This is a genomic window from Streptomyces sp. NBC_00122, from assembly GCF_045160845.1.
Taxonomy (GTDB): Bacteria; Actinomycetota; Actinomycetes; order Streptomycetales; family Streptomycetaceae; genus Streptomyces.
Genome location: NZ_CP108191.1, coordinates 7219940 through 7276922 on the forward strand (window position 1 = coordinate 7219940; position 56983 = coordinate 7276922).

General features: G+C 69.6%; 49 protein-coding genes and 7 pseudogenes. 26 read left to right on the top strand and 30 right to left on the bottom strand.

Annotated features, from left to right (window positions below; all coding sequences use genetic code 11):
• Positions 1-235: 235 nt before the first annotated feature.
• Positions 236-1684 (top strand): oxygenase MpaB family protein, encoded by a 1449-nt coding sequence (locus OG737_RS33050; RefSeq protein WP_405676502.1) that lies wholly within the window; start codon positions 236-238, stop codon positions 1682-1684.
• A 28-nt stretch (positions 1685-1712) separates the two neighbouring features.
• Here the strand turns inward: OG737_RS33050 and OG737_RS33055 are convergent, their stop codons facing one another.
• Positions 1713-1949: a hypothetical protein gene (locus OG737_RS33055; RefSeq protein WP_405676500.1), complete on the bottom strand. Its 237-nt coding sequence runs from the start codon at positions 1947-1949 to the stop codon at positions 1713-1715.
• A gap of 295 nt (positions 1950-2244) precedes the next feature.
• Between OG737_RS33055 and OG737_RS33060 the strand changes: the two genes are divergently transcribed.
• Positions 2245-2397 (top strand): hypothetical protein, encoded by a 153-nt coding sequence (locus OG737_RS33060; protein ID WP_405922347.1) that lies wholly within the window; start codon positions 2245-2247, stop codon positions 2395-2397.
• Between the two features lie 315 nt (positions 2398-2712).
• Here the strand turns inward: OG737_RS33060 and OG737_RS33065 are convergent, their stop codons facing one another.
• Complete coding sequence (locus tag OG737_RS33065) at positions 2713-3843, bottom strand: NADH:flavin oxidoreductase (protein ID WP_405676498.1); 1131 nt, start codon at positions 3841-3843, stop codon at positions 2713-2715.
• Positions 3844-4061: 218 nt separating this feature from the next.
• Between OG737_RS33065 and OG737_RS33070 the strand changes: the two genes are divergently transcribed.
• A complete protein-coding gene (locus OG737_RS33070; protein ID WP_405922465.1) occupies positions 4062-4541 on the top strand; it encodes a MarR family winged helix-turn-helix transcriptional regulator in 480 nt (159 codons plus the stop codon).
• Between the two features lie 664 nt (positions 4542-5205).
• Here the strand turns inward: OG737_RS33070 and OG737_RS33075 are convergent.
• Positions 5206-5523 (bottom strand): hypothetical protein, encoded by a 318-nt coding sequence (locus OG737_RS33075; protein ID WP_405922348.1) that lies wholly within the window; start codon positions 5521-5523, stop codon positions 5206-5208.
• A gap of 188 nt (positions 5524-5711) precedes the next feature.
• Here OG737_RS33075 and OG737_RS33080 point away from each other — a divergent pair.
• Positions 5712-5868 (top strand): annotated as a pseudogene (locus tag OG737_RS33080) (IS630 family transposase); the annotation flags it as partial.
• Between the two features lie 56 nt (positions 5869-5924).
• Here OG737_RS33080 and OG737_RS33085 read toward each other — a convergent pair.
• The 3 genes from OG737_RS33085 to OG737_RS33095 all read right to left on the bottom strand — a co-directional run bounded on the left by OG737_RS33085 (position 5925) and on the right by OG737_RS33095 (position 9174).
• Positions 5925-6434 carry a hypothetical protein gene (locus tag OG737_RS33085; RefSeq protein ID WP_405676493.1) on the bottom strand — a complete coding sequence of 170 codons (510 nt, stop codon included), beginning with the start codon at positions 6432-6434 and terminating at the stop codon, positions 5925-5927.
• A gap of 190 nt (positions 6435-6624) precedes the next feature.
• Positions 6625-7065, bottom strand: coding sequence for a VOC family protein (locus OG737_RS33090; protein WP_328929890.1), 441 nt, complete (start codon positions 7063-7065; stop codon positions 6625-6627).
• A 990-nt stretch (positions 7066-8055) separates the two neighbouring features.
• Positions 8056-9174: a serine hydrolase domain-containing protein gene (locus tag OG737_RS33095; RefSeq protein WP_405922349.1), complete on the bottom strand. Its 1119-nt coding sequence runs from the start codon at positions 9172-9174 to the stop codon at positions 8056-8058.
• Positions 9175-9303: 129 nt separating this feature from the next.
• Between OG737_RS33095 and OG737_RS33100 the strand changes: the two genes are divergently transcribed.
• Positions 9304-9882, top strand: a complete 579-nt coding sequence (locus OG737_RS33100) for a TetR/AcrR family transcriptional regulator C-terminal domain-containing protein (RefSeq protein ID WP_405922350.1) — start codon at positions 9304-9306, stop codon at positions 9880-9882.
• A 176-nt stretch (positions 9883-10058) separates the two neighbouring features.
• Here the strand turns inward: OG737_RS33100 and OG737_RS33105 are convergent.
• Positions 10059-10965 (bottom strand): annotated as a pseudogene (locus tag OG737_RS33105) (LysR substrate-binding domain-containing protein); the annotation flags it as partial.
• A gap of 115 nt (positions 10966-11080) precedes the next feature.
• Between OG737_RS33105 and OG737_RS33110 the strand changes: the two are divergent.
• From OG737_RS33110 to OG737_RS33125, 4 genes are all read left to right on the top strand, one after another.
• On the top strand, positions 11081-11893 hold the full coding sequence (locus tag OG737_RS33110) for an inositol monophosphatase family protein (RefSeq protein ID WP_405922351.1): 813 nt from the start codon (positions 11081-11083) through the stop codon (positions 11891-11893).
• A gap of 48 nt (positions 11894-11941) precedes the next feature.
• On the top strand, positions 11942-12586 hold the full coding sequence (locus tag OG737_RS33115; RefSeq protein WP_405676486.1) for an NADPH-dependent F420 reductase: 645 nt from the start codon (positions 11942-11944) through the stop codon (positions 12584-12586).
• A 449-nt stretch (positions 12587-13035) separates the two neighbouring features.
• Positions 13036-14148: a C40 family peptidase gene (locus tag OG737_RS33120; protein ID WP_405676484.1), complete on the top strand. Its 1113-nt coding sequence runs from the start codon at positions 13036-13038 to the stop codon at positions 14146-14148.
• A gap of 225 nt (positions 14149-14373) precedes the next feature.
• Positions 14374-14724: an extradiol dioxygenase gene (locus OG737_RS33125; RefSeq protein WP_328929896.1), complete on the top strand. Its 351-nt coding sequence runs from the start codon at positions 14374-14376 to the stop codon at positions 14722-14724.
• A gap of 271 nt (positions 14725-14995) precedes the next feature.
• Here the strand turns inward: OG737_RS33125 and OG737_RS33130 are convergent, their stop codons facing one another.
• The 3 genes from OG737_RS33130 to OG737_RS33140 all read right to left on the bottom strand — a co-directional run bounded on the left by OG737_RS33130 (position 14996) and on the right by OG737_RS33140 (position 17542).
• Positions 14996-15295, bottom strand: a complete 300-nt coding sequence (locus tag OG737_RS33130) for a DUF6422 family protein (protein ID WP_328929897.1) — start codon at positions 15293-15295, stop codon at positions 14996-14998.
• Positions 15296-15659: 364 nt separating this feature from the next.
• Positions 15660-16319, bottom strand: a complete 660-nt coding sequence (locus OG737_RS33135; protein WP_405922352.1) for a response regulator — start codon at positions 16317-16319, stop codon at positions 15660-15662.
• Positions 16316-17542: a sensor histidine kinase gene (locus OG737_RS33140; protein ID WP_405922353.1), complete on the bottom strand. Its 1227-nt coding sequence runs from the start codon at positions 17540-17542 to the stop codon at positions 16316-16318. Before OG737_RS33140 ends, OG737_RS33135 begins: the two co-directional genes overlap by 4 nt.
• Before the next feature lie 138 nt (positions 17543-17680).
• On the opposite strand from OG737_RS33140, the gene OG737_RS33145 reads away from it, so the two are divergent.
• Positions 17681-18181, top strand: a complete 501-nt coding sequence (locus OG737_RS33145) for an ATP-binding cassette domain-containing protein (protein WP_405922354.1) — start codon at positions 17681-17683, stop codon at positions 18179-18181.
• A 749-nt stretch (positions 18182-18930) separates the two neighbouring features.
• On the opposite strand, the gene OG737_RS33150 is transcribed toward OG737_RS33145, so the two are convergent.
• The 4 genes from OG737_RS33150 to OG737_RS33165 all read right to left on the bottom strand — a co-directional run bounded on the left by OG737_RS33150 (position 18931) and on the right by OG737_RS33165 (position 22300).
• Positions 18931-19338 (bottom strand): PPOX class F420-dependent oxidoreductase, encoded by a 408-nt coding sequence (locus OG737_RS33150; protein WP_328929900.1) that lies wholly within the window; start codon positions 19336-19338, stop codon positions 18931-18933.
• A 452-nt stretch (positions 19339-19790) separates the two neighbouring features.
• Positions 19791-20294 carry a transposase gene (locus OG737_RS33155; RefSeq protein WP_405922355.1) on the bottom strand — a complete coding sequence of 168 codons (504 nt, stop codon included), beginning with the start codon at positions 20292-20294 and terminating at the stop codon, positions 19791-19793.
• Between the two features lie 161 nt (positions 20295-20455).
• Positions 20456-20941 (bottom strand): HPP family protein, encoded by a 486-nt coding sequence (locus tag OG737_RS33160; RefSeq protein WP_405922356.1) that lies wholly within the window; start codon positions 20939-20941, stop codon positions 20456-20458.
• Between the two features lie 780 nt (positions 20942-21721).
• Positions 21722-22300 carry a hypothetical protein gene (locus tag OG737_RS33165; RefSeq protein WP_405922357.1) on the bottom strand — a complete coding sequence of 193 codons (579 nt, stop codon included), beginning with the start codon at positions 22298-22300 and terminating at the stop codon, positions 21722-21724.
• Positions 22301-22382: 82 nt separating this feature from the next.
• Here OG737_RS33165 and OG737_RS33170 point away from each other — a divergent pair, with 82 nt between their 5' ends.
• From OG737_RS33170 to OG737_RS33195, 6 genes are all read left to right on the top strand, one after another.
• Positions 22383-22820: a hypothetical protein gene (locus OG737_RS33170; protein ID WP_405922358.1), complete on the top strand. Its 438-nt coding sequence runs from the start codon at positions 22383-22385 to the stop codon at positions 22818-22820.
• Between the two features lie 574 nt (positions 22821-23394).
• Entirely contained in the window at positions 23395-23619 is a 225-nt protein-coding gene (locus OG737_RS33175; RefSeq protein ID WP_328929903.1) for a hypothetical protein, read from the top strand.
• A gap of 304 nt (positions 23620-23923) precedes the next feature.
• A complete protein-coding gene (locus OG737_RS33180; protein ID WP_405922359.1) occupies positions 23924-24130 on the top strand; it encodes a TetR family transcriptional regulator C-terminal domain-containing protein in 207 nt (68 codons plus the stop codon).
• Positions 24131-24194: 64 nt separating this feature from the next.
• Complete coding sequence (locus OG737_RS33185) at positions 24195-24431, top strand: hypothetical protein (protein ID WP_405922360.1); 237 nt, start codon at positions 24195-24197, stop codon at positions 24429-24431.
• A 2046-nt stretch (positions 24432-26477) separates the two neighbouring features.
• The gene (locus OG737_RS33190) at positions 26478-27188 is read left to right on the top strand and encodes a hypothetical protein (protein ID WP_405922361.1); all 711 of its coding nucleotides are present in this window, start codon (positions 26478-26480) and stop codon (positions 27186-27188) included.
• 249 nt (positions 27189-27437) lie between these two features.
• Positions 27438-27569: a hypothetical protein gene (locus OG737_RS33195; protein WP_328929907.1), complete on the top strand. Its 132-nt coding sequence runs from the start codon at positions 27438-27440 to the stop codon at positions 27567-27569.
• Between the two features lie 423 nt (positions 27570-27992).
• On the opposite strand, the pseudogene OG737_RS33200 reads toward OG737_RS33195, so the two are convergent.
• The 3 genes and pseudogenes from OG737_RS33200 to OG737_RS33210 form a co-directional block, all read right to left on the bottom strand.
• A pseudogene (locus OG737_RS33200) lies at positions 27993-28707 on the bottom strand (transposase); the annotation flags it as partial.
• 81 nt (positions 28708-28788) lie between these two features.
• A complete protein-coding gene (locus OG737_RS33205; RefSeq protein WP_328929908.1) occupies positions 28789-29586 on the bottom strand; it encodes a polysaccharide deacetylase family protein in 798 nt (265 codons plus the stop codon).
• A gap of 589 nt (positions 29587-30175) precedes the next feature.
• On the bottom strand, positions 30176-30556 hold the full coding sequence (locus tag OG737_RS33210; RefSeq protein WP_405676467.1) for a hypothetical protein: 381 nt from the start codon (positions 30554-30556) through the stop codon (positions 30176-30178).
• Positions 30557-31408: 852 nt separating this feature from the next.
• Here OG737_RS33210 and OG737_RS33215 point away from each other — a divergent pair.
• A complete protein-coding gene (locus OG737_RS33215; RefSeq protein ID WP_328929911.1) occupies positions 31409-32239 on the top strand; it encodes a hypothetical protein in 831 nt (276 codons plus the stop codon).
• A pseudogene (locus OG737_RS33220) lies at positions 32236-32758 on the top strand (SixA phosphatase family protein); the annotation flags it as partial. The gene OG737_RS33215 and the pseudogene OG737_RS33220, both read left to right, overlap by 4 nt.
• Before the next feature lie 316 nt (positions 32759-33074).
• On the opposite strand, the gene OG737_RS33225 reads toward OG737_RS33220, so the two are convergent.
• The 3 genes from OG737_RS33225 to OG737_RS33235 all read right to left on the bottom strand — a co-directional run bounded on the left by OG737_RS33225 (position 33075) and on the right by OG737_RS33235 (position 37276).
• Positions 33075-34787 carry a glycerol-3-phosphate dehydrogenase/oxidase gene (locus OG737_RS33225; protein WP_328929912.1) on the bottom strand — a complete coding sequence of 571 codons (1713 nt, stop codon included), beginning with the start codon at positions 34785-34787 and terminating at the stop codon, positions 33075-33077.
• Between the two features lie 39 nt (positions 34788-34826).
• Complete coding sequence (glpK, locus tag OG737_RS33230) at positions 34827-36344, bottom strand: glycerol kinase GlpK (protein ID WP_328929913.1); 1518 nt, start codon at positions 36342-36344, stop codon at positions 34827-34829.
• A gap of 83 nt (positions 36345-36427) precedes the next feature.
• The gene (locus OG737_RS33235) at positions 36428-37276 is read right to left on the bottom strand and encodes an MIP/aquaporin family protein (RefSeq protein WP_328929914.1); all 849 of its coding nucleotides are present in this window, start codon (positions 37274-37276) and stop codon (positions 36428-36430) included.
• 303 nt (positions 37277-37579) lie between these two features.
• Between OG737_RS33235 and dhaK the strand changes: the two genes are divergently transcribed.
• Positions 37580-38584: a dihydroxyacetone kinase subunit DhaK gene (gene dhaK, locus OG737_RS33240; protein WP_328929915.1), complete on the top strand. Its 1005-nt coding sequence runs from the start codon at positions 37580-37582 to the stop codon at positions 38582-38584.
• Between the two features lie 1487 nt (positions 38585-40071).
• Positions 40072-40767: an N-acetylmuramoyl-L-alanine amidase gene (locus OG737_RS33245; protein WP_405676463.1), complete on the top strand. Its 696-nt coding sequence runs from the start codon at positions 40072-40074 to the stop codon at positions 40765-40767.
• Between the two features lie 16 nt (positions 40768-40783).
• Here OG737_RS33245 and OG737_RS33250 read toward each other — a convergent pair whose 3' ends face one another.
• Positions 40784-42259 carry a M1 family metallopeptidase gene (locus OG737_RS33250; RefSeq protein ID WP_405676460.1) on the bottom strand — a complete coding sequence of 492 codons (1476 nt, stop codon included), beginning with the start codon at positions 42257-42259 and terminating at the stop codon, positions 40784-40786.
• A 429-nt stretch (positions 42260-42688) separates the two neighbouring features.
• Here OG737_RS33250 and OG737_RS33255 point away from each other — a divergent pair, with 429 nt between their 5' ends.
• Entirely contained in the window at positions 42689-42958 is a 270-nt protein-coding gene (locus OG737_RS33255; protein ID WP_328929919.1) for a hypothetical protein, read from the top strand.
• 273 nt (positions 42959-43231) lie between these two features.
• Here OG737_RS33255 and OG737_RS33260 read toward each other — a convergent pair whose 3' ends face one another.
• The gene (locus OG737_RS33260; protein WP_405922362.1) at positions 43232-44554 is read right to left on the bottom strand and encodes a hypothetical protein; all 1323 of its coding nucleotides are present in this window, start codon (positions 44552-44554) and stop codon (positions 43232-43234) included.
• Between the two features lie 5 nt (positions 44555-44559).
• On the bottom strand, positions 44560-44910 hold the full coding sequence (locus OG737_RS33265) for a hypothetical protein (protein ID WP_328929921.1): 351 nt from the start codon (positions 44908-44910) through the stop codon (positions 44560-44562).
• Between the two features lie 499 nt (positions 44911-45409).
• On the opposite strand from OG737_RS33265, the gene OG737_RS33270 reads away from it, so the two are divergent.
• A complete protein-coding gene (locus OG737_RS33270) occupies positions 45410-45946 on the top strand; it encodes a hypothetical protein (protein WP_405922363.1) in 537 nt (178 codons plus the stop codon).
• A 254-nt stretch (positions 45947-46200) separates the two neighbouring features.
• On the opposite strand, the gene OG737_RS33275 is transcribed toward OG737_RS33270, so the two are convergent.
• The 4 genes and pseudogenes from OG737_RS33275 to OG737_RS33290 form a co-directional block, all read right to left on the bottom strand.
• Complete coding sequence (locus OG737_RS33275; RefSeq protein ID WP_405922364.1) at positions 46201-46758, bottom strand: hypothetical protein; 558 nt, start codon at positions 46756-46758, stop codon at positions 46201-46203.
• Between the two features lie 67 nt (positions 46759-46825).
• Positions 46826-47293 (bottom strand): annotated as a pseudogene (locus OG737_RS33280) (transposase); the annotation flags it as partial.
• Between the two features lie 195 nt (positions 47294-47488).
• Positions 47489-47899, bottom strand: a complete 411-nt coding sequence (locus tag OG737_RS33285) for a Rid family hydrolase (protein ID WP_266673776.1) — start codon at positions 47897-47899, stop codon at positions 47489-47491.
• A 372-nt stretch (positions 47900-48271) separates the two neighbouring features.
• Positions 48272-50344, bottom strand: a complete 2073-nt coding sequence (locus OG737_RS33290; RefSeq protein WP_405922466.1) for a HelD family protein — start codon at positions 50342-50344, stop codon at positions 48272-48274.
• Positions 50345-51112: 768 nt separating this feature from the next.
• Here OG737_RS33290 and OG737_RS33295 point away from each other — a divergent pair.
• On the top strand, positions 51113-52135 hold the full coding sequence (locus tag OG737_RS33295) for a phosphotransferase (RefSeq protein ID WP_405676454.1): 1023 nt from the start codon (positions 51113-51115) through the stop codon (positions 52133-52135).
• Here the strand turns inward: OG737_RS33295 and OG737_RS33300 are convergent.
• The gene (locus OG737_RS33300) at positions 52132-52524 is read right to left on the bottom strand and encodes a glycosyltransferase (RefSeq protein ID WP_328929925.1); all 393 of its coding nucleotides are present in this window, start codon (positions 52522-52524) and stop codon (positions 52132-52134) included. The two genes, OG737_RS33295 and OG737_RS33300, sit on opposite strands and share 4 nt — an antisense overlap.
• A gap of 198 nt (positions 52525-52722) precedes the next feature.
• Positions 52723-53391, bottom strand: coding sequence for a hypothetical protein (locus OG737_RS33305; RefSeq protein ID WP_405922365.1), 669 nt, complete (start codon positions 53389-53391; stop codon positions 52723-52725).
• A gap of 8 nt (positions 53392-53399) precedes the next feature.
• Here OG737_RS33305 and OG737_RS33310 point away from each other — a divergent pair.
• Positions 53400-53678: pseudogene (locus tag OG737_RS33310) on the top strand (transposase); the annotation flags it as partial.
• A gap of 21 nt (positions 53679-53699) precedes the next feature.
• Here the strand turns inward: OG737_RS33310 and OG737_RS33315 are convergent.
• Positions 53700-54449 (bottom strand): RICIN domain-containing protein, encoded by a 750-nt coding sequence (locus OG737_RS33315; protein WP_405922366.1) that lies wholly within the window; start codon positions 54447-54449, stop codon positions 53700-53702.
• Positions 54450-55677: 1228 nt separating this feature from the next.
• Here OG737_RS33315 and OG737_RS33320 point away from each other — a divergent pair.
• Together OG737_RS33320 and OG737_RS33325 are read left to right on the top strand one after the other, a co-directional pair.
• Positions 55678-55902: pseudogene (locus OG737_RS33320) on the top strand (transposase); the annotation flags it as partial.
• Positions 55903-56406: 504 nt separating this feature from the next.
• Positions 56407-56721 carry an NIPSNAP family protein gene (locus OG737_RS33325; protein WP_328930550.1) on the top strand — a complete coding sequence of 105 codons (315 nt, stop codon included), beginning with the start codon at positions 56407-56409 and terminating at the stop codon, positions 56719-56721.
• The last annotated feature ends 262 nt before the right edge of the window (positions 56722-56983 follow it).

The window sequence follows — 56983 nt, forward strand, 5'->3', positions numbered from 1 at the left end:
CCGCCGGTCCGGCCCGCGGCCGTGCGGCCGTTGGTGCGGAGGGCGTACGGGTGTACGTCGGAGGGTCCGAGATCAACCGTCGCCGAGAGCCCTTGAGCGTGTCCCGGATGGGTGAATTCGGGAATCTGGCCGCTCCCGGATGCCGGTAGGTCCGTTGGGTTGGGCGGATAGCCGGATGATCGCTCTTCGGTCGTCCCCTGCCCATTCCTGTCCACGTGCTTGAGGAGACGTCCCCTTGACTACCGCTGTTGACCTTCCCGGCCCTGATTCACTGCTGCGCCGCACGCTGGGGGAGTGGCGGATCGGGTTGGTGGCGTGGCGGCTGCTGGTTCTGCAGAGCGCGGATCCGGCGGTCGCCGCAGGCATGGCCAACTTCTCCACCTACCGCGCGCACCCGTGGCGGCGTATCGAGCACACCATGGACAGCGGGAAGCGGCTGTTCTTCTCCGACCGTGAGGGGCTGCGCCGTGAGGTCGCCCGTCTGGAGCGCACGCACCGCCGTCTGGCCGGGACCGACGAGCAGGGCAGGCCTTTCACGGCGCTGGACCCGGCGGTGCGGGTGTGGGTGCTGGTAACCCTGTACGAGTGCATGACGGCGATGAGGGAACTGTCCGGACGCCCGCTGACGCCGCCTGAATTGGAGCAGATGTACGGAGAATTCCGTGCGGTCTGTTCCGAGTTCGGCCTGTCCGACGACCTGTTCCCGGCCACGGCCGGCGACGTGCCCGCGTATATGGAACGCACGATCCGCGAGCGCCTCGAATACAGCGAACCCGTGCGCTACCTGCTCTTCGACATGCTCCGTCAAGCACCCGCACCTCGCCGCCTCGGCTACCTGAAGCCGGCCTGGCCGCTTGTGCGGACGCTGACCGCCCACGTCATCGGTGCGCTGACCATCGCGGACCTGCCGGAAGCCTTCCGCGAGCGCTTCGGCCTTCCCCGCACCCGCCGCGCGGCCCTGCTGTCCTTCATCCTGCACCGCAGTATGCGCATGCTGATGAATGCGCTGCCCGAGCACCGCCGCTACCGCACCCCAGTGGCCGGCATCCCCTCGACGCCGCAGCCTCCCACCGCCTCCAGCGGCCATTCTTCCCCGTCGGAGGCTAGCCTCGTCCGGCTTCCCGCACCACGCCGCCGCAAGGGTGCCGATTGCCGCCCGGCGCGTCTGCGGACCTTCTTCCGCCAGGTCCTGGACCAGACGGGCGACGGTCGCATCAGCTCGGCCGATCTGCAGGCCATGGCGCACAACGTGTGCTGGCCGCTCGAACTCGCCCCTGATCGCGAAGCCCGCGTCTACGCCGCCTTCGAGACCTGGTGGCAGCACCTGCGCACCGGCATGGATGCTGACGACGACGGACAGGTGACCTGCGAGGAGTTCGTCACCGCCATGCTCACCGGGATCGACTCCGGGCCGGCCTATCTCGAGCAGGGTCTTCAGGTCGCGGTTCGGGCAATCTTCCACGCTGCGGACATCGACGGCAGCGGACACCTCTGCGCCGATGAGTACCGAACGGTCTTCGGCGGCTCCCGGGTCCACCCCGCCGAACTCAACCACGGCTTCCGCCAGCTCGACCACGATGGAGACGGCCGCATCACCGAAGACGAATTCGTTCAGGCCTTCACCGACTACTTCACCGCCCGCACAGACAACACGGCCGGCAGCCAACTCCTCGGACGCCCGTAGCGGCCAGCCCACCCGTACCAAGGCCGCGTCAGGAGACGACACGGGGTTCGCCCGGCGTCAGGCGGTCCCCCTCCCGTGTCCAGACTGCTGTGGCGTCCCCAGTCGTACAGCAATGGGGGTCGGTCTGGCGGTACCACTTCTCGTACGCGGTGATCCGGCCGGGCGCGAACTCCAGTCCGGCGAGCGCGGTGATGTACTTGGCGGACTTCTGCCGCGGCGTGATCGCACCGATGGCGGCGAGGCTGTCGCCCTTGAGGGTGAACACGGCGTATTCCCGTTGCCCCAGACCGGCGGCACATCCGATCAGAGCAGACAGGGGAAGAACGGCATGACGTTCATCGTTCGGTGCGGCGACCTGATCGCCGCTGCGGGCGCCGGTGCGACCCTCGCCGCAGTCGGCCACGTCGACCCACTGCGGTGGGTCCAGTGCCGCGAATCAGCTCAGCTGAGTACACGTCAATGAGGTGGGTGCCGGTGACGGGATCCAGGGATCCGTCGGCGATCCGACCGACGATCCAGTAGGCCATCGCCCACTTTGCAGCCCGAGGGCCGGCGGGTGGGTGGAAGAGCAGCCCCAGCTCCTCCAGTACCTGGTCGAAGAGCGCTGGCGCTTCGGGCTCTTCGCTCCGCAGGAGGCCAGCCAGCATTGCGAGGGAAGGACTCCCAACCCCGGCCATCAGCGCGTCCAGCCCTGCCTGGATCAGTCGGTCTGACCCAACGTGCCTATCGAATGCCCTCTCGCGCGCGATGTGGCTGAGTCGCTTGAGGGCGTCGTCGCGGGTCATCAGAGTGTTCTCGGTCGGCGTATGGAAGAAGAAGGCTCGCACATCCGCCGATGCGGCTGCATCGTGTTCTCTTCGAGCCAACCGCGCTGCGCTGCCAGACGATCTCTCCCGCAGACAGTCGCCCACGGCCAGCGTGAGCACCCGAGGCTCGGCGATCTTTGACCGGAGCGCGAACGCCCCGTGACGTCGGGGGGGACCGATGTCACGGGGCGTCCTCGGACCGGCCGTCCGGACGGCTGCCGGCTACCGGCTGAGCGACTTGAGGGCCGCCGCGTCGTACGGCTTCAGCTCGTCGAAGCGGTTGCCGAGGACCTTCGCCGCCCACTGCGGGTCCTGGAGCAGGGCCCGGCCGACGGCGACCATGTCGAACTCGTCGCGTTCCATGCGGTCCAGGAGGTTGTCGATGTCGCCGAGCGCTGCGCCTTCGCCGACGAAGGCGCGGATGAAGTCGCCGTCGAGGCCGACCGAGCCGACGGTGATGGTCGGTCGGCCGGTGAGCTTCTTGGTCCAGCCCGCCAGGTTCAGGTCCGAGCCCTCGAACTCCGGGAGCCAGTAGCGCCGGGTGGAGGCGTGGAACGCGTCGACGCCCGCCGCCGCGAGCGGGGCCAGGATCGCCTCCAGCTCCTCCGGGGTCTGCGCGAGCCGGGCGTCGTAGGCCTCCTGCTTCCACTGCGAGTAGCGGAAGATCACCGGGAAGGCGGCCGGGACGCGCTCGCGGACCGCTGCCACGATCTCCGCGGCGAACTTCGTACGGGCCACCGCGTCGCCGCCGTACGCGTCGGTGCGGCGGTTGGTCCGCTCCCACAGGAACTGGTCGAGCAAGTAGCCGTGGGCGCCGTGCAGTTCCACGCCGTCGAAGCCGATCCGCTCGGCCTCCGCGGCGGCGTCGGCGAACGCGCCGATGACGTCGTCGAGGTCGGCACGGGTCATCGCCTTGCCGGTCCCCTCGGTCCCGTCGACGCGGATGCCGGAGGGGCCGACGGCGGGCGCGTCGGCGTACGGTGCCTCGCCCTGCTTGCGCACCATGCCTATGTGCCACAGCTGGGGCACGATCGTGCCGCCCGCCTCGTGCACGGCCGCGGCGACCTTCGCCCACCCCGCCAGCTGGTCCTCGCCGTGGAACCGCGGTACCCGATCGCTCTGCCCGGCGGACTCGTGACCGACGTAGGTGCCCTCGGTGACGATCAAGCCCACACCCGCGGCGGCCCGGCTGGCGTAATACGTCTGCACGTCCTCGCCGGGCACGCCGCCGGGGGAGAACATCCGCGTCATCGGAGCCATCGCGATGCGGTTGGGGACGGTCAGGCCGTTCAGCGTGACGGGCCGGGACAGGATCTCGGCCGCGCGGGATGCGGTGGACGTGGTGACGGTCATGCGGGTCCTCCGGATTGAGGCTGTGGCTCGTCGGGATGGCAACGAGAAGTGCATAGTACACACACTGTGTATCATGCATATTGCCGCGCCGCGGCCCTCGCGCGGAGCCGTCCGCGGACCACCCCGGGGGGCAGAAGTCGGCCGGTCCACGGGTCGGCGATAATGGAGCGCCGGAAAGGGCGGGAGGCGCAGTGCTGGAGAAACTGGAACGGGAGCTGATGCTGCTCTCGCGGCACCAGGTGCTTGCCCGGCGCGAGCGCGACCCCGAACGCCTGGAGCGGTCGGCTTACCTGCTGCTCAGCCGGATCGATACACAAGGGCCCATGTCCATCGGACAGTTGGCAGAGGCCTTCGGGCTGGACACCTCGACCGTGAACCGCCAGACGGCCGCACTGCTGCGCTGCGGACTGGCCGAGCGCGTCGCGGACCCGGACGGCGGCATGGCCCGCAAGCTGTGCATCACCCTTGAAGGCGGGCGTCGGCTCGCCGGAGACCGCGAGGCCAACCGGTCCTGCCTGGCCCGGGTGGTCGCCGACTGGTCCCCTGAGGAGGTACGGGAGCTGGAGGACGTCCTGGTCCGGCTCAACCGCAGCGCCGAGGCCCTCGAAGGACGGTACTGGCCGCGCACGGAGGACGACGACACCCGCGCCGCATGCCACCCGCATGTCCCGCAGGAATCCGCGACTCCCACCCCGTAAGAACGCCCGCGGCCCCGTGGGAACGCCCGTGCTTCGGGCTGCGCCCAGATTCCGAGCGTTGGTGTTGTCCATCCGAGCCAGGTATCGCGCCCGGTCACACCGGTCGCGCTGCGCTTGTCCGGCGCCCTCCGCCAGGCCATGGCTCCCGGTGCGCGGCAGGCTGGGCGCGGGGGCTGGTCCTGGCGCGAGGAGGATCCGTAGTGGTGCTGCGGCCTCCGGTGGAGCCGATGCTGGCGCAGGCGGCCGAGGCGGTCCCGCCTGCGGGTGTGCTGCGGGCGGGTGTGGCGTGCAGAAGTTCGACGGTCACCGCGCCCTGCTGTTCACCCCGCCCGCGCCCGCAGCGCCGCCACCCTCGCGGTCCGCACCCCGCCTACTTCATCGCGTTCGACGTCTTGCAGATGGACGGCCAGGAGCTGCTCCGCGCGCCCTACAGGTACCGGCGGACCCGTCGGAGATGCTGTTCGCCGATCACGCCCTGACCGTGCCGTGGACACTGTGCCCGATGACCACCGACCTCGCGCAGGCGCGGGAGCGGCCGGAGTCCTGGACCGACGTGTCCGGAGTCGAAGGCGTCGCGGTCAAGGGCATGCCAACTGTTGGTAACTCCGGTTATCAGAAGCGGGATCTCCGAACCAGGTCACTGGCCCCACCGTGCCGCGTTCCGTCAGGTGCGCTTCTCTGAGCTGGCGCGGAACTGCAGGGCGACCTTGGCGGCCTCGGAGAGACTCTTCTCGTCCGCCAGCATCACTTGCCCGGACGTGCCGGAGTCGGTCCATGCGCACACGATCGGGCGTCCGGCGGCCGAAGCCACGAAGCCACAGCTCAGCCGGCCGCCCCAGGGCCCCGCCTCGAATTCGGTGACCTCGGTCGCCCGCGCCCCTGCGAAGAAGTTGCGCAGCTTTTGCGTCATGGTGTCCGAGCGCTTCGCCTCGGCCAGCCGCGCGTCCCACTCGACGGCGTTGATCTGGAGCACGGCGCCCACCGGCCTCCCACCGGGACCGTCGTAGAACCAGCGCTTGCCCGAGGGAGCCTTCCCGGAGGTCAGCTCATCGTATTTAGCGGCCTCCGCGCCGGTGAGCAGCTGGTACGCACCGACGCGCGGGGCGGCGTCGATGACGCGCTTGGGCTCCGGGGGTCCCGCCGCGCCGGAGGGAGTCAGGGCTGCGGGCTTGGGCCCACGTCAAACGCAGCCTCGCTGTCATGGCGCTCGACCGACTCGAAACCCTGGTCCGAAAACCGACTTAAACGCCTTCAATACCGGCCCCACACCCTCGACGGCTTCATAGCCGGCACCGGCCTCACCCTCGACACACCCCCCTCACCGTGACAAGCCGATGTCAGTAACGCTCGGGGCTCCAGTGCCTGCCCCGGCGGGTGGACGGCTTACTCGTCGAAACCGCCGGGGACCTTCCCGCAGGGCGCGTGGATTGTGACGGCGAGCGTCCCAGTGGGCTCGTACCAGTCCACATCGACCTTGTCGCCAGTTCCCGGGCGCTCGAAGCGGAAACCCATGTCGGAGATGTTCTCGCTGGTGAGCTTCCAGCCCTGCTGTGAAAGCCGGCTGCGGACGCGTTCCTGGCCGGCACGGGCCGTGGTCCGCGGAACGCCCGTGGTACTCCAGTCGAGCGCGAAGCTGCGCACATCCTGGCGGGCCTCGTCGATGTGGGCGACGGACCGTAGCCCGTGGTAGTAGCAGGCACCCGTGTCCACGCGGTGGGAGCTGGAGCCAGAGTCGGTCCGCCCGGGCAGGGCCAGGTCTTCTTCTACGCGCTGGGCCTCCTCGTTGAGCCGCATGGCGACCACGTTCGGGTCGACCTCCGGGTACGGTTCGCCGTTCCACAAGCGGTACCCGGTCCAGGACACGGCCACGAGGAACATGACGCCGCCGAACACCACTGCCGAGCGAACGAAGCGCGAACTCGAGCGGGACGGTACTGCACTGGTACTGGGCTGAACGGGACTCATGGTGATGACGGTAGAGGCCGGGCCAGGCGGGTCACGTCACGGGCCGGCAGCTCCTGGCTGGAGGGGCGGTTCAGAACCTCGATGATCTCGTTCGGTTGCATGGTTGGGTTCCTCCTTCTCAGCGCAGTTGCTCGGCCAGTCCGACGATGATGCCCTCCGGGCCGCGGAGGTAGCAGAGCAGATAGCTGTCCTCGAACCGGGCGATCTCGCCGACGAGTTCGGCGCCGTGAGGGCGCAGGCGGGTAACGGTGTCCTCGATGTCGTCGACGGCGAACATGACGCGGTGCGTGCCCAGAATGTTGTGCGGCCGGTTGCGCGGCCCCGCGCTGATCACCGCGGGGCTGCGGTACTTCGCCAGCTCGAGCCGGCTGTGACCGTCCGGGGTCCGGACCATCGCGATGTCACAGCGGACGCCGTCAAGTCCGGTGCACTGGTCGGCGAAGAGGCCCTCGACCTCCGCCCTGCCCTCCAGCTCCATACCGAGTTCCACGAAGAACGCGATGGCGGCATCCAGGTCCTCGACGACGATGCCGACGTTGTCCATCCGCTGAATCGCCATGCTGGTTTCTCCCTCTTCCTCGTGCGGCCGGTGGTGGCCGCTGATGTCCCTGGGACGGAGCCGGTGGCACGTTCTCGACATCCGCAGACCGCCGGACTCCGAAAAATCTGGATCGCACCGCAGCACCGCTACGGAGACCCGCGAACCAGGCGCCACCACCGAGGGTGAGTGCGGCGCAGGTGGCCGCTCCCATGCAGACGATCAGCCGCAGCGTGCCGTCCCCGCTTTTCCATGCTTACTCGACGATTCGCAGCGTGCGCGCTTGAGCATTGCGCCTCCCCAATTGATTCACGGTGACGGGTCACCCTTGGCGGGTGGAGTTTCCTGTGCCGCTCGCCAACGCCGCACCACACCCCTGCCCGCCGCCACCCGGCGCGAGCTGGGGGCCGCGCTCACCCCGGCGGGCCCGAGCATCCGTGGACGGGAGTACAGATCAGCAATGGATGGGCTCTGGGAACAAGCTCCCGTACGTCACCGTCCACCCGAACCTCTTCGCCGAGGTACGCGCTGACACAGCGGTAGACCGCGGCCAGCACCGGCCCTCGGTGCGCTACCTGCGTATTCGGGATGACCTCACCTCTGGCGACATCGCGGCGGCGGGGTGTCATGCGTCGGCGCCTGATGTCTCAGAGACATCAGGAAGTCTGGAGAACGACGGCCAACGGCGGTTCAGCTGGCGGGGGGTACTACCTTGATGGTCGCAGATCAGCGCGTACCAGTTCGCCGACCACCACCGCGGCCCCCTCAAGGCATACCGGGCCCCGGGCCCCGGCGCTAGCGATCAAGCATGAGCCAACCATCGGTCCCCCCGCCATCGTGTGCGTCACGAAACATCCGCCACAGCCCGGAGAATCCGTGAGCCCGCTCTCGCTCCCCACTTAGTTGCTTGCTCAGTCGGGAGCCGGCGTCGGTGCCCACGTGTGGGGCGTGGCCGCTTGCGGATGAAGACATCTGGCGACAGCGACACCTGCAGCGGGCGCGCCGCGAGGTTCAGCGTCTGGCGATCCCCAAAGCCGCGCGGATTTCGTCGGCCACCGTTTGGGCGGCCACGTCGTCGGGGCCGCCCGTGAGCCGGTTGTGAGTGAGGGCGAAGGCCAGGCCGTGCTCGGGGTCGGCGAAGGCGATGCTGCCACCGGAGCCGTGCATGCCGAATGCGGTGCGGTGGCCGCCCATCTCGGGGAGGCCGAGGAAGTAGCCCAGGCCCTTGGGCACGGGGTGGCCGAACATCCGGTCGCTCTGCTCTGTGGCCACGGCGGAGACCTGGGTCAGCCGTTCGGGGGAGATCAGCCGTACTCCGTCCGCCTCGCCGATCAGGGCTGCGTACATGCGCGCGGCCGCGCGTGCGGTCATGGTGCCGCCCGCCGGGATGTCGGCGCGCAGGTAGTCGGGGCGGTTTCCGAGGGTGGCGGTGGGCCACACGTCCCGGTTCGGTATGGCGCGGAAGAAGGGCCAGGAGGTCGGCAGGGTGGAGAGCATGGTCTCCCAGTTGCCCTCCAGCAGGGTCGCAAGACGGGGTGCCGCGTCCTCGGAAACACCGAAGAAGAGGGAGTCGGCGACGCCCAGTGGCCGGGCGATGTCCTCGCGCAGCACCTGGGAAATGGTCCTGCCGGTGGCGCGGCGGATGGTCTCCCCGAGGATCCAGCCGAAGGTCCACGCGTGGTAGCCGGTGGCCGTGCCCGGCTCCCATAGGGGTTCCCGGTCCGCGACGGCGGTGCACATGGCATCCCAATCGCAGAGGTCCTCGGCCGTGACGTCAACAGGCATCTGAGGCACGCCCACGGAATGCGTGAGCGCGTGCCGCACCGTCGTGTTCTGCTTGCCGCGGGCAGCGAATTCCGGCCAGTAGTAAGCGATCGGGGTGTCGTAGTCGATGAGTCCCTGCTCGGCGAGAACGTGCACGACGGTCGCGGTGACGCCTTTGCCGGTGGAGAAGCTGTGGAACAGGGAATCCCCGTCGACGCGGCGGCCTGAGCCGGGATCGGCGGTGCCCGCCCACGCATCGACGATCTGGAAGCCGTGCAGATAGGCCGCAGTCTGAATTCCGGTTTCCTGACCCGTCTCCACCAGCCGGTCGATGGCCTTCTGTACGCGTGCCTGGACGTCGGTCATCGCAGTCCCCTCAACAGCTATCCTGAACACCGCTCAACCCGAGCGATGTTCAAGTTCTAACTTGAGCGGTGTTCAGGTGTCAACCTCTTCTTCCCATGGGAGCCCCCGTTGGCCGTACGACGCCCTGACGTGATCGATGCAGCCATGACCCTGCTCGACGAAGCCGGCCTGGATGAGCTGACCACTCGCAAGCTCGCCGAGCGGCTCGGCTTGCGGGTCGGCGCCATCTATTGGCACGTCAAGAACAAGGACGAGCTCCTTGCCGAACTGGCCGACCGCATCGTCGGCGAGGCGCTGGCCGAGCCGCTCCCCGACATGAGTACGACGGACCAGCTGGAGACCACGGCCATGGCTCTGCGCCGGGCCATGCTCGATCACCGAGACGGCGCCCGCCTCGTCGCCGGATACGCCGTACCGGGATCGAACAGCCTCGCCCTAGCAGACCGGCTCATCGGTATCGCGCGCACCGCTGAGGTACCTCTTCCCCTCGCCGCCCACGCATGCGACGCACTCCTCAGCTACACGACCGGATTCGTGCTGCAGGAGCAGCAACAGCCCCCCGGCGCAACCGCATCAGGCGCTGACAAAGCCCTCGAACTGTCCGGGCTCCCGCATCTGGCAGAACTGTTGGCAGCAGGCATCCCCGACCGGGAGACCGCCTTCAGCACCGGTCTGCGGCTGATCACCGCGGGGGTGATCGCAAAGTGACGGCGGCCCCGGTCTATCGGCCCTGGATGCCCAGAGGTTCGTGATTGCCAGATCCGGAAGTGGCAGGCCGGCGAGCTGCGGAGTGAGGAATCGAGGTGAGTCGATCCGCAGTCGCGAGTCGGGATCGAGCCTTCGGATCGACGAGCTTCAGGCTCACTGGTGAGGGGCTGTTGAGAGGCGGTCGGTGGTGCAAATAGTGCCTGGACGGTTTCGGTGGCCGTCTCTCGCAGCCACGTGTGGGCGCGGTCGTCGTCGTAGCGCTGGTATCACAACAGGTACTGGGGGACCTCGGGCAGCGGGAGTGGCGGCGGCAGTGTGGCGAGGCCGAGTTGTTCCCGGGCTGCGCGGGTGACCGCGTTGGGGAGGGTGACGACCAGGTCGGTGTCGAGGGCGAGTTGCAGTGCGAAGGCGGCGGTGGGCCCGGCGGCCACGACGTGTCGTTCGAGGCCGCGGGTGGTCAGGGCGTCGTCGATCGGGTCGTGCAGGCTTCCACGTCGCGAAACGGTGAGGTGTTCGGCGGCTGCGTAGCGTTCGATGCTCAGCGGGCCTTCGGTGAGGGGGTGGCCCGGTCGTACGGCGACGACCAGCCGGTCGCTGCCGACGAGGCGGTGGCGGATGTCGGGGAGCGTCGGAGCGCTGGAGCTCGATTCGAGGTCGACCTCACCCCGGCGCAGCTCGGCGTCGCCCGTCCCGGGTTCGGCCGACAGGCGCAGCCGGACGCCGGGGGCCTGGCGGTGGACGGCGGTGATCAGGGCGGTGCCGCAGGCAGCGGTCAGGGCGTCGCCAGCGCACGGTGAACACCTGGTCCAGGGCTGCCAGGTCGAGTTCCTGCTGAGCGGACAGGAGTTGGTGGGCCTGCTGCACGAGGGCGTGGACCTGGGCGCGCATGGCCAGCGCGCGGGTGGTGGGAACCATGCTGCGGCCGGTGCGGACCAGGATCTGGTCACCGGTGGCCTTGCGGATGCGGCCCAGGGAGCGGCTCATCGCCGGTGCGGTGACGTGGAGGCGTGCTGCGGCGCCGGCAACGCTGCCCTCTTCCAGCAGTGCGTCCAGGGCCGTGAGCAGGTTCAGATCCAATTGCATGCCAGTAACTCTATAAGTGAATAGCATGCACTTGTTGTTAATGATCGGGGGACCTACCTTCGAAGTGCAGGCGCGAGACAAGCCGCCCGCACACATCGAACTCAGGGAGCCCGCCATGAGCACAGCCATGCCTTTCGCCGCCGACACGACGCTCCTGTCCGAGGTGACCGCCGCGGTGAAGACCGCCGGCGTCACGCTGCGCGAGCGCTACACCTCGCACGCCCGGGGCGTGAGTCTGGACGAGGTCGTCGCTGAGATCCACGCCAACGACGACGCGGTGCTGGACGTGCTGCGGGAACCGCTGCTGCGGGCCCGGCGGGGATCGCAGTGGGCCGAGGACGAGCTGGCCGGCGGCGCGCTCCCGCCCGGGGAGTGGTGGGTCGTCGACCCCGCCGAGGGCAACATCAACCACGTTCACGGCATGGACGAATGGGCCGTAACCGCCACCCTGGTCAGCGACAACCTGCCGGTGCTCACCGTCGTCCACCTGCCACTGACCGGCGACACCTACACCGCTGTCGCCGGCGGCGGTGCCCGCCTCAACGACCGGCCCCTGAAGGTGTCCGCCAAGACCGATCTGGGCGCCGCTCTCATCGGCACCGGCCAGGCCAGGCCCGGCGAGGACGAGCGCACCTTCCGGCGGATCGGTGACTCGGTCACCGCCATGCTCATCAACGGCCTGGTCGTGCGCGTGTCCGTTCCCGCCACGATGCAGCTCATCCACGTCGCGGCCGGACGCACGGACGCCTTCTGGCAGTTCTCCGACGTTCGCTCCGGTCTGGTCGCCGGTGCGCTGCTGGTCTCCGAGGCCGGAGGCGCCGTCACCGACCTGGCGGGCGAACCCTGGAACACGGGCAGCCGTGACTTCCTGGCCGCCGCCCCCGGCATCCACACCGCCGCCCTCAACGTCCTGTCGCCGATCGCCTGACCGGACACCTCCGCTCTACCCACCTCACACCGCAAGGAGCATCACCTCATGACCAGCATCGGCATCCTGGGCGCCGGCCGCGTCGGCGCCAACCTCGCCGGCAAGCTCTCCGCAGCCGGACACCGTGTCACCCTCGGTGTCCGGAACCCGGAAGAGACCGCAGCCCTTGCCGCCAGCATCGCCCCGCAGATCGCCTTCGCCGACCAGCGCACCACCGCCCGCACCGCGGACATCGTGATCAACGCGACGCCCGGCGACAGCGCCCTGGACCGCCTGGCCGGCCTGCGCACCGAGCTCTCCGGAAAACTCCTCGTCGATGTCTCCAACGCCACCCGCGACGCCGATGACGGCCTGCCCGGCGACCTGTGCTATCCCGGCAGCAGCCTCGCCGAGCAACTCCAGGCCGCCCTCCCCGATACCCATGTGGTCAAGACCCTCAACACCATGCTGTTCATGGTCATGACCGCTCCCGAAACCCTGGCCACCCCACCGACCGCCTATCTCTCGGGCGATGACCAGAACGCGAAGAAGACCGTCACCGGCCTGCTCGGCGACCTGGGCTGGCAGCCCGCATGGATCGAGGACCTCGGAGGCATCACCACAGCCCGCGCCACCGAGGCCATGATCCTGGTGGTTCCCCACATCCTGCGCCGACACGGCTTCAAGCCCTTCGCCGTCTCCCTCGCCCGCTGACCCGTCAAGACCGGGTTCAGACCAAATCAGTAGCGGGCTCGTGCGAGACAGCTGGGCGCTGGCAAAGAAGGGCAGCTGCTGTCGAAGTCCCGACGGGCACTCCGCCCAATGGCTCAAGGAACGTCCCAAAGCGAAACCCGTCACTTCGCCGCATGCGCTGGCGCGACAACCACCAGCATCATCAGAGTCACGGCACTACTGGTACCCGCTTCGCCGCGACGAACACGAGCGCACCAGAACGATCAGGAGAACAAGAAACAGGGGAACGATGGTCAGGCAGCTCGTCCAGGAGTCGTCGAGCCGGCGCCGTCGATGACCCGGACGGCGCGGCGGAGCACGCGGTCCACGACCCCGGGGACCGGTTGGCGGCGTCAAGTCGATCCCACGACCCGATGGGCCGGCCTGGCCGGAGGGGTTCGCAGGCGCGCTGCCCTGGACAGGATCGACGCATGTACTCCGTGAAGACCATCCTGACGGCCACCGCCGCAGTCCTCCTCGCCCTCGCCGCTCCGGCCGCCGCAGTCCCCGCGGCTCCCACCGCCCCGGCCCGCCCCTCCGTGTCCGCCGCGCCACGTCCCTGCGACGGCGCCGCGACCTGCTACGTCGACGTGACGGTCGCTCAGGTCTGGGTGAGCCCCGGACAGGTCCGGCCCGTGGACGCCCCGGCGACCACCAATCCCGCTGACATCCGCGGCTGGTTGACAACCATGTCCCTGGACGAGCGGCGTGAGGTCGCCGGGGAGACGCAGGCTCTCCACGGCGTTCGGGTGACCGTCGACCGCACCGAGTGGCACGGCGGTCTGCTCTGGGACCACGTATGGGTGCACGGCCAGCCCACCCCCAGGGACCAGGCAGGACGAGGCGCCTACCCCGGCTGGATTCCCGACCGGCAACTGACCTCGGAGCACCGGCGCCCGCCCGGCGCTACGCACGAGGAACGCGTTGCCCGCCCCACGGCCCGGGGCTTCGCCACCGCCCAGGCCGCGCTGGCCGGCCGCGGATCCGGGCAGGCGGGCGAGTACTCGTACAACACCTCCTTTCCGGTGAAGGCCGGTCCGCTGCCCGGAGTCGTCACCGCCTACTCCCCCAGCGGTGGCCGGCTGTTCTTCCGGGCTGACGACCTGGCGAGGGTGCCGGCCGCACCGAGCGGCGCGGACGTGGTCGCCGCCGCACGCGCCTTCCTGGGTCTGCCCTACCTGTGGTCGGGCACCTCCGGATTCGGCTACGACTGCTCCGGTCTCACCGGCCAGGTCTATTCCGCCCTCGGTGTGACGATCCCCCGGGACGCCCAGCCGCAGTTCGACGCGGGCGGCGGGCAGGTACCCGCCGGCTCGGCCGCGGGGGTGCGGATCACCGGTACGGAGGACCTCAGGCCCGGCGACATCGTCGCCTTCCGCCCCACCACCGGCACCGATGTCACCCACGTCGGCATCTATTCGGGGACGAGGAACGGCGAACCCATGATGATCAACTCGCCTCGGACCGGTGACCCGGTCAAGGAGGAGCCCATCGGTTCCACCGGCCGCGTCTACGTGGGCGCCACCCGCTTCCTCACCCGCTGACGCGCGTACGGCACTGCCGTGCGGCGAGCCCTGGCCACCAAGCATCTTGTTGACCAGGTCAGCTCAAGATCCCCCGCACCGCCGTGACCAGCACAGAAACCCATTTGTCCGTTGGCTTTCAAGTCAGTCGCCGTGTCATCGAACCCAGCCGAAGATCTTCTTGACCTTGGCGTGCCAGGATGCCGGGGACACGACCGCCAGCACGTCGATGGAGCGGAGCTAGCCATGATCAGCGGTGCGCATGTCATCCTCTACAGCCAGGATGCTGAGGCGGACCGTGCCTTCATCCGTGACGTCCTCGACTTTCCCGGCGTCGACGCGGGCGGCGGCTGGCTCATCTTCAAGCTGCCCCCGGCCGAAGTCGCGGTGCACCCGACCGATGGCCCGCCCCAGCACGAGTTCTACCTGATGTGCGACGACCTTGATGCCCAGCTCGGCGAGTTCCGCGCCAAGGGTGTTGGGATCACCCGCCCGGTCAGCGAACAACGCTGGGGCAAACTGACTGCGATCCGGCTCCCCAGCGGCGCCGAACTTCCGCTATACGAACCGCTGCACCCGGTCGCCCACGGGCTGTGACCCCACCGCACTCAACTCGGCCCATCGCACGACGCTCAGATTGGGATTTCACTGGGTTGGGAGGCGTGTCGCCTGTTAAGTGCGATGTGCCGTGTTCGTGTCAGTGAGGGATGGCAGTGACGTTGTGTCAAGTGCTGTTGGTCCAATCTGAGTGTGTTGACGGGGGTGTGGCGTTTCGAGGCAGTGGCACTGCCGCCAAGGAGGTCATCAGAGGGCCCAGGGCCCTTACGCAACGTAGTGTGAGGGGCGGCCAAACCGCCGCCGACGACGGTCAGAACACGTCGTGGCTCGTGAAGTGATGGCCGCAGGGGGCTGGGTGGGTGCGCGTGCAAATGAGGCCGCCTCCAGTACCGAGCACGAAGGACTTGCAGCCGCACTTGCGGCACGGAGTCCCCTCGGGCTCCCCGCCGAGGTCCACACCTGCCTCGGACACCCGGGACCGCGCATCGGCGTAGGCGTCGGCGATACTCGCCGTGGCGTCGTCCACCACCTTCTGCTGCTCTTCGGTGACCGTTGAAAACCCGAGCGACTGGCGCGAGGAGCAGATCCGGTCGCTTCCATGGAGTCCCATCAGAGTCCGGCCACCCCGCCACCCGCCGCTTCATGTCCTTCTCATCTCGGCAGTCAGGGTGAGGGCCGTCGCCCCCATGCAGTGATCGCTGCACCCGTAAACCCGCCCGCCACCGGCCAGAATGCCGATAGAACGCGCGGGTTCCCGGCCGATCGGCTGCGAGATTCCGCGAAGGCGCGGGAGTGGCTGGAGTCCTGGACAAACGTGTCCGGGGTCGAAGGCATCGCGGTCAAGGGCATGTCAACCCGGTACCTGACTGGATACCGGGGATGGCTTGTCAACTGCACCGACTTGGTGGGTGAGCCGGATGCCGGCTGTTGAGGCGTGGTTGTGTGGCAGGGCCGAGCCGAAGTCGCGAGATCCATCACTCTGGGGTCACCAGGCCCGCGTCATACGCGGCGATGACGAGGTGGACCCGGTCGCGGACGCCGAGTTTGGTGAGCAGGTTTGCGACATGTGCCTTGGCAGTACCGGGGCTGATGCTGAGGTCGTCGGCGAGCTCGCGGTTGGACAGGCCACGTCCGACGAGGGTGAGGACCTCCCGTTCGCGTGCGGTGATACCTGCGAGTTCCCGCCTGGTCGGCGCGGGCACGGGTGCGGTACGAGCGGCGTAACGGGCGATCAGACGGCGGGTGACGCCGGGGGCGATCAGCGCGTCGCCGGCGGCGACCACGCGCAGGGCGGTCAGGAAGCCGTCCAGGTCCATGTCCTTGACGAGGAACCCGCTCGCTCCGGCGCGCAGTGCGGCGTGGACATGCTGGTCGGTGTCGAAGGTGGTGAGGACGGCCACTCGGACGTGTGGGGACTCCTGCGTGATCATCCGAGTCGCCTCGATGCCGTCCATGCCGGGCATCCGGATGTCCATGACGACGACGTCGGGTGCGAGTCGCCTGGTCAGGGACACGGCCTGGGAGCCGGTCGCCGCCTCGCCCACGACCTCGACGCCGGGCGCGGCGTCGATGACCATCCGCAGTCCGGTGCGGACCAGCGGCTGGTCGTCGGCGAGCAGGACACGGATCGTCATGTGGCCTCATCTCCCTTTGTCGGATCGACGTCCAGCGGGAACCGGGCGGCGACGCGGAAGCCACCCCCCTCGCGGGGACCGGCGTGGAACGCCCCGTGCAGCAATGCGACCCGTTCCCTCATGCCCTGGATCCCGTACCCGCTGGTGTAGGCCCCCGCATCGGTGCCGGACTTCGCGGCCCCGCCTTCGTCGAGAATCTCGACGGACAGCTCGTGCGGCTTCCGGCCGATCGTCACCGACTCCTGGACGATGCGGAACGCGGAACGGTCGACGGCCTCCGGCAGGTCGTCGACTGACGGCCCAGTGCGGCGCAGGCCCACGCGGACCCCGGCGCGGGCCGTTGCCGCGACCAGGCGGTCGAGGTCGCCGAGGCCCGCGAACGGCTCTGCGCCGAGCGCGGCTTCCGGGCCCTCGGACGACGGTTCCTGATCGGTCCGGCGCAGGATGTCGAGCATGGTACGCAGGCCGCGCAGCGTTTCGCGGCCGGTGGATTCGATAGCGGTGAGCGCGTCCCGCGCCTGCTCCGGCTCGCTGTCCAGGACGCGTCTCGCCGCCCCGGCCTGGATGGAGACGACGCCGATGCCGTGGGCGACCATGTCGTGGAGTTCGCGGGCGATGCGCAGCCGCTCCGCCGTGACCGCCTGCTCGGCGGCGTGCGCCCGTAGCGCCTCGTCGTACGCGCGCCGCTGGTGTACGTACGTTCCCGCCGGCCAGGCCAGTAGGACGAGCAGGGCCAGGCAGGCCGTCAGCCCGAGGAATCCGGGGGCGAGTACGCGGGACCATCCGCCGTCGCGGTGGAAATCAACTTGCAGGACGGTCTCCTGGACGGCGAGGGCGGCGAGTGCCGCCACGAGCGCGGTGCGCGCGGGGCGGGCGGCCGCGACTGCGGCGACGAGCAGGACGGTGGCCGCGAGGAGGGGCCAGGTCTGCTCGGCCCGCAGCCGGAGCGCCGATGCCGTGACGGCCTCGACGAGCAATGTCCCGAGCACAGCGACGGGCCATCGCCGGGCCCACGCGAGCGGCGCGGCTACCACGAGCGAAGCGGCCGCCAGGACAGCGCCCTCGCCGGCCGGGTCGCCCGGCACGGGAGCACTGCCCAGAGCCGCGTACAGCAGCAGCGCCGTCGCCGCGACGGCGCACGTGGCGAGCGCCGCCCGCGCGGCGCGCGGCAGCCGTTGCAGCAGGGGCGGCGCGGGCGCGGCGGGCGGGTGGGGTGTGGTCACGGGCACAAGTCGAGCGTAGAGAAGCCAGTGTCCCCGGTCGTCAGACCACAGGCGTATGCCCGGGGGCAGAGACGGCGGCGCCGATCACCGCCGGTGGGTCGATGCGGCCCGGCACGGTGCCCAGGCACGGTGGGTCGCATGATCGAAGTCAAGGGACTGACCAAACGCCACGACGACGTCCTCGCCGTCGACAACCTGAGCTTCACCGTGCGGCCCGGCACGGTCACCGGGTTTCTCGGCCCGAACGGAGCCGGCAAAAGCAGCACCATGCGTATGATCCTCGGTCTGAACCGGCCCACAGCCGGTACGGCCACCGTCGACGGGCGCCCGTTCGTCGCCCGACAGGCCGGCCTGCACCACGTCGGTGCGCTGCTGGACGCCGGGGACGTCCACCCCGGCCACACCGCCGCCGCGCATTGCCATTTTGTCAGTGCTGCCGAGCGCTTGCCGCCCACACACTGTGGCCGACTCGGCAGCCGAACGGGGCACCCACTGCTCGGGCGGGGCGAGACCTTCCGGAACCGCGGTACCGCTGCGCCCGGAGCAGGCCAGGCAGCTCTGGCTGCAGTGGTTGCCTGGCCACAACCGGGGCCGGGGCGGTCTCGGTTGCGGTGGATCGTGGCGTATCATCGATCTTGAGCTCGACGCCCTGCCCGGGTGGTCGGTCTGGCGTTGGTGGTCCAAGGAAAGGCACCCCACTTCCTGTGGGGGGATGCAGGTGCAAGGCCTGCCCAGCGCTCAACCGGGTCTCGTCTCCTTCCTCGTAGTGGAAGGAGACGAGACCGTTTTCGTTTGCATGGCACGCGGGCCCCGCCGGCCCAGCATCGGGCAGGCAAAGATGGCCCCGCGGGTGCCGGGGAGATGCCCGGCCGCCGCCCCCGGACGGGTCCTCAGACGTCCGGTAACCCTCACGGAGCTCGAACAGGCCCAGCTCCCAAGACCCTCCGCACCCACTGTTGTGTAGGTGCGGCTGATCGCTGGTCCGTTGCGAGCAAGGAGAAGGCCCCCACCGTGGTGGAGGACTTCGCGCCTGAGTAACGAGGGCGCGGCTGGCGCGGCCGTCGCTCAGGCCGTTACCGCCGAGGCTCGCGGCGCGCTGCCAGGCGAGCGCCGCGCGCGTCTGCTCAGCCGGTGGCTGCTGCCTGCCCCTTCGGCGCTCTCGATCACCGAAGCGACGTCCGCGGGCAGCAGGGCGCGGGCCAGGCTGCGGGCGCCCCAGGCTCGGCCGGCGGGCGGAGGGTTCCGTAGCCCAGGAGGGTCAGGGACCAGCAGTCGCCTCCCGATGCGGGTTTTGACGGGGTTGCAGCGCCGGACGCCGACATGCTGTCCGGGGTGGATGGGGTGGAGGTGGGGCCACCGCCCCGAATGGTCGGGGCGGTGGGGTGGGTTCAGATGGAGCCGACGATCTTGTGGGGGGTGACGCGGATGACGACGCGTTCGCTGTCGTCGCCGGCGCGGGGGTTGAAGTCGGCGTAGTCCTTGCCGGTGTACTTGCGGGAGAGCTGGTTGATCAGGTCTTGGCCGCCTTCAGTGGTGAGGCCTGCGGTGCCGCGGACTTCGGCGTAGGTGTACGGGGCATCGTGGGGGTTGATGAGGACGGTGATGCGCGGGTCGCGGCGCAGGTTTTCTTCCTTGCGGCGTCCGACGGTGGTGGAGATGAGCAGGTCGTTGCCGTCCCGGGCGAGCCATGTGACGGTGACCTGCGGACTGCCGTCGGGCTGGATCGTGGCGATGGAGGCGAAGACCGGGGAGTCGTCGATGATCCTCTTCAGGTCGTCGGAGAGAGTAGCGGGCATGGTCGGCTTCCCTTCCTGGGGTTCTGCTCCTGGTTAAGCGGCAGGGACATCCTGGGGAAGCTGTTGGTTTTCGGGCAAACGAGGACTTGCGCCGTGCGGCCGGCCTGCGTGGGTGTGTCCCGGAATTCCGCTAGGGGCATCTGGCGAGGGAGTCCGGTGGGACTGCCGCCGATCAGGAGTCGGTTCACCCGGATGGACCCCACGGACGCGCGAGGCCCCCGACGGCGACCGCCCTCCGTCTTGCGGTCTCTGGATGTCGCCGATGCCGAGCTGATGGAGCAGGCCCGCCCCGGCGGGGCCGGCAGCGCGGTGTGTGAGTGCGCTTACGGAGCTGCTCGGGTGGGCGGTCTGGGCCGGGAAGACGTCAGGGCCGGCCCGGCGGGTGCGGGTCTGCCCTGAGGTGTGCGGCACGCGCGCCGCAACGCGGTGCTGCTGTGTCCCCGTCTGCGAAGTCACCAGCATTCGAGGGGTCCGCCGGTTGCCCGGTCGGTTCTGCACCCCACGGTGCCTGGTCGCGGCCACGGGAAGCAAGTCGGGTGTGGACGGACCTGGACGATCGGGTGCCAGAGGGTAGGGAGACCGTAGGGCTGGGCGACTGGGGCCGGAGCCAGCGGCGGACCCAAGACGGTCGAGCCGGCCTCGGCCGAGCCGGAGCGCCACGTGAGGACGCCATCGTTCTCGCCGACCTTGTCAGCGGCGTGTTCTTGCAGGTCGTCGCGGATGTCGGCAGGGTTCCACTTCGCTCCGGCGAGCAGGTGCTGCAGGCCATCGGGGGTTGCGTGGCCTGCCTGCTCGGCCAGCTGCCAGCGGTTCTTTCGGGCTACTGGTGCGAGCAGGCCGCGTACGTAGTCACGCATGCGGCGGCGTAGTTCCACCCGGCCGAAGCGATGGCCGATGTTCACGAAGAGGTCGTCCAGTTCCAGGTTCGACTGCTCGCCAACACGTGCGCTGATCACGTGGGGAAGCTGCCCCCTACGCTGCCACTACCTGCGGCGCTGTCGCACGATCGAGGGGCGGCTCGTCGAAGACCGCCCCTGACCACTCCGCAGCCCGCTACACCCCAGCCGCCCAACCAAACCCGCAGCTCAGACAGCGAAATCCTGCTGGAGTACTAGCGTCACCACCAGTAGACGGGGTAGCGGGAGCTGGCGGAGCGGGCGCGGGAGAGGGCGCAGCCGGCGAGGACGAGGAGGACTGCCGAGCCGGCGAGGAGCGGCACGAAGGTTCTGGGGTCGGGTGTTCTCAGGACGATGACGACGGCGGTCGCGCAGGCCGGGGAGTGCGGGGTGCGGGCCATGGTCATCAGGGCCAAGCCGAGTCCGGCCGCGAGGGCAGCCGCCCATGAGGCACTACCCAGGGCGGCGAGGGTTCCGTATCCGACGGCGGCGCAGATCAGGTGGCCTGCGATCACGCTGCGGGGTTGGGCTAGGGGCAGGTTTGGGACGCTGTGCACGATCGCGGCGGATGCGGCCAGTGGGGGGATGAGGACGGGTTCGTGGATCACAGCGCCGATGGCCGTCAGCGCCAGCATGACGGCGGTGGCGCCGCTGATGCTGTGCAGGGCATCGCGCGGCGTCGGCGGGGCGGGGGCGCGGCCCGCCAAGCGGGGCAGCGCCCGGGCGGATGGCCGGTCGGGCGGGGGTGGTGACGGCGGGATTGTGGTGGTCCGGTCGGTGCTCAAGGAAATGACGTCTTCAGAGGATTGGCCGACGGGCAGGGACCCGATGGCGGTGATTGGCAGGGGCAGGAGTCTCTTCGGCTTGTACCGCTGTGACAGCCACTGCGATCGGCAGGGACGGGGGGACACTGCAGAGGCCCGGTGTGGGGGCGGCCGTGACTCCCCTGGATCATACGAAGCCCGACAAACCGTGCAGTAGCCAGCCCCCCCCGAACGCCGCGGAGGTAACGACTTCGGACCGCACAGGTGCGGCTCTTCGGGGGTTGTGCTGGCGATTGCTCGCAGCGGGGGCTGGACGGTTGCTCTCCGCGGGGGACCGGAGGTGCTGCCGGAAGTGTGAACCCCCGACATCGAGCGGACGCCACCTGCTGTGCGCGATCGGCTGCCGCCGTCGCTGGAGGCACTGTGCCGGTACGGCGCGGAGTGGACCGCGACGAAGCTGCGGTGGGGTCCTTGACGAGTACGCCGACGTCAAGGGATGACGCCTCCACCATCCGAAACTCCGGGGTCTGTGGCATTCGTGACCGGCACCCCGACCCACAGGATTTGACTATTCCTCACTCGGCCCTGCCAACGCCATTGCGCACCGTGCCCGCCCGGTGGCAACGCCAGGAGGTGAATGGACGATCGAGGCAGGCGCGGTGGTCCCGGCTGGTGACTGTGGCTGCGATAGGCAGATCGCATGACTGTACTCAGCTCCCGTCGCTACGCTGCCGTCCTGACGCTGGCCGCGGTGACGCTGCTGTTTTCTTCCCCCCCTTGGCGGCAGCCACGTCTGCAGCAGCTGATCAGGGCCCCGCCAGCGCTCATGTGGAAGTCGCAGATCCGGGTCGTGAGGCGCTGCGGCTCCTGGCTCAGCCGCCGTTCCCGCCCACTGACCTCGGCTTGCTGACCACGGGGGCGTATCCCGATGCGCCTCCGATGGAGCCCGCACTGCCCCGCGGCATCACCGTTCGGGAGCTTACCGAGCAGCTCAAGGCCACACTCAAGCCTCGCGGCAGCCGGGCAGTCGAGGAGGGACTTGCGGTATTCCACAGCGAGCAGATCACCGCCGTGGTGCCGGATCCGAACCTGCGCGCCGCCCTGGCCTCGCTGGCCGGAAGCCCCGCCCGGGCCAGTATCCAGGCGATCCGCGGCGATGCCTTCTCGCGGGTCGTCTTCGGCACCACTCCGAATCCGGACGCGACCGCTCAGGTCATCGCTGCTGATCCGCTGCCCTTCATCGTCTTCAACCAGCGGTTCCGTTACGAGGACTTCCGGCTCCTCCGGGTCGTCTTCTCGCACGAGACCCTCCACCAGGACCGGAACGTCAACGCCAACGAAGAGCTCACCCAACACAACCCTGCATACCGCCTACTACGCGCAGTTGCTCCTCCAGCAGCCGCAGCTGGCGACCTCCCGCACGGAGCTGTCCCGAAGGCTCAGCACCGGGCTGATGGCCCTGTTGAACACGCGGGACGACCGCGGCCGACAGCGGTTGATTCATTCCACCGGAAACGTGCTGCCCGGCGCAGCCACCCCGCTGCCCAGCTTCGCCGCGGCCTTCCTCGGCCTCACCCCCGATGGAGGCACGGGAACCGACCCGACATCAGTGCCGGGCAACGCGAACCTGGACTTCTACCTCAGCGCCATCACCCGCGCCCGCCGGACTGGGATTGCCTTCGACACCGCCACCGTCCGGCTCCTCGACAGACGTCAGGCCTGGGGCAGCCCCGGAGAGCGCATCCGCCTCGCCCGGCTGCTCGAACTCCACATCCCGCTGCACTCCGGTACGCACCGCGTCCCCACTCGACCGTCGTCATAGCCGGGCTGAGCGCCCGGCCGCTGCCGACTCCGGGCATGGGCGGACGGCGTTCGTTCCGCAGAGCGGCAGGGCACTGACTCCCATCATGGATCTGGCCCTGGGCCGCCTGGCGGGCACTGGCAGGTAGTCGTGGCGGCGGCGGCCGGTGACTCCCGAACTCATCGATTTTGATCATGTGGCGGGCTGCTGCCGTCGGGTCCGTTGCCCGGGGCCGGCGGTCTGAGCGCCGACGCCGGGGGTTCGCCGGACACCCGTCCCGGCCGGGGAGGGGGCCGAGACCGTGGGGTGTCCGGGTGCCGTACGGATCCGGGCGGCAGCCCGTCGTGCGGGCGGGCCTGCCGCATGACGCCGGGGGAAGGGCGGCATGCGGCGGGGCCCGCTCCCGAAAGCGACCCACCTGCGAGGTGTTCGCTTCCGGTTACCACGCGTCTGTCCCGGCCGCCCTCCCCCAAACGCCTTCCCCTCCAGAGATTCTGAGGGGACGTCAAGGGCTGCTGTGCTCTCGCGGCACGCGAACGCAGCTACGTGGGCCACTCCGGATGCAGTATGGGCCTGCCCGCCGCACTGTGGATGCATGGCGGACCAGACGGAGATCGTGATCCATCCCGTGTCACCGCAGGGCGGCCGCAAGGTCACCGTGCACGCGCTCGGCGTGGACGCGGACCTGGGCCGGGCGTTCACGCCCGGGGACGTGTCGGAATTCCTGCGCCGGGCCGGCCTGGAGGATGTGGACCTGTCCGAGGACGGGCCGATCCGCTGGGAGGGGGGCGGCCCCGAGGTGTGGACCGGCGACATCTGACGCCGCCGGGCACCTACCCAACAGCTATCCAGTCCGGCGGCTTGCTCGGGCGCCATGTCGGCGTACACGTGAACAGACGAGTACGTAGACATCTGGGGCGCTGGGGCTGTCGGCGGGGACGGTACGGCCGTCAGTACCAGGTCCCCGCGCTCTGCCAAGGGCCGACCGCCTGGATTCGCCGAGGTCGCGACTGCTGGGGTCTGTCTGGTCCGGGAAGTGGGCTCGTTCAGGAGTCATCGGCCTGCTGCCGGGGCCGGCGCGCGGTCAGAGGTGCGGACGCGAGGCCCCTGCGACTGCCGGACAGGTGTGCGCCGGCGGGCTGCCCGCCGCCATGGACGTCGAACTGGAAAGCACGCGACTGGCCGCCCTCCTCGACGGACTCACCCTCCAGGCAACGCTACTGCCGGACCGCTATCCGCCGACGCTGCTCCGGCAGGTACTCCGTCGACACCTGGACGCCCTCAAAGGCTGCCTGTGCCCCACCGGCCCGGGCGGGGTTCGGGCAGGATGATCCGGCGCACCGGAGGTCACCCGCGGCGGTGGCGCCCGGTTCCGACCGTGATCCGGAGGTCCCAGTGACGTCGCACGACGACCAGGCACGGCGTGACGAGCTGTACCGCGACCCGTACCCGCTCTACGACCGCGCCCGCCGCGCCGAGGGACTGACGCACGTGCCCGACTTCGACGAGTGGCTGGTGCCGCGCGACCGGAACGTACGGGAGGTGCCGTGTCGGCCCACTGGATCTGCGCAGAGTCTGGCTTCATCAGCCGCCTGGCCTGCTGCGTTGTCCTGCCGGGTGGTGTGGTCGTGATGAGCGACGTGTGGCAGTGGGTGGCGACGGTCTTTTGCGCTGGGTGTGAGTGGCATCGTTCGTGGTGACGGGGCTGGGTGATGGGTGTCGTCTGTTGGTGAGGGCCGGTGTCGTTTCCCGGTGAAGGTCTGCTGTCGCTTGTGTAGGCCCATCCCGGGGCGGTCGCCGTTCGGGTTTGTGGCGTGCGGGTCGCGGCCGCCGTGCATGCCTGCGCCGACCCGGGGCGGGCCCGTGTTCTGGACCGTTGATGAACCGACGGAGTCCGGTGGCCGCCCATCCCGAGTGGGCCGGACGCATGATGCTCTGGCCGCCGGTCTGGGCTGCGCCGGGGCGGGCCCGGGTCGGCGCATCGCGGTGGCGGCGCACGTCCGCGCAGGTATGGCGGCAGGGGGCCGGTCCTCATCAGTCGAAGTCGATGTCGCTGTCGGGCGTGAGGTCGACGTCGGGCTCGTCGTTGCCGCCGTGCCCCATGTCGTCGCCGGACACCGCGTCGCCTCCGAGCTCAGTGATGTGGGGCCGCGGCGGCTGTGGCCGCCGTTGCTGTTGGGGGTGTCCTGGTCGTCGTCTTCGAGGCCCTGCTGGTAGTCGGGGTCCATGAGGTCGCCGCCCATGACGCCGGGGACGCTGTGGTCGCTGTCCTGGAGGTCGGGGTCGTGGCCGTCGTTGTGGGGGGGTCTGGGTGACGTGGTGCTGTGGGGCGGTCGGTGCGGCCATGGCGGTGGCGGGGAGGGCCACGCCGGCGCCGAACAGCGTCACGGATGTGCGGCGAGCACGATACGACGGTTCCAGGAAATGCTGTTCATCGGAGTTCTCCGCGGAATATTGCAGGGTGGGCTGTTTTTCGGACCCGTATCGTCCGGGGCTTTCCCCGGTGGGGCCTGCTTCCAATGAGCCCCTCCGCAAGGCTGCCGTCATGTCACCGGAATACGTGGCTTGACACCCGGCGTCGGCCCTGGTTCGACTGGCCGGGGCGGATGTGTGGGCCCGGACGTGCGGGTGTGCGCCCCCGTCGGGCCCACCGCACCATGACCGTGTCTGCGTACCCCGCGGCGAAGGAGACGGCCAGGCCCTCGGGCCATCACCGCCGTCGACGGCCAGCCCACCCCGAACATCGGCTCCTACTGCCAGGTCATCAACAACCTCCGCGCCGGTGCCACCGTTCCCTCCACCATCCAACGCGCAGGCCAGACCATCACCCTCCAGGCCACCCTCGACAGCTGACACACCTTCCAGCCGGGAGTCGTTGATCCGACCGGATCAGCGACTCCCGGCATGCCCCGACGATCAACAACGCCTCATGTCATCGACCGCATCTCGCGTCGTCTCCCACTGACGTTCTGAGGTTCTGGCACGGGAAGCGTGAAGCGGTGACTGACGGTGTCGTGCGGTGGTCGGCGCCGACCGGCCGGCGGTCGACGACCTGGCGGTGGCAGGGGCGCTCGAAGAGTTCGTCGGAGCCGGGCATCAGGCCGGCGGGGCTGATGTCGAGGCGCTGGGCGAGTTCGGGCAGGACGGGGAGGTCGGGGAGTTCTTCGAGATCGATCTGTTGCCCTGGTCGACGCCGCGCTGGAGGACGCCGCTGCGGCCGAGGGCCACCCGGAACTGCCCTGGCGTTTCCGAGGCTCTCCTACCGCTCCCACGGCGCGCGGGCGATGTGGGGAGCCCTGCTCCTGCGTCGCTGATCCATGCAGGTGCCGAGCGAGGGCGGACATTCCGCGGAAGAGGGCCGGCCGCTGCCCTGTCCCAGGCCAGCGGGGCCGCTCCCGTCCGGGCATTGCGCCCCGGCGCACCACACAGACGTCGGCTGAGCAACGAGCGCTGACAGAGCCGCCCCGACCACAGCCGCCGCTTCATCAACCACACCCTCAAGTTGCACACCGGCACCTGAGCGAACCACGGCTCGCCACCAAGTGGCCCAACCTCGCTGTCCGCGGGAAACGTCCCGGTACATTCCCGAGGGAGCCGTATCCATCAGGGACGCCCGGCCATGTATGACCTCGGCTGCGTGGGCCTACGCCGCGGAGGGCCACAATGAGGGTGCCGACCATGGGCGACGAGCAACAGGCTCCGCCGACACCCGACGAAATCCAAGCCAAGGTCGGAAAGCGTCTGGATGACGTCGCCAAGATCCTGGCCGGTGCGCTGATCACCGTTGCCGGGATCATGACAACTCTCGGGCTGTCCAGCGACATCGTGTTCGTCGCCCTCAACAACGAGTCATGGCCGATCTACGTGGCCTCGCTCTGCGCCATCCTCGCCATCGTCTGCAGCATCGTCGCCCTGCTCGTCCACCCCACGCGGCGGGGCAATCTGTGGGAGACCGGCGTTCTCGTCCTCGGAGTCATCTTCTACATGGTGGCTCTCAGCGTGGCAGTGATCGGCGCGGCCAAGGCCGCCGGCGGGAACGGACGGCCCACCATCACCAACGTCAAGATCGAAGGCCCGCGGTCCCATCTGCGAGTGACCTTCGATGTCCACGCCAACGGCGTGGAGACATGGGCCACCATCCAGGTGTTCGTGACCCCCATGCGGGCTGACCTGAGTACGCCCGTCCAAGACTCGGTCGACGACTATTCAAGTGAGCTCAGACCTGACGACGAAGGCGCGGTCGAGCAACGCGTCAGCATGCCAATGGCACTGCCACCACAGGCGGGGGGCATCAGCATCGTCGCCCTCAACGCGGGCGACGGAACCGACGACGTGTGTAACGCACGCACCCAGCGCGGGCCGACCTGCACGTACATCCGCATCCCGTAAGGCGAGAACCCGAGGGGTTCCTCACCCAGGCCGTGGAGCCCTCCTGCCGGGACACCGGCCGACTGCATGCACGTGCGCCACCGATCCGCCGCGGCACTGGGCCGCCTTCCGCGACCCGCCGACCAGACCGGTCACGCGGCCACCGTCAGTCACCTCTTCACGCTTCCCGTGCCAGAGCCCGTTCTGACGTCGTCCGCCAGCAGGGTGGTCCGTGACGGGGTGGCATACGCCGGCCCGGGGGAGGCGTGCGTGTGCAAGCGGCACGCCTGCGTCGGCATCGGCTCCATCTTCTGGTGGAGTGAGCACAGGACCGCGGCCGAGCCGGTCATGGAGTGGCACCCCGGCGGCGGGATCCGCTGCAGAGAACTCGCCCAGCGCTGACTTCCGCCGCGCGACGGCGTGCCGCTGCGCCGCCCGACGGAGACGGCGCCGTTCCCTTCGGAACACCGCGTCGCCGCGGCAGCGCCCCGGCGCGCTCACCGGCAGGCAATCCGCGTCCTGGCCGCCGCCGTACGAGACTGTTTCAACCTGTCTATCGAGGTCAGCGGCGTTGAGCCGGGAGTCCGGCGAACCCCTCCCGTTCGCGGAACAGGCACAGTCACGGAAGCGCGAACGGAGGTGCCGGGCCGCTCGGTGCGCCTGCCGTGCGAGTCTGGTTGACCGTCATCAGCGCAGCCCGGACGTCCGCTCTTGCCGGTGCCGAGTATCAGCTGCCAGCTCGGCGAGCCCGAGGTTCGGGCTAGTACTGCAACGGTCTTTGTCGTGGTGGTTTGTTGGTTTCTGGTGGGGTGTGGCCGCGTCGTTTGTAGTGGCTGATGCGGGCTTGGTGTTGTCGTCTGCGGCGCCAGTGTGACCAGTGCAGGATGTGGTCGATGCTCGGGCGTGGGCGCCGATGGCGAGGGCCATGCGGCGGTGCCAGCCGTCGTAGCGGCGGACCTGGTAGTCGTCCAGGCCGCACTCCTGCTTCGCGGTCTGGAAGCATTCCATTCCTCGACCGCCCACCGGCTGCCCGCGATGTGGATCAGCTCGTCCAGTGATGCCTTTGGAGAAACCGTAGTCGGCGTCCGCGGTCACCCACCCGAACGAGATCCGGTCCGCGCTCGCCCGGCGGATCAGGGCCTTGGCCATCACCACTTTCGTCTCGAAGCGGACCGTGTCCTCGATACCGGCGGCCCGGAACCGGTCGCGGTCGTCCGTCCACGAGGTGGGCAGATGCAGATGCAGACGCCGGTCGATCAACGTGCGGCCGTGACTGTCGGCATAGGCGAGGAAAACTCCGATCTGGGAGTTGTCCCGAGGTGCTCGATTACGTAGTCCCTCACGTCGTCCAGGACCTGATCGGCGTCCAAGTCGATCCGGTTCAACAGCCGGTGGATCCGGTCCGGACCGCAATCCCGGCCTCCTCGGCCAGCGCCCAGCCGTTCTTCCGCTCCAGCGGGGCGATCAGCCCGCGCACGTACGCCAACGCCGCCTCACGCGGCTCCGACCTGGAGAAACGGTGCACGAACCGCTCGTGCAAGAGTCAGAAAGCGCCTATAGCGGTCGACACAGTGTTTGGATCTGTCGGGAGGCGATGAGGCAGCAGGCCAGCTTGAGGGGGTTACGGGGTACGGGCCGGGAAGGTGAAGGTGTAGCCCTGGGCTGAGAGCCAGGGCAGGTAGCGGGTCAGCGCGGCGACGGTCTGTGAACGGTCGCCGCCTCCGTCGTGGAACAGCACGGTCGGCTGGGCGGGCAACTCCTTCTCGACGGCGGAGAGGATGGAGGGCAGGCCGGGCCTGCTCCAGTCTTTGGGGTCGACGCTCCAGCCGAGGGGCCGCATCCCGCTCGCGGCCGCGATCTCACGGCTCGCGGGGGTGAAGGCACCGCCCGGCGCCCGGTAGTAGTCGACGGGAACGCCAGGGGCCGCTTTCTCGATCATCTCCTTGGCCGCGAGGATCTGCCGGCTCTGGTAGGCGACGGGTTTGTGATCCATCGTGACGTCGTGGTCCACGGAGTGGTCGCACAGCCGGTGTCCGGCGGCGGCGACCTGGCGGACCAGCTCCGGGTGAGCCTGGGCCTTGGTGCCGATCATGCAGAAGGTGGCCTTGACCTTGTTGCGCCGCAGCACCTCCAGCACCTGCGGGGTCCAGCGGGGGTCGGGGCCGTCGTCGATCGTGATGGCGATGTCGTGGCCCGCTCCCTGAGCGAGGCGGGATATCCCGGCCGGCACCTGCGCGATCGCCGCCTCCGGCGCCTGCGGCCGCGCCTGTGCGGACCCGGAGCGCGAAGCGGCGGACTGGCCTCCGTTGCCGCCGGTCGCGGCGAGCGCTGGTGCGCCGGCTGAGGCCAGCAGGCCCAGTACGGCCGCCGTCACGCTGAAGCGCGCCCGGCGGCGGCCTCCGGAGGTGGTGGTGCTCATGGATGCGTTCTTCCCTTGCCCTCGCGCTTCGGACTCTCGTTGCTCGTCCAGGCTAGGCGGCCGACGGTTTGTCCCTCTCAGCCGAAAGGCCCCTTTTCGCTGTTCGGGCTGTGATGATGGTCACTCCGGCAGTGGGCGCAACGGCTGCGTGCCATTGCGGCCGACCGGGCGGGGGAGTATCAGGAGGGTGGGTGGGCCAGGTGCCCACGCTGGCCCGCCGCCGGGACCTGCCCGTGCTGTCCGGGGCATCGACCTCCGCCGGAGCACCCAGCATGGTGAACCGGCTCTTGTCGCTGCCCTCACCTGCGATGGACACCGCGAAGTACTGGACCACTGGCCCTGCCACCGCTGTCGACGGGCTGCTCGTGGTCCCTCGGTTTCACTGCGGTCCGCGATCGCGCCGACCACGACCGTCCACATGCCCTCGCGCAGTAGAAAGCGGCGGGGTGACTGCGATCGGGTAGTCCCCGGAGCGGGAGCCGGAGCCGGGCCAGATGCAGGCGAAGGGGATCAGTGCCGGTGCAACCGGCGGCCCGCCGCGCCCTCCGGTGGAGGGGGCGGCGGGCCGCTCGCTGCATCGCGCGGGCATCTAGGGAAGGGTGCAGACGACCAACGGCGTCGCGGTTGCTGTGGCGGTGCCGGTGTTCTTCACACCGATCACCCAGCCCCGGTCGGTCGGGGCCGAGTCGGTGATGAAGGTGAGTGAGCTGCTGGTGCGGCCGCCTCCCCCGGTGGGCACGCCCGACGGACAGTCCACCTGGGCGTAGCTGAAACCTCCCGGGGGGATGGACACGGTCGGGCCCCGGGACTGGGGGTGGGGGCCCATTGCCGCCGCGGCACCGGTGCTGGCGGGGAAAGCGGGCTTGGGCGGATCGTTCCTGGAGCCCAGTGCATTGGCGGCGGTCACGCCGCTGGCGAGGAGCACGATGGCGGCCGTGGCGGCCAGGGCGAGGGGGTGGATGGATTTCATGCTGGCGTTCTCCGGGCACTCGATGTTCGGGACAGCCTTGGGCTTCCACATCCCGCCCGGTGATCCACCCGGTAACTCGTTCAGGTCAAGAGGAAACGTATATGCGTATGTCGAAAGAGTGAACCCTGCTTCGCGCGGTCACGGGTGCGCTGGCTGTATCGCCCACGAGCGCCGTCGACAGGCCGGCAGCGAGGGTGATGTTCTTGGTCTGGCGAGCGGGTCGCAGGTCTGCGATCTCCGGGGTGGTGACCGTGGTGGTGAGGTAGCGGAGTACTTCCCGGGCGATGCCCGTTTGCCGCCCACAGAAGGAACGCTTGCTTGCAGCGCCGTGTGCGCGGATGGACGGCTCTGACACGTTGACTCGGCCCAAGCGGCAGCGCGCTCCGTCCGCTGCGCTTGGGGCACTGTCGGTGGCAGGGGAGAGGATGCCGGTACGACACTGCTGCCGATCACCGCGCCCGCGTCCCTGTTGGACGCCCACCGCCTCGACCCCGAAGCCGGCGGATGGGATTCAGGGCTGACCACGCAGTGGCCGCACGCCTGCGCCTCGCCGAAGCAGCCGTCCCATTCACCAGCGTGCATGCCCTGGACGTCGGCTCCTGGCCCGCCACGGACTGGTCGGTCACCCACCCGGCGCCCGGCCCGGCCCGTCAGGGGCGCACGAGTAGAGGGGCCCCGGCGGGAGGGTTCGCCGAGGCTCTTCTCGTGGTGGCCGAGGTCCGGGATGGGGCTTGTAGCCCACGTTGCTCGCGGAGGAGCCACGTGACCGCGTGACGCGGGGTATGCCACAACATTGGCGTCGTGGTCAGGTCCTCCCCAGTTCCGGGGGTTTGCGCGACTAGCCTCCGCATCATGCTGCGTATCGCTGACACAGGCACCGGCCGCCTCGTGGAAATTCCTTCCGCACACCGTCACCTGTTGCGCATCTGCGTCCACCTGCCGGTCACCGACACCCGGATCGGCACGGTGCACCTGCGGGCGCCCCTGCTCGGCGACGTCCTGGCACGTACCGCGGAACTGCACGGTCTGGCGTCCCAGACGGTCCTCACCACGCCAGACCTGCCGCATGAGCAAGCCCAGGCGCTCGATCGCGCTATGTCCGATCTCGGTATCCACCCGCCCGCCACCGTCGGGGTTCACGATCTGACCGACTCGCTTTGCGACGCTGCCGATGTGCACGTGCTCGCTCACGGCACCCCCAGACAGGACACCGCCGACGGGGTCTGGATCTACGTGGGCCGGCTCAGCCCAGCACCCCCGGACGAGGGCGTCCCCGTCCGTGGAGGTCTCCTCGCCTCCGGTCTCTTGGAGGCTTTCGCCCCGGAGGGGACCGATCCGCTGGCTGTGCGGATGCTGCTGCTCGGCCACGCCTACCGCACGCCGGTCACGGTGACCAGCTCCGCGCTCGCCGAGGCCCGGCGGACGCTGGGGCACTGGCGGCAACAGGTGGCCGAGTGGGCGCAGGAGCCGTCCAGGCCGATCCCTGCCGACGTCCTGCGGCAGGCGCATGCCGCACTCGCCGATGATCTCGGCGTTCACGCCGTCCTGGACATGCTGGTCGGCGTGGCGGGGCGCGCCGACGTGCCGGCCGGAGCCAAATTCGAGACGTTCGCCTTTCTCGACCGCGTCCTCGGGCTGGACCTCGTGCGTGAGGTCGGCCGCCAGCACCGGGCGACGCCATGACTTCACGCGACTCCCGGCGCCTGGTCGTCCTGCGGCACGCCAAGTCCGCCTGGCCGGACGTGCCCGACTCCGAGCGGCCACTCGCCCCGCGCGGACGCTGGGACACGCCCCTGCGGTCGGCCGCTGGCTGCGCGAGGCCGACTGCGTTCCCGACTTGGTCGTGTGTTCCTCCACCCGCCGCACGCGCGAGACATGGGACCTCGTCGCGGCCGAGCTCGGGGCCGCCCCGCGCCGGTCATCTACGAGGCACGCCTCTACGGGGCGAGCGCCGGGGAGTTGCTCGGGGTCGTACGGGAGGTCCCCGCGCAGGTGCGGACGCTGATGCTGATCGGGCACAACCCCGGCGTACAGGAGCTGGTTCTGATGCTTGCCTGTGAGGCGGACGGCTACGTGCTGGAGCAGACCCGTACGAAGTCCCCGACGTCCGCAATCGCGGTGCTGCACGTGTCAGGGCACTGGGCGTCCCTCGAAGCAGGTGCTGCCCGGCTGACCGACATGGTCGTGCCCCGCGGCGCGAAGCCGACTGGGCGTGCTCGCGGGGGTTCCAGGCGGGTCGATCGCGGCGAGCTCGGCGGCCCGGCGGCGGGCGCGGCCCGGGTCCTCGCCCAGCCCGCCGGGGCGGCGGACGTTGGTGAGCCATTGCCCGAGGGCGAGGTCGAGGACGGCTGCCCCCGCGGTACGGCCAGGGTCCCGTGCAGCTCGTGATACGCGCGGGCGGCGACGATGTCGGTTTTGAAGCCGGCGTCGGCGGTGTCCCACGATCCCGAGCTCTTCCAGCTCGGCCGCGTGTTCGCCACTGATGGTCCCAGAGATAGGGGCACCCGCGTGCGGCCGTTCAGTTCACCGGGATGATGTCGGGCGCGCCGAGCCGCACCGCGTCGGCGGTCCGGTCGTCCGGCTGCTGCTGGGCCTCGCGCTCGGCGGCCACGCGCTTGAGGTAGTGGTCGACCTCGCGGTCCTGGTGCGCCCGGTCCCATCCCAGGTGGGGCGCCATCAGCTGGGCCACGGTCGGCGCCGCGTCCACCCCGCGGTCCCAGGACTCGATGGAGATCCGGGTGCGCCGGGCGAGGACGTCCTCCAGGTGGCGGGCTCCCTCGTGGGTCACCGCGTACACGGCCTCGACCCTCAGGTAGTCGTCGGAGCTCGGCAGTGCCTCGCCGAGCGCGGGGTCGGCCGCCACCAGGGCGAGCAGCTCGGGCGCCAGGGAGCCGTAGCGGTTCAGGAGGTGCTCGATGCGGGCGACATGGAGCCCGGAGCCCTCGGCAAGCCGGTGCCGCGAGTTCCACAGCGCCGGGTAGCCGTCGGCGCCCAGCAGCGGAACGCGGTGCGTGACGCAGTCGGGGACCTTCTCGTCCAGGGCGCGGGCGGCCTCGTCGACCGCGTCCTTGGCCATCACCCGGTACGTGGTGTACTTGCCGCCCGCCACCACGACGAGTCCGGGCACAGGATGGGCGACGAGGTGCTCCCGGGACAGCTTGCTGGTCTCCGCCGCCTCGCCCGACAGCAGGGGGCGCAGGCCGGCGTAGACGCCCTCGACGTCCTCGGGGACCAGGGGGGTGGCCAGGACGCTGTTGACGTGTTCCAGCAGGTAGGTGACGTCCTTGGAGCTGAGGGCGGGGTGGGCCTTGTCGAGTGTCCAGTCCGTGTCGGTGGTCCCGATGATCCAGTGCCGGCCCCAGGGGATGACGAACAGCACGCTCTTCTCGGTGCGCAGGATCAGACCGGTGCGGGAGTTGATGCGGTCACGGGGGACGAGCAGGTGGACGCCCTTGGAGGCGCGGACGTGGAACTGGCCGCGGGTGCCGGCCATGGCCTGGGTGTCGTCCGTCCACACCCCGGTCGCGTTGATGACCTGCTTGGCCCGCACTTCCGTCTCGTCGCCGCTCTCCAGGTCCGTGACGACGGCGCCGACCACCCGCTCGCCCTGTCGCAGGAAGCGGCTGACGCGGGTGCGGTTGGCGGTCAGCGCCCCGTACGAGGCGGCCGTGCGGGCGAGGAACAGGGTGTGCCGGGCGTCGTCGACCTGGGCGTCCCAGTACTGGATGGCGCCCACCAGGGCGTCGGAGCGCAGGGCAGGCGCCTCGCGCAGGGCCCGGTGCCTGCTCAGGTGGCGGTGGTGGGGCAGGCCTCCGGAGGTGCCGGAGGCCCGGGCCATCGCGTCGTACAGCAGCACGCCGCTGCCGACGTACGGGCGCTCCGTGACGCGGTGTTGCAGGGGGTAGAGGAATGGCACCGGACGTACCAGGTGGGGGGCGAGGAACCGGAGCATGAGGCCCCGTTCCTTGAGGGCTTCGGCGACGAGGCGGAAGTCGAGCATCTCCAGGTAGCGCAGGCCGCCGTGGATGAGTTTGCTGGAGCGGCTGGACGTACCCGAGGCCCAGTCGCGGGCTTCGACGAGACCGACGCTCAGGCCCCGGGTGGCGGCGTCCAGGGCAGCCCCGCTGCCGACGACGCCGCCTCCGACGACGAGGACGTCGAGCTCGCCCTGTCCCATGCCGGCGAGGGCCTGCGTGCGGGCTTGGGGCGAGAGGGCCACCGGATCGACCATGGTCTCCTCCTCAGTGCTGCGGGCGCGCGCGGCCGGAACCTATTCGACCTTGGCCCAGTCGAGCGTGCGCTCCACCGCCCGCTTCCAGCCCTCGTACCCTTCGGTGCGCCGTTCCTCCGACCACTCGGGGTTCCAGCGCTTGGACTCCTGCCAGTGGGTGCGCAGTTCGTCCGTGTCCCGCCAGAAGCCGGTGGCGAGCCCGGCCGCGTAGGCGGCGCCGAGCGCGGTCGTCTCGGCGACTACCGGACGGCTGACCGGTACGCCGAGGACATCGGCCTGGGTCTGCATGCAGAGGTCGTTGGCCGTCACTCCGCCGTCGACCTTGAGCACGTCGAGGTGGACGCCGGAGTCCTGCTCCATGGCTTCCACCACGTCGCGGGTCTGGTAGCAGATCGCCTCCAGGGTGGCTCGCGCCAGGTGGCCGTTGTCGTGATAGCGGGCCAGGCCGACGATCGCGCCGCGGGCGTCGGAGCGCCAGTACGGGGCGAACAGGCCGGAGAAGGCGGGGACGAAGTAGATGCCGCCGCTGTCCTCGACGGTGCTCGCCAGGCGCTCGCTCTCGGCGGCGTCGCTGATGATCTTCAGCTGGTCGCGCAGCCATTGCACGGCGGAGCCGGTGACCGCGATGGATCCTTCGAGGGCGTAGATCGCGGGGTTGTCGCCGAACTGGTACGCCACGGTGGTCAGGAGGCCGTGCTGCGAGCGGACCAGTTCCGTCCCGGTGTTGAGCACCAGGAAGTTGCCGGTTCCGTACGTGTTCTTCGCCTCGCCGGGCGCGTAGCAGACCTGCCCGACGGTGGCCGCCTGCTGGTCGCCGAGGACACCGGTGATGGGAATGGCCTCGCGCAGCGGCCGGGAGGTGCGGGTGTGTCCGTACGCCTCCGGGTGGGAGGACGGGTTGATGGTGGGCAGCATGGCCCGGGGTACGCCGAAGAAGCCGAGCAGTTCGTCGTCCCAGTCGAGGGTCTCCAGGTCCATGAGCATGGTGCGGCTGGCGTTGGTGACGTCGGTGGCGTGGACACCGCCATCGGGTCCGCCGGTGAGGTTCCACAGCACCCAGCAGTCGGTGTTGCCGAAGAGGGCGTGGCCCTGCTCGGCGGCCTCGCGCACGCCGTCGACGTTCTCCAGGATCCATTGGATCTTGCCGCCGGAGAAGTAGGTGGCCGGCGGCAGCCCCGCTTTACGGCGGATGACGTCGCCCTGGCCGCCGCGTTCCAGTGCAGCGGCGATGGAGTCGGTACGGGTGTCCTGCCAGACGATGGCGTTGTAGTACGGGCGGCCGGTGCGGGGGTCCCAGACAACGGTCGTCTCGCGCTGGTTGGTGATGCCGACGGCCGCCAGGTCGGAGGCGTCGAGGTTTCCGTGCCGGAGGGCGTTCTGGATCACCGAGTTGGTGCGTTCCCAGATCTCCACCGGGTCGTGTTCGACCCACCCCGAGCGCGGGAGGATCTGGGAGTGCTCCAGCTGGTGCCGCGCCACCTCGTTGCCGGAGTGGTCGAAGATCATGAAACGGGTGCTCGTGGTCCCCTGGTCCACTGCGCCGACGAAGTCAGCCATGGGGTGCCGCCTCCTCTTGGGATGCCGTGTGTGGGGCTGTCGTCCGGGACGGGACGGGCGGTGTCCGCCCGCCCCGGATCAGGTCAGCTCTCGTCCGGTGCCGGGACGCGTCCGGGAGGCTCCGGTTCGGCGGTCGGCAGGAACCGGCCGATGAGCAACTTGTAGATACCCGCTCCCAGCACACCGCCGATGAACGGGCCGATGATCGGCACCCAGAAGTAGAAGTTGCCGTACTGATCTCTCCATGCCGTGCCGTATCCGGTGAGGAAGCTGGCCAGACGGGGGCCGAGGTCACGGGCCGGGTTGATCGCGTACCCGGCGTTCGTACCCCAAGCCATGCCGATCGCCACGACGATCAGGCCGACGATGAACGGGGCCAGGTTGGCGCCGGGAGGTGTGCCCAGCAGGTCCGTGACCGCGAAGATCAGCAGGAGCAGGATCGCGGTGCCGATGATCTGGTCCCGCAGTGCGCCCCACTCGGTCACCGGCAGGTTCGGGTTTCCGTTGGCCGGGAGCGTGGAGAAGACACCCTGGGTCTTGATGGTGTGGCCGGGGTCGGCCTTCGCCAGTGCCTCGGTGTAGTTCCAGCGGACGATCAGGGCGGCAACGAAGGCTCCGGCGAGCTGGGCCAGTGCGTAGGGGGCCACCCTGCTCCACGGGAAGCCCTTGAAAGTGGCCAGGGCGACGGTCACCGCGGGATTGAGGTGGGCGCCGCTCAGCCGTGCCGCGACGTAGACGCCCAGGGTCACGCCGAGACCCCAGGCCCAGGCGATGCTGTCGTGGTTTCCGAGGCCGCCTGCCGGGTCCGTCAGGGCTCCGCCGGCTACCACCTGGGCCACGACACCACAGCCGAAGAGGATGAGAATCATGGTGCCTGCGAATTCTGCCGAGAGTTCGCCGACCAGCCCTGATGCTTTGAGGCGCTCCTTCATGGGTGCCCGCTTCCCGCCGGTCCGAAGACCGGCATTCGACTGCCCCGAGCCCCCGGTTCAGCGTAAGACGGGTCGCCCGAACCGGAAAGGCGAGGGCGGTCCGTCCCGTGGAGGCCGGTGCCCGCTTCGGGTTTCCCGGTCCTTCTCCGAGGCGGTCGTCCCAGTTCTCGCGGATGTCCGCGGCATGGCAGCACACTGTTCGTATGGCGTGCCCTCGCGGACGCGCCTGCCCGGCGTCCGGTGATCGGTGCTCCGTGACGGCGCCGGACCGCTCACCCGTCGGCTCCGACCGGGAGGCACACGATGAAGATGCTGATCAACAGTCCCCAGACCGTGGTCGCGGACGCCCTGCGGGGGCTGGCCGCCGCCCACCCCGAGCTGGACGTGGACGCCGAGGCCCGGGTCGTCGTACGGCGGGACGCGCGGCAGGGCGGGCGGGTCGGTCTCGTCTCCGGTGGCGGCTCCGGACACGAGCCCTTGCACGCCGGCTTCGTCGGACACGGAATGCTGTCCGCCGCCTGTCCGGGCGAGGTGTTCACTTCCCCCGTGCCCGACCAGATGGTGCGGGCGGCCAAGGCCGTGGACTCCGGGCAGGGGGTGCTGTTCGTCGTCAAGAATTACACCGGGGACGTCCTGAACTTCGACATGGCCGCCGAGCTCGCCGAGGAGGACGGCATCCGGGTCGAGCGGGTGCTGGTCAACGACGACGTCGCCGTGACCGACAGCCTCTACACCGCTGGGCGCCGCGGCACCGGGGCCACGCTCTTCGTCGAGAAGATCGCCGGGGCGGCGGCCGAGGAGGGCGCGCCGCTGGAGCAGGTCGCCGCACTCGCCCGGCAGGTCAACGAGGCCTCGGGCAGCTTCGGCGTGGCGCTGAGCGCCTGCACCACCCCCGCAAAGGGCGGTCCCACCTTCGACCTGCCGGACGGCGAGCTGGAGCTGGGCATCGGGATCCACGGGGAGCCGGGCCGGGAGCGGCGCCCGATGATGCCGGCGGGGGAGATCGCTGAGGTCGCGGTGGGTTCCGTGCTGGAGGACATGGCGAACGCGGCCCCTGTCGACGGGCCGGTGCTGGCCCTGGTGAACGGGATGGGCGCGACGCCGCTGCTGGAGCTGTACGGCTTCCACGCGGAGGTGGCCCGGGTGCTGGCGGCTCGGGGCGTCCCGGTGGCCCGGACCCTCGTGGGGAACTACGTCACCTCGCTGGACATGGCGGGGTGCTCGGTGACGCTGTGCCGGGCCGACGAGGAAATGCTGCGGCTGTGGGACGCGCCGGTGCAGACGGCAGCGCTGCGCTGGGGCCGCTGACCCCAGTCGGCGCTGGCGCATATCCGCCGGGCCTACTCCTGCTCACGCGCTCCGCGGGCCGAGGCCGGCACCTGGGACCACACCCTGCCCGACGGCGCCGTGATCACCGTCGGCGCCGCCCGAACAGGCTGCCCGGAGGCATTGTTCGATCCCTCCTCGATCGACCTCCCAGCCGGATTGCTCGTTGCGCTGGTCGGAGGCGTTGACGGGAGCGAGCCCGTGCCGGCGGCCGACGGCCGGTCGGCGGAGCGGCCCGGGTACAGTCGCTCGATGCTGTGCATCGACTGTGGGTGGACGGGTCGCAGATGCGGCGCCGGCCCCCTTGAGCGCCTCGGCGTCCGGGTCCACTGGACCGCTTCGACGGCCACGGGGGGACGTGAAGCACCAGCGCGGTCGAGCGGAAGGGCTTCGACGGTTTCGTGACGGGCGGGACCGGACAGTACGAGGGCTTCACCGCACGGCTCACTTCGAGCCGGTGGCCGGGAAGGCCGACCAGTACCACGTGGTCTTCCATTGATCTGCCGTCCTGGCGCCTGGCCGGCGTTGCCAGCCGGGCCACCGAACCGGGCTGGGTCGAACATGAGTTCTTTGAGGTCAGCGTATTTGGGGTCGACGGGCCGGCCGGTCGCTGCCATGTAGGCGGTGATGGTGGCGGCGGCGAAGAGGGGTTGCGGGATTCCATGGGGCGTAGCTTGGTTTTGGTGTGCGCGAGGGCGGCGGCGAGCCAGGCCGCATCGATCTGGTAGCCGACTTGTGGGAGTTCAGCGCGGTGGCGGGCGACGGCGGCCACGAGCGCGGTGTAGTCACGCAGATGGGACTCTTCGGGGATCTGCTGCTCCTGGATTTCCAGGAGCCATCGTTCGTCGATGCGCAGGATCACAGGGAGCCGCCACCGGTGGGCGGGACGTCGCGGTCGAAGTCGGTGCGGAAGCGGGTCATGAATTCATCGGCGGCGGCGAAGAACCGGGTCCTGGGCCCGCCCAGGTCGCGTTCGATGGCCTCGGCGCGGCGGCCCGGATTGCCCGGGGTGGGACTGGCTGCGGTGGTGTCCCGGCGACAGCGGCCGGGAACCCGGCGTGCCGGCCTGCTCGACTTGTCCCGCGCGGTCCTGGACTCCGCACACGTACGGCCGCAAAATGGGGCGAACTCACAGGTCCGAGCCCCGTGGACCGTCCTTCCCGCCCCATGAGAACGGCCTCACCTCGGGCTGTCGCCGGAATCGGGTGCCCCACGGCCGGGTTGCGGGCGGGGTCCTCAGAAGACCCTCAAAGGCCGTTGAGGACCGTATGGCATAGGAACGGGGTGGCACCTGCCGGCAGGGACGGGCCCGGTCGAGGGTGAGGGTGTGCGCCGATTGGTGGGGGATGGGCTTGCTGGAGTGCGGGCACTGGTGAAGGATCAGATTACGGGATGTGCGGCCTATTTATCGTGATGTCACGATTCATGGCGTGTCGTCCCGTCCCTACTCGACCTCATGAGGTGTGGCCATGGAAGACAGTCCGCTCAGCCGTCGAGCGCTGTTGTGGGGTGCTGCGGGCGCGGCGGGTACGGCTCTGGCCGCTGTCGGGCTGCCCCGGCTGATGGGGCCCGAGCAGAAGGTGAAGGCTGCGCTGCCGAGCCCCGTGCGCAAGGCCCCAGTCGCCGCCGCCGGGCCGCCTGCGACCCGGCGGCGGGAGGCCCTGTTGGACTACGCCCCCGCCGTCTGGGTCGAGGCCTCCGAGTCCAACTACACGCCCTCCGACCGTCCCGAGGCCTATCCCATCGAATACGTCGTCATTCATCTGACAACGGACCGCTTGCCGATCATGCTCGGCATGTTCCAGGACCCCGCCGAGAGGGTGTCCGCGCACTACGTGGTCAGCGCAACCGGCACGCGGATCGCCCAGTGCGTGCGCGAGCGCGACGTCGCCTGGCATTCCAACAACGTCTGGTACAACCACCGGAGCATTGGTATCGAGCACGAAGGCTGGATCGACCAGCCTGTTTACACCGACAAGATGTACGAGGCATCCGCCGTGCTCACGGCCACGATCTGCGCGAAGTACAACGTGCCGGTCGACCGGGACCACGTCCTGGGCCACGTCGAAATCCCGGAGTCCACTCACGAGGACCCCGGGGACGTGTGGAACTGGAGCAAGTACATGAAGCTCGTCGAGGCCGCCCACCGGCGCATCAGGACCTGACACCGCGTCGACCCCATCACGCGGGCTTGCCGTCGCCGTAGAGCCACGAGTCCCAGATCGAGTCGAGGTCCCGGCCGGTCTTGGCCTCCGCGTACGCGGTGAAGTCGTCCGTGGAGGCGTGGCCGTGACGGTGGCGCAGGGTCCAGCCCCGCACCAGGGTACGGAAGGCCTCGTCGCCCACGGTCTGGCGGATCCTGTGGATCACCATCGCGCCGCGCACGTACACCGGCTGGCCGGAGATGTCCGAGGCGCTCGGCGGCTCGGCGGGCGGGAAGTCCCACTCGTCGTCATCCGCAGCCTTGGCATGGTTGCGGTCGAAGTGCTCCTGGGCGCTGGCGCCGCCGTGGTCCTCGGTCCACAGCCACTCCGCATAGGTCGCGAAGCCCTCGCTGAGCCACATGTCCCGCCAGGTCCGCGGGGTGACGGAGTTGCCGAACCACTGGTGGGCCAGTTCGTGCACCACGTTGGTGGTGTGGAAGATGTCGGCCGGAATGGTCGGCCTGGTCTGGGTCTCCAGGGCGTAGGGCACATCGGCCGCCTGATCGACGATCACCCCGGCGGCGGAGAAGGGGTAGGGGCCGAACCTCCCCTCGGCCCATTCCATGATCTCGGGGAACCGGGCGAGGACCGCTCCGTCCTCGTCCACGCTCGCGGTCGTGTCCATCGCCGATACGACCGGGACGCCCGATCGGGTCCGGGAGGTCCTGATGTCGTAGCTGCCGATGGCCACGGTCGCCACATAGCTGGCCATGGCCTCGGCCTGGTGCCAGTGGAAGGTGGCGCGGTCGCCGCTGGTTCGCCGGGCAAGCAGCCGCCCGTTGGAGATCGCCTGCACCCCCTTGGGGACCGTGACGGTGATGTCGTACGAGGCCTTGTCCGAGGGGTGATGGTTGCCCGGGAACCAGGACATAGAGCCCGTCGGCTCACCGAACGCGACCGCTCCGTTGTCCGTCCTCAACCAGCCTTCGCGCCACCCGTGGTCATGGGTGATCGACTCCGGCGTGCCCGCGTAGTGCACGACGCCGCGGAAGGCGGCGCCCTTCCTGAGGTGATCGCGCAGCTGCAGGGTCAGCTCCTGCCCGTCCCGCCGAACCCGCGCCTCGCGGCCGTCGACGGTGGCGCTCAGCACCTCCATGCCGAGGAGGTCGAGATTGAAGGCGCTGAGGTCCTCGGTGGCCTTCGCTGTGATCTCCGCAGTGCCCTCGAGGCGGCCGTTGCCCGGGTCGTAGGCCAGAGTCAGGGCGTAGTGGGTGACGTCGTAGCCGCCGTTGCCGAGCTCCGGGAAGTACGGGTCACCGGCGCCTGCGGCAGCGGCGTGCCCGCCCCGGAACACCGTGCTGGCAGCCCCCCTCCGAGCAGTGTCCGCGCCGGTACGGGCACCCGCCACGCCGCCGCCACGGCCGTCGGACTCCGAGCACGCGGGGAGTGCGGCGAGTAGGCCCGCGACCGCTAAGGCTGCCAGACGTCCGGAAATCTTCACGCAGCCGATCATGACCCAGCCCCCAGGCGCCCCCGACCCCGCCACGCCGTGCGTATGACGCCGACCTGACGAAGGCCGACTTTACCGGCGCGCTCCTCAAGCGGGCGCAGCCGAAAGGGGCAAAGCTGAACGGAGCCCGCGGGCTGCCGCGTCCCTCCGCTAGATCTCTGTCGCATTCCCAGCATGTGACTCACATGCCTGATGGCGGATCAGCTGTCTGGTCTGCGCGAAAGACCCCGAACTCTAGATTTCCGGCGAGGTCGGACTTAAACGGTGCAGTCCGGAGCCACGACTGTAGAGATCTTCGAGACCACCCACCGGCGGTAGACGACACCGTGCTGAGCACACCCCCGCGAGGCGCGGTCCGGGTCCACGTGTCGATGACCTTCACCCCCGGGGGGACCGAAGGTCGAGAGGACATGGGAAGCCGAGGCGTCGGTGGTGAAGCGGTTGCGCGGCTTCATCGGGACGCACGGCTCGGACGACGTGACCATCATTTTGTGGGCCGAGACGGACGGCATCCGGCGCCGCTTGCGCAACTGGACGAAGGACCACGGCGAGGTGCTCCACACGCGGGCAGCGACCCGCCCGACGGGACCAGCTGCGACCCACCCTTCGGTGAAGCCGTACAGCGGCGCCTGGGTCCTGGTCTCCACGAGCGGGGCCCACCCGTTTCACACGGTGTTCGGCACCACTGCCCTCGCTGCGTGATACCTACCACCGGCAGGTGAGCTGCAGCCGAAGCCGCCATCCTCATGCGCCCGCAACTCCTCGTCCTCGGTCGCGACCACACTGTGGGCCGATACGACGGCCGGCCGAAGCGCATGGCTGCGCCCGGAGAAGACGACTCCTGTCTGGCTGTGCTTTCGGGCGAGGTTGCACGTCGGTCGATCGCGCACCGGCAGCCACCGACTGGCCCAGTCGGTGTGGTGGGGTTTCCGGTCCGTTGTTGCGTGCGCAGGCGGGTCATCGCCATCGGGCCGGTTAGGACTTCAGGCGTTGGATGAGCTTGAGGAGGTTGACGGTGTTCTTGACGTCCTTCCGGCCGTCGAGCCACCGGCTGTGCCACCTCCCGCCCGGGTGCTCCACCTCCAGACGGTAGTAGTGGCCGCCGGGTATGAGGGTGCCGATGTCGGGGAAGTAGTCGTGGCCGGCCGAGAAGCGGGAGTCCGGGAAGGAGTCGTAACCCAGGTCCAGGGTGCCCGACGGGTCTTTGGCGAGGATTCCGGCCCGGGTGAAGACGAGGCTCTCGGGCCCGCCGAAGATTCGCCAATGGGTCTGCCAGACCGCCAAGACCTCCTCGCTGGAAGCCAGGCCGTGGAAGGCCACGGCTTTGTCCACCGCGGGCTGCGAGATGCCCTGGCGGACGAGGTGGAAGTTACGGACCGGGCCGAGCTCCTCCAGGGCCTCGCGCAGATGCTGCCCGAAGTCAGCGGGTACCGGGTATACCGGCGCGGGGCGTTCGGCAGGCTCGGCTGGAGCCGCGGCCGTCGGGGCGGCCGGGTTCGGGAAGAGCGGGACGGACGCGAGGTCGCCGCTGGCCTGGTCCGGCACGTGGACCTCGGGCCGGGGGGCGTCGGGGACGGCCGCCAGCCGCTGGCCGGTGAGCGTGCAGACCCGGCGCAGGGTCAGGGGGCCCGGGGCTTCGGGGTCGCCGGCCTTGAGGGTGTCGACGAGCGCCCGGTTGAACAGGGTGCGCGTGTCCAGGTTCTCCAGCCGGGCCGGGGCATGCGCGCTGGCCGCGCACAGCAAAGCCACCCCCCGGTCGGCTGGGAAGTACGTGAGCAGTTCCTCGGTCTTGCGGGTGACGACTTCGTCGAGGGGGCCCTGGAGGGTCCGGGCGGCTTCCGCGGCGAAGCAGCAGTCGAGGACGAGGATCCTGGCGCTGAGCGGCATCCGGGCCTTCATCAGCCGTCCCAGCGAGGCGACGCGCAGGCTCGTCTCGTCCTCCAGCGGGCCCTGGGTGTCGTGCACGAGCAGGCAGTAGTCCCGGGCCGGCCCGAAGAAGGCGCCGTGGCCGAGGTAGAAGAAGAGGACGAGCAGCCCCTTGCCGTGCTCCGCCCCGAGGTCCTTCTGCCGGCGGGAGAAGAACGCGTCAATGCTCGCGTACTGCTCGCGTGAGTTCGGCAGGTCGAACAGGTCGAGGAGGTTCTCCGTCGGGAGCGCCAAGTGATCCGAGCCGGTCAGGTATTTCACGATGTGCCGGCTGGACCGGGCGAAGGCGGCAGCGGCGGGGAAGCCGTCCATGGACGGCCATGCGCTGGCTCCCGCCACGACCGCCAGGGTCCGCCGGGGGACGAGGGCCATCGGGGCTACTTCTGGAGGAAGTCTTTGATGACGGCTTCCAGGCGAGCGTCCGGCCTGCCCTGCAGCGTCACGTCGACGGTCTCGCCGGCGCGATTGCGCCGCTTCATCGTCAGGCGGACCTCATGGCGGCGCCGCAGCCACATGGCCAGGCCTGTCGCCAGCACGGAGGTGGCGGTCGAGCCCAGGATTACTTCCAGGATCACGCCCGCGTCCTGGGTTAGCCCGTCGTCCTTGACCTGTTCCACCGCCAGCGCGGGCTCGCGGTCGAAGAGATGCTCGCGCAGCTCGGCGGCCAGCACATTGGCCTGCGCCCGCTCCACCCCCGCAAAACCGATCACAACATCACTCTCGGCCATACCCACCCCCAACTGACTGACTGACTGGCTGACCGGCCCGGCCCGGCCCGGCCCGGCCGGACCCGCGGCCCGACGCAGGGAGCCGTACCCCGGCCGCTCACCCCTCACACGTCCAGAGGCCCGGCGGCGGGACGTTTCCGACCCGGGGGCCGACGTGCCGTGTCGGCCCCCGCCGTTGTGACGGAGAGCGTCAGTCGGCCAGTGAGTACTTCAGTGGCCAATTGTGCTCAGCGGCTGCTCGGGGCCTCTGATTGGCAATTGGGCCCGGTGCGTACGACTGGGTCGGCTCTGCGCCGTCTTTCGGGCGCGTGATGGTCGCTCTCGCCGAAAACGTGGTCCGCGACGTTGTGCCCGGCAGCCGGCACGGCTCAGGCTGCACCGATCGTCGCCGGCGTTGCTACCTGCTCGACCGTCATCATTGGGCGCCACCGGGCATGGCAGCGGTGGGCGAGATCACGGGTCGCCTGTCCGGCAATGTGGTCAGCCGTTGACTGCGATCATGAGCCGCATGCTGTCGCTGACGATGAACGACGCCGCGGCCGGGATACTCGGAGTGCTTGCCAGCCGGGTCGACCTGACGCCGCCCGGCGGCCTTGCCCCCGGCCTGCGTGACCGGCTTGCGGAAGGGATCACCCGCCGAGGAGAGGTGCTCACCTGGGCCAACTCGGCAGGCAACGCCAACGACGCTCCCTCGTTCTTCGGAGATCTCACCGGCTGGGAGTGCGCTGACAGCTCCTTCCACCTGGAGGACCACGTCCCCGTCGACGTCCGGATCATCGACGACGCCCCGCAGGTCTCGCAGGACGATCAGCGAATCCTGCTCCTTCACGGGATCGCATTCGCCCTGGAGTTCCGTCAGCTCATCACCAGGCTGGACCATCCAAGCCCGGTGCGCTGCATCGTCAGCGCCAACGAAACCAACGCGACGTTCAGGTTCCACCAGATCCGTGCGGGCGAGTCATGGAGCCACCCAGACCTCGACAGCTACCGGATGGACAAGATGGTCGTGATCGACCTCAAGCCAGCTGCCGGATGATCCCCCTGGCATCGGCAGGCACGTCCGTGGTGAAGAGAAGGTTCAAGGCCGTCGCCGTCAGACCACCGAAGCGATCATCGGCGGCATCACCGGCACGCTCCGGCGTCCGCAGCTGCTCCTTCTGGGACGGTACGACGCCGATGGCCGGCTACGCGCGGTCGGCCGCACCACGCCCCTGAAACCGGACGCCGCCCGACGGCTCGCCGACCACCTCGCCGCCGCCGGCCCCGAACACCCCTGGACCGGCGTACGGTTCACCGCCCACCTGGGGCAGCGATGAACCCCTCGACCTCATCCTCGTCGTTCCTGAACAGGTCGCCGAAGTCAGCGCGGACACCGCCAGTCGTGTTTCCGTATTTGAACCAGCTGCTCGGCCCTGCCTTGCCCTCCCAGTGGTCGGTCCGTACGAACGTACAGGTGACCAGGGACTTTCCGTCCGCCAGCCGCAGGACCGGGAGCTCGGCTCCCGCGACCTCGAAGGCGTAGCTCTGGCGGATGAGGCCCTTCCACTCCTGCCTCTTGTCCTCGTTGTTGTAGGACGCGACGACCTCACTCGTGAGCTTGCCCGGAGTGAAGTGCTCGCTCTCGGGTACTTCGTTCGGAGCCGTGAAGCTCAGGTACTGCGCGTACCGGCCACACGCGCCCCGGGCCTCAGCCGCGGTCGGCGACAGTGCGACGGCGCCCGACGCCTCCCGTACGGGGGCGGCGATGGGCTTGTCCCGCACCTCGAAGTGGAAATTCCCGTGAAAATGGTCGTCGAGCTCGCCCGGCTGATCACGCTCCGCCGGAATCAGGTACTCAGGCTGGGCCATGGACGCCCGTCGAATCCCAAGGGCATCCAGCTCCCGCCCCAGGCGCTGCAACGTCTGAGCTTGTTCTTTATGGTTTGAGTCGGTTTCGTTCGGTGATGCTCTCTGGTCGTTTCACGGTTTTACCCACGTCGTAACGGGTGGCGGGCCGCCGGATTTTCGAGCAAAGTGGCCTGCCAGGTCCGGGGGTTGGGGGTTTTGGCGCGCGGGTCGGGCAGTGCAGGTGCGGGCGGAGGTTCCGAAACCCCCGGCGGACTCGGGCCGGGGTGAGTCGGCCGGGCTCGGCGGGCTTCTCCCACGGCCGCCGCAAGTCGGCGGCGGCCTCGCGCAGAAGGCGGATCTGGGTGTGGGCGGCGATGATCAGCCAGGTCCAGCGCTCGCCGGCCTTGGGGGTTCGCAGCTTCGGGCGGGTCCACCCGAGGGTCTGTTTCATCAGCCGGAAGGTGTGCTCCAGGTCGAAGCGCCTCAGGAATGCCTGCCAGCGCACGTCGACGTCCTCGCAGTTCAGGCCGGTGGCGGACGACCACAGCCAGAGCGGGCAGTCGAATAGGTCCTCCCGGAAGCGTGACGCTTGCGCGAACGCTTCCCCGGGACCGGCGTCAGGCAGCAGACTCACCTTCACGGCCTTCGTCTTGATCGGTGCACCTTGGTCGGAGCACGTGATCAGACGAAGGCCGCCCCAGCGGCCCGCGAATGCCCAGCTGGGCTACCCAGTTCGATACGCCGTTCGAAGTCAGTCAGGCAGCGCCACGGTGAGATCCACCTCGACGAGCTGTCCCGGAAAGCCCAGCTGGGCGACGCCCAAGAGCGTGCTGGCGGTGGTGAACGCCGGACCCAGGGCAGACTCGGTGAGCCGACGCCATGCGGCTCCGAGAATGTCCCTCTCATCGCTCCGCACGTAGATCACTGACCGCACCACATGTTCAGGCTGGGCACTCACCGCTGCCAGGGCAGCGAGCGCGTTCGCGACAACCTGGTCGACCTGCGTCTCGAGGGAACCGGAACCGACGAGGTCACCATTCCGATCAAGCGGGCACTGCCCCGCCAGATAGGCGGTACGGCCTGCCTCCACCACGGTGATGTGGTGGTAGCCGGGTGTCTCATGCAGCTGCTCGGGGTTGATGCGGGTGATCTTCTCAGTCATGTCAGCGAGTCTGACCAGCGTGGTGCCAGCACGCACCGCATTTTCTCCACCGGCAAGCATTCCGCAGTGACGTGAGGTTAAAGAACAAGCTGAGGACCTGGCCCACATCTCGCCGTACCTGACCGAGCGCATCAAACGGTTCGGCGAGTACAGCGCGCACGAACTCGGCATCGAACCCGACGCGTACGACCCGAAGCTCGACGTCGACTTCACCCTGCTGCGCGAAGGGGATCTGAACGTCGTCGGCTTGGACCAGGCCGCGTGATGCCGGGTGCGGCCGCGAGCGGTGAGGCGGCGAGCAGCCCCGCGCGCGCGGGCCGGTGTCTGTACCGCGCCGGGTGCGCCCGCGGCGACGCCGCGGGCGCTGATCCGTCAGGCGGGCTGGACGGTGATTGTGCAGAGGCGCTTGGTGGCCCGGGTCAGGGCTACGTACAAGTCCCTTTCCCCACCGGGGCGGGCCGTGATGATCTCCTCGGGGTTCATGACGACGACCCCGTCGAACTCCAGGCCGCGTGCTTCGGACGCCGGCACGATGCGTGCGTGGTGAGCGATGCCCTGGGCCGTCAGCTCGCGCACCCTGGTGTCGGCGCAGATCACTCCCAGAAGCTCGCCCGGGTGCGCGGTGCTCTGGGCTCGGAGCTCCTGCGCGACGGCGGTGACCAACCCGTCCGGAGGCGTGGTCACGGTGCGAGGGCTCTCACCGCTTCGCAGTGACCGTGTCGGCTTCTGGTCCGGAGCGATCCGCGCGAGCAGGTCCCGGACGCTCTCCAGGATCTCCTGCGTGGTGCGGTAGCTGACGGTCAGGTTGTGCAGTTTGAACCGCGGTCCGACGTGGGGGCTCAGCGCTTCCTTCCAGTCGCGTGCTGTCGCGACCGGGCCGGCCTGGGCGAAGTCGCCCACCAGCGTCATCGCCCTTGCCGGGCAGCGGCGGATGATCATCCGCCACTGCATGGCGGTCAGCTCCTGCGCTTCGTCGACGACGACGTGCCCGTACGTCCGCTCGGGGGGGCCGTCGACCAGGCTCGCCGCCTCGTCCAGCAACGGCACATCGGCATCGGTCCACGGGTCGTCCTGACCGCGCAGCAGAAGGGACCGCTCCTGCGCGGTCAGGCGGGGCAGGCGCTCGGCGAGAGCGTCGGCGTTCGTCAGGAGCGCCTTCACGAGGTCACCGGGTACCAGCCGCGGCCACAACACCTCGACCGCTCGGTCGACACCGGCGTCGTCGAGGAGATCGGCTCGGATGGCGTCCAGGTCCAGCTCGTGGACCGGACCCGGGTCGGCCGCACCTTCGGTACGGCGCTGGGCGGCTCCCGTGAACCGGTCGAGGTTGATGCCCGTCATCCTTTCGGCGTCGGCGTCGATCTGCTCCAGGAGGTCGCCCATGTCTCGTTGCATCGCGTCGGTGACGGCGTCGACCAAGAGCTCTTTGAACACCTGGCGCGCGGGGCTGTGCCCCGGTGCGGCTGCCACGGCGGCGTCGCGTGCCGTGGCGACTTCCTCGCCGGAGAGGTGAACCAGTTCCTGTCCGACCCGCACGGTGAAGTCGCCGCGGGGAGCTTGGTGGTCGCGCAGCAGGCCGGCCAAGGCGTCGGCGAGGTCGGACCTGCCCTTGAGACGCGCCGTATCGAACGGGTCCACCGTGTCCGTGGACACTCCGGCCAGTTCGTGGCAGGTCGCCAAGGCGACGTCGTTTTCTCCGAGGGAGGGAAGGACCTGGGAGATGTAGTCGAGGAACCGGGCGTTCGGGCCCACCACCAGGACACCCTCCTCGGCGGCGCGCGGGAACGCGTACAGGACATAGGCCGCCCGGTGCAGGGCAACCACCGTCTTGCCGGTGCCGGGCCCGCCCTGCACCACGGTCACCCCGCGGTGGGCGGAGCGGACGATCTCGTCCTGCTCGGCCTGCAGCGTCGCGACGGCCGCGTGCATCCTGCCCGTACGCCGTGCCGACAGAGCCTCGGTCAACGGGCCGTCACCCACGACGTCTTCGTCAGTCGGGGCGGTACCGTCGAGCAGTTCGTCGCTCACCGAGATGACCGTGCGCTCCTCAAGGCGCAGGTGTCGGCGGCGGCGCAGATTCATCGGGTGGACCGGTGTCGCCTCGTAGAAGGGCCGCGCCGCGTTCGCGCGCCAGTCCACGAGCAGAGGCAGCTCGTCGTCCTCCGTATGCAGGCCGATCCGCCCGATGCGCAGGGCCGTGCCATCCGTCCAGTCGATGCGGCCGAAGACCAGCCCCTTTTCGGCGCCCTCCAGCCTGCCGATCTCCTTGGCCAGACGCTCGGCGGCGATTTCTCTCTCGTATGCCTCACCGGCGCTTTCCGCCGGGGCCTTCAGCACACTCGCTCGGTGTACTCGCGCCTCGGAAAGCCGCTCGGTGAGCAACTCGTATAAGGAGGACACATAATCCCGCTCCGATTCAACCGCACGCACAACGGGATCATTCATTTGCGACAACAGGGGGGCTCCTTTGATTCGAGCCACACCATACGGTCAAAGTTCCCTAAAGGTAAGTCTTGACTTACTTGGTGAAGCTATGGCCCTACGACGGAATCCATGACGGCTGACCGCATGGCGCATCATGCGTTCCGCCGTTCTGTATATCGCTAGTTGCACTCCCGATGCCCGCCTGCCTCATGGGTGAGCCCGCCCTTGGATGCGGGCGATGTTTTGCCGCGCTCGGGAAATAGGGGGAAGATCCGGCGAGGCGACCGGCGCCATCGAGCTCACTGCCAGGGGGCATCTGGTCGCTTCGTCTGGCGACCCGACCGAGGAGACGAGCACAGAATGGGTTAGGCCCTCGACCGGTCCACCACTGCCCGACCCGTACCGACGGCCCCATCTCAGGACCGCAGCACCACGCCGCCGTTGGCCGCGGCCAACCCGGACGGATCGGTGAACTCTCACCCCGTTCGCCGCCGCGACGCCCGGCGGCAGGCCCGTCCGTGCCCGGACCATCCGACCCGGCCCCGCCCAACCTGGATCCGCCGATCTTCGGCCTCCGCGTCTTTGTTTTCCCGCGTCCCGCCCGTCCCCCGGTACCGCAGACGCGGCACACCGCCACCTCGGCTACACCGCGAGTCACGCCCGTGGCTCATCCGGCCTGTGCCCCGGCATCGTCGCGTCGCAGCCGACGATCCGAGTGTGCCTCGCCGGCCGCGGTGCACGGGTGGCGAATGGCGGTGCGGTCCGTGGGGTCGGCGTACCGTGCCGGAGGTGACGGATACGACCCGAGAAGACGGCCTGTCGGCGGCCCTGTCGGCCCTGGCCCGCACGTTCGGACTGGGCGAAGTGCGCGCCCGGCAGTTTCTCGCCCATGGGCTGATGAACCGCAACTGGCGCCTGGACACGGCCTCCGGTGCGTACGCGGTGAAGGAGATCACCGACGTCCCCCTGCCCACGGTCCGCAGAAACCTCGCGGTGCTGTCCGGCCTCGCGAGCGACGGCATCCCGGTCCCGGCACCGCTGGCTGCCGACGGCGGAGACCTCGTGGCGGAGATCGGCGGCCACGGCTACTGCGTTCTGCCCTGGGTGGACGGCGACCACGTGCCCGGGAATGAACTCACCCTTACTCAGGCCCGCGAGCTCGGCGCGGTCCTGGCCCGTCTCCACGAGGGCCTGCGCCGTCACGCCCCAGGCCCGCTCCCGGAGCAGGCTCCGCTGTCGAAGGTCGGAGACCCGGCCGCTGCCGACCGCACCGCTGTCGTCCTCCTGGAACGCCTCCCGGCCGAGGCGGCGGCCGACTTCGGCAAGGCCGCTGCCGAGGCCCTGCACGAGCGGCGTGACCTGCTCGCCCGGCACGTCGGCGCGCGGCCGCTGGGCGAGGTCCCGGCCGGGCCGTACGGGTGGACACACGGCGACTTCCAGTACCGCAACCTGATACGGCAGGGCGGCCGGGTTGTGGCGGTCCTGGACTGGGACCGGCTCGGTGTCCGCCCGTACGGGGAGGAGGTCGCGCGGACCGCGCAGGTCCAGTTCGGGGTGGGCGGAGTCTTCGACCTCGACCGCGTCGCCGCCTTCACCACCGGGTACCGGTCGGTGATCGACCTGCCTCAGGCAGACCTCGCCGACGCCGTGCGACGGCTGTGGTGGAAGCGCATGACCGACTTCTGGCAGCTGGAGTTCCACCTCGACCGCCAGGACCCCACCTTCGGGGAGATGTTCCTGGCGGACGAGGCACTGCTGCACTGGTGGACCGACCGAGCCGAGGAGGTCCAGGCCGCCTACGCGGCTGGCTAGATGGCAGCTGCCGCCGGGATCAGCCCGGCGGCGGCCAGTTCGGGCAGGCACGGCCGGGCCAGCGGGACGGCCCGAGCCCGTGCTTTCGCTCCCAGGCCCGCCCGGTCGGCGGACCCGACTGCCTGCACCCGGGCGTCCACGTCGTCTGGGTCCAGGATCAGCCCGCCGTCCCCGACAGCCTCCGGGATGCCGCCCCTGTCGGAGCCGAGAGTGGCGACGCCGTGGAATCCGGCCTCCGCGATCACTCGGGGGAAGGGGTCCTCGACCTGGGAGGGGACCAGCAGCAGATCGTTCGCGGCGTACAGCGGCCCCATCGCGTAGGTGCGGGGCACCCATTGGACGTTGGGGTATCCGGTGAACTCGTGGGCGGTGTCCCACCAGCCTTCCACGAGGGGTGAAGCGGTGGCCGGGGAGCCGGTGGATCAGCTGGTGCAGGAGGGCGGTGCCCTCGGCGGGGATGGGGTTGACCATCAGTAGGCCCCCGGAGAAGGGGGGTGCCTCACCGCGGCCGGCGGGCAGGCGCCGCTCACCTTGGGCCGGGGCGAACGGGGGGGTAGAAGACGACCGGCTGTGTCCCGCCGGGGCTGTCACCCGCCCGGCGACGAACTTCGACGTGGCGAGCGCGACGTGAAGTCCGCCTCAAGGACGCCCATGCCGGAGGCGGAGACGGAGTGCAGCCACCCGGCAACCGTGCACGAGCGTCGGGTGATTGCGGCGATGTCCGCCGCACCCTCCTGCGAGGTCACCACCAACTCCGGCTGCGCCTCCTTCAGGATGCCCGTCAGCACCTTGTCCACCCGGTCCTGGGGCACAGCCCTGCACCAGACGCCGTTCCACAGGTACCGGACCTCCCCGGCCGCCTTCCTCACGCCGTGCCGGTCGCAGCCGGAGAACGCGTAGGTGGGCCAGAACGCGACATCCTCCCAGAACCAGCGGCATCCCAGGCATCGGGCCGCCTCGCGGACGGCGAGGTGGTCGGGATGACGGGTCACGGCGGCCGGTGCGATCAGCTCGGCGTCCTCCATCCCGTCCAGCACCTCCGCGAGCTCGGAGGCGATCTGCGCCACCTGTGCCGGCCGGGGCGCCCGGTAGGGCTTCTCCGCATCCTTGCGCCCAAGCCCGATGCGGGCAGCGCCCAGGGGTAACAGAGAATGGACGGCCTCCCGTTCGCGGAGTTCGGAGACGGCGTCCACGCTGCCGAAGGTGTTCTCCAGGGCGGGGCGGACGCTGCGCGACCGGGTGAAGACGGTGACCACGGTCAGCGGTCCGCCTCGCCCAACCGCTGGCCGAAGACCTCCGCCGCCCCTGGGAACGACCCGCAGAGCCCCGTCGGCTCGCCCCCGCCCGCGTCCGCCGGGGGTTCCGCCACCTCCGCGCGAAGACCACCCGTCCCGCAACTGTGCCCAGACCTAACCGGCCAGGACCCGGACGGCCACCCGGCTCGAAAAACCGCAGGCCACCACCACGGCACGCACCTGGAAAGACAGCGAAACGAGCCGAGACCCTCACCGAACACGTCCGCTTGAAACAACAACGAGGTTAAAGATCAAGCTAAGGGGGCCACTCAGGCGCCATGGTTCATGGTGAAGACGAAGCTCTCCGAGTTGTAGTAGTTGGGCAGGTGTGCGAGGTAGGAGCCCTCGTGGGGTGGATTCTCGTTCCACCAGTCTGCTGGACCGAGCAGGTGTGAGGAGTAGTCGCTGGATGCGACACGGGGTACGAACTGCAGTCGGAACGCGTCTGATCCCTTCTCCAGGTGGATCGTCCAGAGCTGTACGGAGGAATGGGCTGAGGAGCTGTCACCGCAGTTGTTCAGGACGACCCGGACGATGTTCCCGCCACCGTCGGTACCGTCGAGGCACCTCTGGCTGCCCGTGTTGCGGAGCCGGTACGCGCCGGACGCGTCCTTGAGCGTCTCCCACCGCTGCAACGCCCCTTCCCGGCACTCCTCGAGGTGCAGTGCGGCCCCTGCGGCGCTGCTCTGCGCGCCGACGCACAGCCCGGTCTTTTTGTTGACGAGCTGGAAGCCGGTGGGATGGGCGTTCTCTGTGCTGGTGGCGGCGTCATCCGGCTCCGGGTCTGGCGGCGTGCGGGACGGAGCAGGGGAGGCCGGAACAGGGGAGGTCGGAGGAGGGGAGGTCGGAGGAGGGGTCTCGGGGGATGGGGTGGGGGAGGCTGTGGTGGCGGCGGGTATGGATATGGGGGGCACGAGGGTGGCGCGAGCCAGGGGTGCGGGAGTGGTGCCACTCTGGCTGGTCGTCTCGCTGACGGCGACGATGACCGTGGCCACCACTACGGCGATGGAGGCCGCCACGAGGAGCGAGGCGTGGGAGCGTGGTACCGCGGCAAACCAGCTGCCCGGGCGCGGCCCCGGGGATGGGGAGCCTGGGCCGGCAGCGGTGGTCATGTCGCATGCGCCCGCCTGCGTGGGTGCCCTCGAGTCGGCGCCGGGGGTGTCCCCGCGGGCGGTGGCCGAGTTCTTTGCCGCGTCCAGGAGAAGGCCGGTGAGGACTGCCTGGCTTCCATTGCGGAGGACGGCGAGCTCGGCCCGGATGCCTGAGCAGCTGGAGCAGGCCGCGGTGTGCTGGTCGAGAGCATCGGATGCGTTGGAACTACCGCCCTGGACCGTGTCATCCATCACGGCGGTCAGATGCCGGCAGGTCCGGCTTGGGGCCTGGGCGACGTAGGTTCGCAGATATGCCTCGCACAGCTGTGTGCGAGCCGAGGGGGCGACGGATATGTCGCCGTCAGGATGCTGGGCCTGGCGGAGCCCGGCGGGTCCGGGGACTTCGGCCAGTTCGGGGCACAGGGACTGCTGCGATGCCGGGGACAGTGTGCGGAAGGCTCGCAGGACCAAAGGGTCCTCGCCGGCGGCCGTCTGGGTCAAGGTGCTCCTTGTGCAAATACGCAAGAGGCCGCGATGTGCGAAGAGGGGAGTCATGAGCCGGCCTGACGCGGCGCGCACAGATGAATCCGCTCCCATGGGGGAACCTCAACAACCTGTAAGCCGTGGTCCGGACAGGGACGGGTGCACTCTCCCTTGGCCTCTTGGGGAGATGAAGAGTGCAGGCGAAACGCAAAGCGCGTCAAGTGACAGGACCCTGACCGAGGTTGGGCAGCGTCATACTGACTTTTCTTCAATCCGGCAGGTCACGAACAGATATCAGCTGCCCACCGGTTATGCCCCACCGGAGGATTCCGCCGCATCCTTGGTGGAGAGGTCACCCGATGCAGCTGCATGTCTGCCCCGCCGCTCCACACCGAATTCGGAGTCCGTACATCCCTGACCGCAACACTGGCCGCACCGATGAGGACTACTCAGCCTTCTGGCCCCCGCCCGTTCAGGGTCTGAGCTTGACTCTTTCCCGGGGGACTTGGTGGTTCCAGTGCGCCGGCATGGTCAGCGGGCATGCTCGGGGCTGTTTCGAAGGCCGATGCAGTTGTCGAGGTGTCCGTTGTCGCTCCGTCCCCGTTCCGGTGAGCAAGTCCCCTCTCTGACCGTGCAGATCGCACGGGCGAGCAACCCGGGCGGTACGACGGCGATGTGGGTGAGAGACCGGCTGGACGGGCTGTGGTGCGGTGAGGACTTCGCGGGCTGGTACCCGCGCGACGGACGCCCCGGCATCTCGTCCGCCCAATTGGCCACTGTCTGTGTGCTGCAGTTCCTACCCGGCCTGTCGGACCGTCAGGCAGCGGAAGCGGTCCGCTGCCGCATCGATTTCACGTACGCCCTGGCCATGGAGCTGGACGATCCCGGCTTCCACCACAGCGTGCTGGCCGACTTCCGCGAGCGCCTCGCCCAGGACGACCGCGCCGACCGTCTTCTCGATCTGGCGCTCGCGCGCCTGAAGAAGGCCGGACTCGTGCGCGAGCGCACCACGCAGCACACCGACTCCACTCACGTCCTGGCCGCAGCGTGCGACCTGACCCGGCTGGAACTGGTCACCGAGGCCGTCCGTGCCGTGCTGGAAGAAGTGGCCCGCACCGCTTCCCACCTGCTGACCGGCCTGGTCAACGAGGAATGGGGGCGCCGCTACAGCCGTCCGGTGCGTCCGGGCAAGAACCCCACCCGGCCCAAGACCCGGATCCTCGCCGCCGGCGACGACGCCTGCCGACTGCCGGAAGCGCCTCCACCAGTACGGACCGGGTTACCGGCCCGGCCCAGGCCGGCGAGCCAAGGTCGGTGTAGAGAAGGCACGAACTCCGCCGCCGGGACACCACCCGGGTCATCATCGGCGCGGTCACCGGGTCCCAGGCCCGATGATGGGGAGGTGATCACCATTCATCTGAAGTACGAGATCGATGTCGACAAGCTTGAGGACTTCGAGGAGTACGGGCGCCGTTGGGTCAGGCTGGTCAACAGGTTCGGCGGCACCCACCACGGCTACTTCCTGCCCAGCGAGGGCGACAGCGATATCGCCTACGCCCTCTTCTCCTTCCCCGGCTTCGCCGCCTATGAGCAGTACCGCACGGACAGCATGTCCGATCCGGAGTGCCAGGCGGCTTTCGATCTGGCGCGCGAAACCCGCTGCATCAAACGGTACGAGCGTCGCTTCCTGCGGCCGCTCGACACCCCCGGCCACTGAACATCCCGGCCGGTGCGCCGGTTCCGATGCCGGCTGGCCCGACCGCCACCCTGGCACCGAGCCCTGGTCGGGATGCCGCTGGGGGAGCGCACCGCATGCGTGCCGTGCGGCTGCGACGGCCCGCCCCCGGGGCTGGCCGTCGTGGTGCCCCGGGGCCACTACCTCTACGAGGCCATGTCGTTGTCCTTGCGGGGTGCGGCCGGGCATCCGCGGCACAGTGAGTCACGGAAGGTCGTGGGGAGTTGGTGGCGGGGTCGGGCGG

Coding starts and splice junctions, on each gene's coding strand:
- OG737_RS33245 (WP_405676463.1), top strand. CDS start 40,072: ATGGAAGACAGTCCGCTCAGCCGTCGAGCGCTGTTGTGGGGTGCTGCG.
- OG737_RS33265 (WP_328929921.1), bottom strand. CDS start 44,910: ATGGCCGAGAGTGATGTTGTGATCGGTTTTGCGGGGGTGGAGCGGGCG.
- OG737_RS33260 (WP_405922362.1), bottom strand. CDS start 44,554: ATGGCCCTCGTCCCCCGGCGGACCCTGGCGGTCGTGGCGGGAGCCAGC.
- OG737_RS33205 (WP_328929908.1), bottom strand. CDS start 29,586: ATGAGCACCACCACCTCCGGAGGCCGCCGCCGGGCGCGCTTCAGCGTG.
- OG737_RS33190 (WP_405922361.1), top strand. CDS start 26,478: ATGGGCGACGAGCAACAGGCTCCGCCGACACCCGACGAAATCCAAGCC.
- OG737_RS33130 (WP_328929897.1), bottom strand. CDS start 15,295: ATGGGACTCCATGGAAGCGACCGGATCTGCTCCTCGCGCCAGTCGCTC.
- OG737_RS33070 (WP_405922465.1), top strand. CDS start 4,062: ATGCTGCTCTCGCGGCACCAGGTGCTTGCCCGGCGCGAGCGCGACCCC.
- OG737_RS33175 (WP_328929903.1), top strand. CDS start 23,395: ATGGCGGACCAGACGGAGATCGTGATCCATCCCGTGTCACCGCAGGGC.
- OG737_RS33285 (WP_266673776.1), bottom strand. CDS start 47,899: ATGACTGAGAAGATCACCCGCATCAACCCCGAGCAGCTGCATGAGACA.
- OG737_RS33235 (WP_328929914.1), bottom strand. CDS start 37,276: ATGAAGGAGCGCCTCAAAGCATCAGGGCTGGTCGGCGAACTCTCGGCA.
- OG737_RS33210 (WP_405676467.1), bottom strand. CDS start 30,556: ATGAAATCCATCCACCCCCTCGCCCTGGCCGCCACGGCCGCCATCGTG.
- OG737_RS33090 (WP_328929890.1), bottom strand. CDS start 7,065: ATGGCGATTCAGCGGATGGACAACGTCGGCATCGTCGTCGAGGACCTG.
- OG737_RS33290 (WP_405922466.1), bottom strand. CDS start 50,344: ATGAATGATCCCGTTGTGCGTGCGGTTGAATCGGAGCGGGATTATGTG.
- OG737_RS33225 (WP_328929912.1), bottom strand. CDS start 34,787: ATGGTCGATCCGGTGGCCCTCTCGCCCCAAGCCCGCACGCAGGCCCTC.
- OG737_RS33275 (WP_405922364.1), bottom strand. CDS start 46,758: ATGGCCCAGCCTGAGTACCTGATTCCGGCGGAGCGTGATCAGCCGGGC.
- OG737_RS33250 (WP_405676460.1), bottom strand. CDS start 42,259: ATGATCGGCTGCGTGAAGATTTCCGGACGTCTGGCAGCCTTAGCGGTC.
- OG737_RS33095 (WP_405922349.1), bottom strand. CDS start 9,174: ATGACCGACGTCCAGGCACGCGTACAGAAGGCCATCGACCGGCTGGTG.
- OG737_RS33125 (WP_328929896.1), top strand. CDS start 14,374: ATGATCAGCGGTGCGCATGTCATCCTCTACAGCCAGGATGCTGAGGCG.
- OG737_RS33215 (WP_328929911.1), top strand. CDS start 31,409: ATGCTGCGTATCGCTGACACAGGCACCGGCCGCCTCGTGGAAATTCCT.
- OG737_RS33065 (WP_405676498.1), bottom strand. CDS start 3,843: ATGACCGTCACCACGTCCACCGCATCCCGCGCGGCCGAGATCCTGTCC.
- OG737_RS33115 (WP_405676486.1), top strand. CDS start 11,942: ATGACCAGCATCGGCATCCTGGGCGCCGGCCGCGTCGGCGCCAACCTC.
- OG737_RS33110 (WP_405922351.1), top strand. CDS start 11,081: ATGAGCACAGCCATGCCTTTCGCCGCCGACACGACGCTCCTGTCCGAG.
- OG737_RS33150 (WP_328929900.1), bottom strand. CDS start 19,338: ATGCCCGCTACTCTCTCCGACGACCTGAAGAGGATCATCGACGACTCC.
- OG737_RS33145 (WP_405922354.1), top strand. CDS start 17,681: ATGATCGAAGTCAAGGGACTGACCAAACGCCACGACGACGTCCTCGCC.
- OG737_RS33135 (WP_405922352.1), bottom strand. CDS start 16,319: ATGACGATCCGTGTCCTGCTCGCCGACGACCAGCCGCTGGTCCGCACC.
- OG737_RS33270 (WP_405922363.1), top strand. CDS start 45,410: ATGAGCCGCATGCTGTCGCTGACGATGAACGACGCCGCGGCCGGGATA.
- dhaK (WP_328929915.1), top strand. CDS start 37,580: ATGAAGATGCTGATCAACAGTCCCCAGACCGTGGTCGCGGACGCCCTG.
- glpK (WP_328929913.1), bottom strand. CDS start 36,344: ATGGCTGACTTCGTCGGCGCAGTGGACCAGGGGACCACGAGCACCCGT.
- OG737_RS33120 (WP_405676484.1), top strand. CDS start 13,036: ATGTACTCCGTGAAGACCATCCTGACGGCCACCGCCGCAGTCCTCCTC.